The sequence below is a fragment of the Vibrio sp. DNB22_10_4 genome, assembly GCF_052879755.1.
In genome coordinates, this window is the sequence record NZ_JBNNXW010000003.1 from 57,672 (window position 1) to 115,342 (window position 57,671).

Below are 57,671 nucleotides of genomic sequence, written 5' to 3' on the forward strand. Positions count from 1 at the left end.
TACCAGCTTATTGAGAATGCCGTTGTTAGGGCTCTCCTGACCATCACTCAAAATCAGCAGCATTTTGACTTTCTTGTTGTACGCCTCTTGTTCCTCTTCATCGTCACTGTTTGGATTACCATCGGCTAACACCTGTGCTCCACGGATAATGCCTTGAAAAACGGCCGTACTTCCCCCCGCCCACATTGAACTAATAGGAGAGAGTTTTTGGATATTGTTAGTAAGTGAGATACTTTTAAATTGATCACCTTGCCAGCTACCAAAACCAGCATAAAGACGATTACCATCTACACGATAATGTGTCTTCACTTTGGGGAAGTGATTAGTCATCATTTGGTTGATGGTTTTATTAAAGTTCACATAACTGTAATTTTCAGTGTGATAAGTGTACCGGCTCCAACCGAGTCCGAGTGCACCAATTAGACGCTTTGCTTCTTGCTGCTCTTCAGAGGAACCATTTGGGCAGTAGTGCCGCTGCGATGCACAGTATTGGATAGAGTAATCGTAGTAACCCCTCCATTTATTCCAATCAACTTGCTCATAAGTTGTATCCGTTCGCCATGTTTCCACATTGTTCTTATAACGAAGCTGACTCACCGCATAGACATAGCCATCACTATCACTTTCCCTAGTGCGAATATTGTATGGTACAAATGCGATATTATTGTTCACCTTATCCGCTTGTTCCGTTTGCTGTTCATTACATTCTTCAACCTCAGACTTTTTGGAAAGTTCGGAATCTTCCTCTTTGCACAGAATGCGTTGCGAAATAGAACTAATAGCGGTTTTCAAATCATCGATTTTTCGACTTCTATTACCTCCACTTCCCCATTCAGAGGACATGGAACCAGAAAAATCCGAAACGAAAACAATATCGATATTGTTATCACCCAAATACGCTGGATACTTACGAGCCAACGAATAACCCGCTAAGTCCTGAGTGTCATCAAAAGATGGAATAAAAGAGCTAGCAAACCATGAGTCATGAGTTGTTGTCGCATTCACTGTGTACTGCGTGTACTCGTCCTGATTATTATCCAAGTCTTGCTCTTGAACGAATCTTGTCGTGGTTACCGAGCTCGTCTTAATATCTCGGACATAGTTTTCCACATAGCGCTTCGCCATGGCTTGCGAATCGCTCTCAACGTCTTCAATCGTCACCGCTATTGCTGCTGCCTCAGCGGCATCACGCAATCGACTCGTTTCTTGAACGTAGCGAGTCCCCTCAACCGCCCAGAAGGTGAACCCCATAATCGGTACTAATGTCAGTCCCATCCATATTGCAGCGGCGCCATTCTGTCGATTCAAGCTAGGGCGAGATTGAGCCATTTTTGTCTGTTTAACGGTCATACTACCTCCCTGGCATTATCGATGAAGAGGTCAGACGCATGTCGGCATCCTCACCCGATGAAAATGCTTCAAACCAAGAATGGTGGTCTTCACAAAGAGTGACACGGTATATCGGATACGATAGCCCTTTCTCAACAGGTACTAGTGCCTGATAGTTACTCAGCGAATCTGTTCGACATCCAAGTGATGAGAACTTTGGACTACGATGCGTCACCACGCCTTCGCCAATCACGTAAGACTCAATTTGCAGTGCGACATCCTCTATGGAACTGTCCAGCATACGACTTGCGACGGCAGTTAAATCCACTAAGTCTTGCTGTGACACCTGAAGATTCGTTCTACCAACAATATCAGCCTCAAAATAGCGAGAGCGCTCTTTGATGACATTGACCAGTGCAAAGCTTGAACGATCCAACTTTGCTCGAACCAGTAATTTATGGCTGAGATCCGTAGCGAACAGATATATAGCACACAAGCCAACCAGCACGAACGCGAGTTCAATCGCGAAAGCTCCTTTTTGATTGCGTCGGGGAGTAAAACGAGTAACGTTATTCCGTCTCATCTTTCCATCCCTCGTGTTCTAGATTCAAAACCATGGTGCGTGAAATATCGACTTGCTGAGCACCGAAAACTTGGATAATCGGTGTGTACTCATAACTGACTGTGATTTCGGCTAGATCGTAATTGAACGTGAGATCTTGCTTTGAATAGCCAACGTTATTGACAAAATCTGAGTAGCTTGGGAAATATTTGCCATCAATTGAAAATTTGTCGTCGTCAATAAGAAAACTCCAAAGATTATCTTGATTCGCAATCAAGGTTTGAAACCGAGTCTCATACTGCTCGTGTACACCACTTCCCTGGTAGATCTTGGTGTTACGTATCGTTTCACGCAGCGCGTACTCAGTCATGTTTATCACGTAGATGCGGTAACAAACTTCAAAAATTGCAAACGTCGAGAACATCAGAACAATCGCACCTAAGGAAAATTCTACGGCAGTAGCACCACGCTGCTTCTTGAATCCAACCATATATCAGCTCTCTTCACGATTAAGCTGCTGAGCAATAAGTGTGAGCTCAGCATAACTGTATTCATCACTTAACAGTTTTTTGGCTGCATCAATTTGGTCGGCCTTGATAAGTGCGATAGCGAGATTGGCGCGCACAACCTTGTTTTCTGGCGCGTCTGCAATCACTGGCGCTAGCGTTTGAATAGCACGTTTGTAATCTTGCTTTGCGATATATAGCATGGCGATGTTATTTTTGACTGCGACATCGTCATAACCTTTAAGCCTTGCTTGGTTGAATTGAGCTTTAGCGCTGTCAAAATCACTCTCTTTGCTGTATGCCACACCAAGCAGCACATGAATTTTGCCTGAACTATTTCCTGCCTTTAGCGACGCCAAATACGCTTCAATCGCATCTGGAGCTTTGTCTTGGGCAACCAGAACTTGTCCACGTAGCTGATACAAGCTTGCCGACTGAGCGCCTTGATCGATCAAATGATCAACATAAAAGCTCGCCGATTCGATATCACCTTTGTTGAAGTATGCCCACGCCAGTTTTTCTACTGTTGAGGCAGAGTTGTCCCCCGCTTCTAACTTGGTTTTATAGTGATTAATCAAGCCGTCATAGTTATCTACTTTCTCCATACCCGCGACTGTAGCCGCTTCGCTTTGAGCGAGATCAGCCGAGGATTGGCAACCAATAAGGGCGAGAGTCAGCAAGACCAGCAAACCACATTTTTGTAATCCGTTCACATCAACTCCCTAACGATATCGACATCTGCATAATCCCCGGTGCAAGAATAAGCACGACTATGGGAAACATAATAAATAAGATCAGCGGCACACTCATTTTGGCGGCGAGTTTACCTACCTTCTCTTCAACGGTTAGAATTTGAACCTTACGAATATCTTCGGCGAGATCACTCATCACTTGGGCAACTGAGGTGCCGTATTGCAAGTTTTGAATCACAGTTAAAACAAAACTTCGAACTGCAGGCGTGGGTAATCGTTGCCCCATATCATTGAGTGCTTTTTCTAAGCCGTGGATGCGAGCCGCATCCGAAGTTCGTCTGATTTGGTAACACAGATCTTTATCGAACATCTCTAGTTCGTCCGCCAAATACGCTAAGCTGGCTTCAATCGTCATGCCCGTTTGGACACAAACTGACATCATATCGAGCAAGTAAGGCAATTTGGCCGACGTACGACCAATCAACATTTTGCTTCGCAAAGAGAGTACTAAGTCCGGTACTACGATTACGCCCACTAAAGAAAGCAGCGCACTAAGAAGCTTATTGGTGCTGGAGAGATCGCTAAACGCCACAAGAGCAAGCAACACAGCCAAAATAAGAAACTTGAGCGGAAAGTAATATTTCGCCCACTCTTTATTGTAGTAACCGGCCTCAATTAATTTCTGCTCAAGCTCTTTTCGGTGCTCCTTACCAAAGCGAACCATAAAGTGTTTGATCTTCGTCGTACCAGATTTGGTTTGAATACCAACCAAACTGTCCATTTTCTGACGGCGTCGCTCCACACGTAGCGATTCAGCGATGACCACAAGAATGCAACCAAAAAATACCGTGACCGCAATGAGTAACATCATGCCCTCACCCCCCGCACTAACAGCCAGATAATAGTCAGTCCAATCATTTCACTGATCAGGACGTAATAGAGAATGACTCTTCCATCTGGGTCATAGAGAACAAAATCAACATTGCCTGGATTGATGTAATTGAGTAGCACCGTAAAGGCGACGGGAATCGCTGCTACAATCTTGGCTGAAATCCGAGCTTCCGACGTCATTGCCATCTTTTTCTTTTCAAGCGTTCTTGAATCCACGAGTACACGAATGAGCCTAGCCAATACCCCTTTAAGCTGACCACCACGTGAAATGTTGGCGCGCAGAGTAATGGTAAAAAACAAAAACTCTGGATACGGATAGTTCTTACAAGAGCGCATCAATACTACTTCCGGTGTTTCCCCCATCTTTAACCGGTCTGCCATCAACTTAAACTCGCGACCAATGGCGTTATCCATGGTGTCACCCACATAACCAATCGCCTGCATCAAACTATCGCCCGCTGTGACTGCACTCATCAAGATATTGAGCGCATCTGGGAAGCTGTTTTCAAATTCTGAACGGCGGCGTGAAAGTAAGAAACGGTAGCCAATCACCAAAAATACTGCCACCGCTGCGCTGATTAGCAGTGGATTTTTTTGATGCAAAAAGACCACCAACACATACCAAGACGCGGTCACAGCGCCAATCGTATACAGAGCGATATAAAGCGTCGAACGTGGTCCCAATATCATCAAGGTTGGTGAAATCGATTCTCTTAACTTTTGCAGCTTGTGTTTTTGAGACAGTGAGCGAATATTAATCGCACTAACACTCTCAGCCCCCTGATGATCAACTTGAAAGTACTGATCCAGTTTGCTTTTTTTACTGCTTCGATTGAGCAGTAATGCTAACGCGAATAATATAAGTGAAATCCAAAGCATATTAGCGCCCCGTAAATGACGCCATTAAGTCTTTGTATAATCCAAAGAACTGTGCTTTCTTTACTAGCTCAGAGCGCTGCATGATGCCATTGGTCACATATTCACCTTTGACCGCTTCACCATATTCACTGTCGTCATAGCGAAAACGATAGATTTCCTCCATCACCACGCTGTCACCTTCCAAGCCAACAATCTCTGAGATACTGGTAATTTTTCGACTACCATCTCGCAGACGGTTAACCTGAACCACCAATTGCACAGCACTTACAATCGTACGACGTATTGCTTCTAACGGCTGATTAAGGTTCGCCATCATCACCATCGATTCCACACGCGCGATAGCATCTCGTGGTGTGTTGGCGTGCAGTGTAGACATGGATCCATCGTGACCCGTGTTCATTGCCTGAAGCATCTCAAACGCTTCAGCACCACGACACTCACCAAGAATGATGCGGTCTGGACGCATACGTAGGGCGTTAATCACCAAATCTCGCTGAGTCACCTCACCCGTCTGCTCGATACTTGAGGTGCGCGTTTCGAGTCTCACCAAGTTGGGCTGCTGTAGTTTGAGCTCCGCAGCATCTTCAATAGTAACAATTCGTTCGTCTTCAGCAATGTATTGCGACAATGCATTCAACAGTGTCGTTTTACCCGAACCCGTACCACCAGAAATCAGCACATTCATACGACAACGAGAAGCGATCATCAACACGCGCGCCATGTCCATCGACATAGAGCCAAATTCGATCAAATCTTCAAATCCAATGCTCTGCTCGCGGAATTTACGAATCGATACTGAAGTACCATCCAAGGAAATCGGAGGAATAACGATGTTGACACGACTACCATCTTCTAAACGTGCATCTACCGTCGGTGACAGTTCATCAACACGGCGACCAACACGCGAGGCAATTCGCTTTGCAATCGCAAGCAGCTGTTCTTCGTTTACAAATGTCAGATCCGATTTGTGTACTTTGCCGTGACGCTCATAAAAGATGTTATTTGGCCCGTTCACCATGATATCGGTAATCGATTGGTCTTCTACCAATGGTTGCAAAGGCCCAAGCCCAAACAGCTCATCAATTAAGCTTTTGACGAGACCCGTTTTCATCATTGAGGTAATCGGACGCTGATAGCCCGTTGCCAACAAATCAACTGCGCTCTGAATCTGTGATTCCAGCTCTTTGCGACTCATCTTTTGTACCGCTTCAGGGTCAAGCGCTTCAAAAATCTGCCCGCGGAAGGCTAGGTACATCTCTTTGTTGGAACTCATTTCGCGCCTACCTTACCTAACCAACGGTTGAGTCGCGGTACGGAAATAGGCTGGCCGTTAATATGTTTTACTAAATGATCCAGTGAACGGCTCATATGGCGGTCATGTTTATGTGCGCGTTTACCATCAATGATGATGTGCGACAGGTTTTTACAAAATGCGATTTCCAAGCTCGGTTCTTGGCCGAGATAGCGTTTAAGATCGCTCTTGTCCATCACATAGGCAGCCTCGGGGCGATGGTAGTTCACGACAGTAATGATGCGCAGTCTCGATGACAACGTTAGCTGTAAGTTCTCCACCTTGTCGATAAGACGCTTAGCATTGCGCACTGCCGAAACAGAAGCATCCAATACCAATACAACCACGTCGAATCCATCCAATAACATTTGTGGTTCGACTGGGAAGCTAACGCTGCCGGAGTAGTCTTCGATGATAAAGTTCGCGTTTCGCGATAGCAAATCACACAAACTTTGGCTGTAATTCAAGATTTCTGTTTGGCTCATATCGCCATCCAGTGCCAGCAAGCGTAAGTTTTTACGCGCGGTATGAAGGTAACTGAGCGCCCCTTCTTCATCCATCTCATGTAATGGCGCGGTAAACTCATCGATCATTCTTGGCTTAAACTCTTTTAGTGCCAGAAGAACATCGATATCACTGTCTACATATTGATGATCCACGAGAATCGTGTCGGTTCCTTGAGTTGAAAGAAGCGAACTCAGCTCGGTGGCAATAAACGAAGTACCGACCCCGCCTTTGGCTCCAACCACGGCAACTCGTTTGGCTTTACGCGCTTTACTTACGCCGGAGAAGTTTTTGAGGTTATTGTTTACGTGCGTCAAAAAGTCCGCAAACTCTTGCTTGTTTACTGGCCAAAAAACGTAGTAAAAGCCCATTTCTTTCAATGAGCGTAGTGTGGAGATGGCATCCTCTTTACCAATAACCACCACCCCTTTATGAGTTGGCAGTTTGCTGGCAAAGTTCTTGGCATCTTCAACCACGTTATCTGATTCATTCAACTCGAGAATAACGATGTGGCTACTCTGCTGTTCTGTCAGTTTGGCATGACCTTTGACCGTTCGAACACAGTGAGGATCATTCCAGCCTTCAAAGCGGAACACTTCTTGGACAAGATTCAGACACTCAGCCGATTGATAGAACAAAGTACAACCCGCAACACCGGTTTGGTTCTTCGGTTCAGGTTTGACTTTGGTGCTCAGTGCTTTCGTTAAATCAAACACGATTACTCTCCCACCAAGCGCGACTTATACGCGACTTGTTTTAGACGCATGGTTTCCACAAAGCAGTCAGGCTGCGCAATTTCTTGTTCTAGTTGCGCAGGTTGGCAAGTTTGGGTTTTAAGTTGACGAACGGCAACTGAGATTCGAACATTGGCAATCATGTTTTGCTCTTGACGATATTGAACGCGAGACGGTGTCACGGCCAACTTTGAAAATTCTTTAAACGCCTTTTCTGCTAGCTGACGATCTGCCGTTGATTTGTAAGCGACCACATATGCGGCTTCTTTATCAAAAGATTCTGAAAGCGCAATCAACTGCTCCATCTTTTGCTGCGACTCGCTGCGATTTTTAATGACGTAATCAACACGGTGCACTTCTTGATACACCAGCGCTTCTGCACCATTGCCGTCGAAGTAACGCTCTGTAGTACATCCCGTAATACCGGTTAGTAACAGAACAAATACCAAAGCCAATGGTTTCAAGTTAACTTGCATCATTGGATAAACCCTCCCTGCTCGACCAGTCGAATTGTCGCGTTCGAAGGTTGCATGTACCCATCGGTATCTGCGAGATTCAACCAGCGCATCAAAGTAGACGTTTTGCGGATGTAAGGTAGTTGCACATCGGTCGGGCGCATTGGCTCAACGAGATTAACTGTTGCTACGATGATTAGCTCAGTACGTCGTCTTTCAGTGACGGATTTACGAAACGCAGCGCCTAAGACAGGGATGTCACCAACCAATGGGATTTTTTGCATGTTTTCAAAATCAGCGCTGCTCATCAAACCGCCCAAGATAAAACTGTCACCATCGGCGAGCTCTACAGTGGTCATTGCACGTCTAGACGTAAGTTGTGGTACTTCGATGCCTGCTGCTTTTACATATTTTTCTACTTCAGATACTTCTGGAAACAGCTGCATGCGAATCTTGTTTTGATTTAGAACTTTTGCAGTTAAATCGAGGCGAATACCAAATTCTTTAAACGTGATGTTGATACTACTGTTACTTGAAACTACTACCGGCACTTCACCACCAACGAGAAAGCTTGCAGACTCACCCGACAACACCGTTAAGTTTGGTTCCGCCAATATTTGAGCAATATCGTCATTACCAAGCGCAGTAATCAAAGTGCCAATGTCAGCCGCTTCAAATTGGTTAAAGACAAATTCACCAACACTACCTCCAACCGAACCCCAGTCCACACCAACAGTTTGCGAGAACGACTCGGTGACTTGAGCAACCGAGATTTTAACGTTCACTTGCTGAACGGTGGCCACTTCAATGCGCTCGATAATGCCTTCCCAGGTCATGTTTCGCGCGAAGATCATGCTCTCCGGCTCTTCAAGGTCGCCGCCTGTGGTTTTAAACGTTAATTTTTGCGCTTCATCCCAACGCTCCGTCTTTTCTCGGCCAAGTAGCGTTGCGACCATACGGTAAATATCATCGCGCTCCTGTTCTGACTCCACCACACCACTTACAGCAACTTGCGAGCCTATAGATTCAACTTTTACATTGGCATTTGGGAAATGAAACTTAAGTTGGCGACGTACTTCCGATAGATTGAGATCAACAATGATTCGATCGGAAATCAGTACCTCATCTGTTGTGCCATAAACAATTAGGCGTGATTGACCAACTTTGCTAGCGAACACGACCAAGGTGTCGTCACTGATCACTTTGTAGTCGGCAACGGTCGGATCGCTGATAAACACCTTGCCCACTGGCGAATCCAGCTTAATGTGTTCGCCTTCGCCAAGCGTAATATATCGTTCCGCTGCACTCGTTAAAGGTGTCGCAAGTAAGACCATAAGTGAGCTTAGACACCACTGCGCTATCCATTTTTTAGTCTGGCTAAACTTCATTACAGTGCCTCTCCTGGCATCGCAGTTTTACCTCGAAACTCTTCAATTCCCACGTAATTATCCATAATGTTGCGAACCTCGACATAGGTCGACTGGCGATAGGTTTGACTGCGGTAGATTTCAATGTGCATGGTTCGTTGTGCAAGCGCTAACCTAGGTAAATCATCGGGATTAACTTCAATCACCACAGTGGTAAAACCAAGCTCTTTAGTCGGTGCTCTAGCAGTTACTGAATTGTCATCATCGTTGTCGATATTGAGTACCTTGACCTGCTTTAGAAACATATTGGCGTTAACGCCTTTAAAGCTTCTTGGCTTATCTGTGTTCGCGGCGAGATTGTTGTTTGGTGAACTGACCGTCAAAATATCGATATAGGTGCCCGGGCGGATGTAATCGTTGATGAGATTTTTATCACTGACTTGCAGTGGGTATGGCGTCATACCTTCGGTAACCAGTAAATCGATGTAGCCTGGCTGCCCAACCTTTACTTGATACTCGGGAAGCACAACAGTGCCTTTGTCCAATGCCCGATTGGTTAGGGTCGACGGTGAAAAATCTATGTGGGTATCTTTTTTGACACCATGTGCCAGCGCCTGACTCATGGGCAGTTGCACTTTTGCAACCTGCTCAGTTTGAATAGGTGTGCCTTTAGCAATATCAGAGCTGACTCGCCATACTGAGACATGCTCTTCAACAGGTTGTACTGGAACAACCTCTGCTTGTGCTTGTGGCGTAGATTTCTGGCTCAGCATATCACGAAGCCCAAAGGCTCCTACAACCAAAGCCAATACCGCTATCAGCAGCACTAACCGAGAACGCATGTTTGTTTCCCCCGAGGTGGTTCTAATATGGTTAGGATTGCAAAAGCTGCGGCACTTGGTGCACCACAATCACTAAGCAAAAACCCAAATTAATGGCAACGCCGTACGGGATGCCAACTTGACGTTTTTTTCTATTTGGAAACCAATAGTTAGCCATGAGGTAGTACAATGAGACTGCACCTCCAGCTAAGCCTGTCAATATGGCTGCCATTGGTAATTGGCTCAAAGGCAACGCTAAGGCCAGTACACTCGCAAGTTTAATGTCGCCGGCGGCAATCCAACGTCGCCAAAATAGAACAAATCCAACAGTTAGGACTACCAAAGCGGATGCTAAATAGATCTCACTTTTTATCAGCAGTGAACATTGCAAGGCCATCAAGCCCAAAACACTCATGTTAGTGATGCGTCGACAACGAACATCGAGGATGGATATATAAATACAAACGCAAGCAAGCGAAATTATATAGAGCATTGAATGTTTTATTTATTAATACATACTCGTCAAGATTAGTTAAAGTAGCGTCGCCAACAGACAGTCAGCGGCACCACTTTATAAGCTACACTTATGGTAGTAATTAGCCAGCTGTTGCAGCAGTCAGTTTCCCTGCAATACCGGTAAATGCGTCTTTAAGCTCCTGCAAGAACTGACCATCTGTACTTCCCAATACTGTAGCCAAAGCAACCGCCATCGCCACACCAATCAAACCATATTCAATTGCTGTAACACCGCGCTCATCACGCTTAAATTCGTTTAGAAGCGTCACTGCGTTTACATAAAGCTTAGTCATCATATTTTTATTCCTTTGAACGTTATTCAACAATAAGCACGCTATATTCTAAATTATGCTCAAAATATCAAGAAAATAGCTGCTATCGATTTTATCGATAGCCTGCTCAAAGAAACCCCTTGTTTACAACTCTAACAATGCACCAACTCTAGTGTCGCACCCGACCTCATAAGTGTTTACTTTTTCTACATTAACTTGCCGGGAGCACAGTTTTCATTCGTATACCGACAGCACTTATGTGGCACAGATCACGCTTTCATTTCAATTTATTGCACAGGTTACGGAGCGTTATTCCATTCACGAATGGTTAAGTGCACGAAACACCATGTAAATCTAAGTTCGTAGCATTGATTGATTGTTTATCAAAGCCAAACTAACACTCTTTAAGTATCACTATTGTAAATGACTTAAGAGCAAGCTAATGTATGCAAAAAAACGTAAGTTATATAACTATAAGTAGTCAAATGGCACAAAGGTTAGTCAATTTATGAAGCTGCAATTCGATAACATTGCTTCGTTTGTTGCAGTGGTTGAGGCGGGGTCTTTTAGTTCAGCGGCACGTAAGCTGGGCAAATCTCAATCCACAGTAAGCACCGCAATTCAAAATTTAGAGTCTGATTTAGGGTTTAACCTTTTTATCAGACAAAACGCTAAAGTGACGTTAACTGACAAGGGCAAACGTTTATTTCACCTTTCTACTCCGGTAGTCAGTAAATATCGAGATTTGCTTACAGCAGTGAGTAAAATGAGCCACTCGGAACAGATCGTTTTCCGCGTCGGCATTGATCCTTTGGTTTATAACAGCAATGTTAAGCAAACCTTGTTTCAATTTTCGGAAGCATTTCCTGAGATCGACCTCGAAGTCGTCACTAAACCGAGTTTTGTTCTGAGCAACTATATTAACCAAGGAAAAATAGACCTAGCACTAGGCAATCCCTATCACAAAACCGACAACGATTTTAATATGGACGAGTTATTCAACGTCAATTGTTGGTGGGTGGGCCATGCATCACTATTGGAAAACAAACCGAGTTTACCTCGCGTTTTGTTGATGGATGGTTTTGATGAACTGCTTAACCTATCCGATTTGGCAACACATCAGATATGGCGGTTGGATGATCTGTCCACCATTGTCGAACTATGCAAAGCCCAAAAAGGCATAGCGTTTTTACCTGAGCATATTGTGGAACCTTCACTAACAACAAAAGAACTTGCCATTATGACCGACAACTTAGAATTTTTTGGCAAAAAGGTTACCGCATCACTATTTTGGTCGACCCACTCAGACTTTAGTCTCTACAATCAGTGGATACGAAGCCAATTAAAAACCGTCATCGATCAACAAAGTACCTTTGTCGCTGCACTCGCCAACTAACCGTCTTCATCTTTTACAAGTCTCATTCATCACGCTTGGTGTTATCATAATTACACCAAGCGTGATTGAGATCTCTCAGCCTTGTTACTCCTCCCTAACAAATTCATCACATGGATGATTCGCCTAATGCTCACCTAGTAAATAATCAAAGATGCCCTATTGAGCTACAAAAATATAATAAGGACATCGTGTGAAACTGGTTAAATCCCTTATCTCTCTTTCCGTTGGCGCAACCCTACTGTGGGGCTGCTCTGGCGATTCTACCTCGCCAACAGACCAAGGTGGCACCACAACTAGTTATGCGTGCCGCGCTGATAACACTGCGCAAACTGATGACTTACGAATCTATCAAGTGATGGTTGAAAGCTTTGTCGATGGCAATCCTTCTATCGGCCATGGGACTGGTTACGGTACCAGTCACCATATGGGTGACATCCAAGGCATTATTGACTCGCTCGACTATATTCAAGACTTAGGCATGAATGCGGTATGGCTAACACCGATATTCAATTCAGTACCCATTAACGGCCAAGATCATTGGGCAGATAGACTGGATGCGACCGGATACTTCGCTACAGACTACTTTGCCATAGATCCTCGTTTCGGCACCATGGACGATGCTAAAAAGTTAGTGGAAGAGGCGCACAAACGGGGTCTTTACGTCTTCTTTGATGGTGTGTTCGGTCATCATAAAGACAACGTAATGGCTTCACCCACTGGGAACCAGCCAGTCGGTGCAAGTAACCCTGTAAGCTATCCAGAGAGTCTGCCTTTCTTCAAAGAGGTGGCGGAATACTGGGTTAAAGAACTAAAAATTGATGGTTGGCGACTCGACCAAGCTTACCAAGTTCCAACGGATGCATGGGCGGAAATTCGTAAGGCCGTTGACGATGCGTCGCAGCAAGTCACCTATACCAATGCTGATGGTGAACTCGTTAATCCACTTGGCTACATGGTGGCAGAGATATGGCGTGGTGAGAGTGATATTGCTCGTGATGGCTACGGCAGCAAAGAAAACCCTGCTCTGTGTTCGGCATTTGATTTCCCTATGCGATATCGCTTAGTACAAACCTTTGCCGTTGAGGAATCAGGCTATGGTTCTACTCAAGGCGGGTTGACGCTCGCTGAAGGTATGCGAACTCATGACGCCTACCCTGCCCACTCCAAACCTAACTTGATGCTTGGCAACCACGACTTAGTGCGTCTGGGCGATCTTATTCAACGAGGAAACCTGGCTGAGCCAGAGGATGCTGAATATTGGCAACGACATAAAGCGGCCATCTCATTTCTAGGTGCTTATACTGGCCCCATCACGCTGTATTACGGTGAAGAAATTGGTGATGAGTTAGAAGGTTTTGCTGATCGTGTAACCAATGACTGCGCGATCGCAGGAAAATGTGATGACCATGTAGCACGCATGAGTGGCAAAATTGAGGGTGTCACAGGCATAACCCTAACCACAGAGCAAGCAGATCTTAAGAGCTACGTCAAAGAGCTAATGACGCTTCGCTCCCAGCACCCATCGTTAGCTCAAGGTACTCGCAACAACGTTGTCGCTACAACAAATGCCTATGCAGATCTAAAAACATCAGGTGAAGAATCGATTCTATATATAGTGAATACGACAGCATCGAGTCAAACCATTGCTATTTCTGCAGATAAACTGTCATTTAGTGGCAACCTTAATGATTTGCAAACGAATGACAACGTAACATTGGCTTCTGGTTTCTATAACATCGACCTAGCTCCGTTCCAAGCTAGGTTCCTATCACTTGAATAATAAACAGCGATAAGCCTAAAAAAACAAGCCGCCTTCAATAAGCATTGAAGGCGGCTTTTACTATCTCATTTCGTTACTATTCCTAGACACTAACAGTCGTAAACTCTAACGGCTAGATAGAAGCGGCGGATTGTTATGCTAGCGCTGGGTAGGTCTTATATTTCACACCCATCATTTGTTCCATACAGTGTACCACTTGGCAGCTGTAACCAAACTCATTGTCATACCAGATATAAAGTACGCAGCGATTATCTTGTGCGATGGTTGCTTGGCCATCAACAATACCCGGATGACGTGCCCCTACTAGATCGGTAGACACCACTTCCGTCGAATCGGTATAGTCAATCTGAGCTGAAAGTGGAGATGTTAACGACACTTCGCGAAGGTAAGCGTTTAGCTCTTCTTTAGTAGTGTTGCTTTCCAGATTCAAATTCGCAACCGCCATTGAAACATTAGGGGTCGGAACACGAATAGCGTTACCACTCAACTTACCCGCAAGTTCAGGCAGCGCCTTGGCCACTGCTTTTGCTGCACCTGTCGAGGTCAGTACCATATTGAGTGATGCTGAACGTCCGCGACGATCGCCACTGTGGTAGTTATCGATCAGGTTTTGATCGTTGGTGTAAGAGTGCACCGTTTCGATATGACCAGACACAATGCCATATTTATCATTCACCGCTTTAAGCGTTGGTGTAATGGCGTTCGTAGTGCAGCTCGCTGCAGATACAATCTTATCTTCAGCCAAGATACTTTCGTGGTTGACACCAAATACGATGTTTTTGATGTCCCCTTTGCCTGGTGCTGTCAGCAGCACTTTCTCTGCACCATTACACGCGACGTGTTGACCCAGGCCTTCTGCATCTCGCCAAACACCTGTGTTGTCGACGACAAGTGCGTTGTCAATTCCGTAATGGGTGTAATCTACATCCTTCGGGCTGTTCGCGTAGATGATTTGGATGTAATTACCATTCACAATCAGGGCCTTGTTGTCTTCGTCAACTAAAATGCTGCCATTGAATTGACCGTGAACCGAGTCACGACGCAACAAGCTAGCACGTTTTTGAAGGTCACCATCTCGACCACCACGCACAACGATAGCGCGCAGACGTAGCGGATAGCCTGAGCCGCTCTTCTCAACCAAAATACGCGTAAGCAAACGGCCAATGCGTCCAAAACCGTACAGCACAACATCACGTGCTTCTAGTGAGCCATTGCTCTCAATGCTTTCGTTCAGAGTCGTCAATAAGAAGTCATCGATGTTTTGATGACTGTCATTGAGAGACCAGTATTGAGTCGCCAACTGACCTACGTCGATACAGCAAGGAGAAAGGTCAAGTTCAATTAGACGTTCAATGATTGGGGCAGTTTGAGAAATAGAGACGGAAGTAGAACTGTAATGGCGGGAAACACGGTGAGTTTTAATAATATCGATGGTGGTTGCGTTGACGAGTGTTTTACCAAATAAAAGCACTTCTACGCCTTTTTCTCGATATAGCCTGCCAAGAAGCGGCAAAATGGACTCGGCGAGTGTTTGATTTAATTGCCATTGATTTTGGTGGATTTCAGTTTGCGAGATGTTGCTATTACTCATAGTAACCGGGGGCCTCTCTAGGATTAAAGGCTCGCTATGTCTCGTATGTAGGGTACAAGAGATATTGAGCGACACAGGGATGTAATCGTGTTGTTATATTTTATGCCGCGCAGTGTAACAAACAGACACTTAATCTGCTAGTAAAAATAATTCAGCACAAGAGGACGGAAAAGTGTGACTTGAGTAGGATAATTTTTGGTTAAATACTCGACCTTAGTCGTAAGAAATAGTCACCAAGATCGAGGTTATTTTATAGAAACAATCAAGAACGATGACAACTCTCTAATAGAATTATCATCGAATCGAATAAGTATATTAACAATAGTGGCTGCAAGTCACAATTTACTACTGAGATTCAAACTTATCATGGTCTTCTTTTTTAATAGCCTTGTGGCCGTCTTCAGCAACACCGCGTTTCCAATAACTACTGATATAAATCGCTTCTCTTGGAATGGCTTTGTCGTTTCTGAAATACTGGCGCAATGCTCTCATTTCATCGAATTCGGCTGCACACCATACAAAAGGTTCGCCAGTAAGCCATGGCAAGGCTTTTGCCTCATTCGATAACGAACCCGTAGTCCAGATAACCTGCATGCCCTCAGGTACGTAAATCTCCTGTTTGTCTGCCATATCTTCTATCTGAACCACGGCATAGCCTTTCGCGTCTTTTGGCAGCAGAGTAAGTTTTACTGACAGCGCTGGTAGGGCCGTCATATCTGCCGTAAAGAAGAACCAATCTTTTGTCACATTGACTTCTTGTAGAGCGCCTGGACCAACAAGCGATACAGTGTCCCCTACTTCCGCGGCCATTGCCCAGCGAGCACCAAAGCCACAAAGTTTGTCTTCAGTAACGTGAGTCACGAAATCAACATCAATTTCACCACGCAATGTATCGAGGCGACGAATGGTATACGTGCGCATTTTTGGTCGCGCATCAAATGGCTCGTCATCGAGATCAGTACCGCCACGCTCATTAAAAAGCAGTTTGATGTAACCGCCAAGGCTGTCCATAGGAAACTGTGTAAATGCTTCACTATGTAATGTGATGCGTATCATGTTAGGTGACAGGGTCTGTTTATGACTAACAGACGCCATTTTAGGAGTTGGCTTTTTCATTGTATCTACTTAATGATTATTGTTTGCATTAAGTCTAACACAAGCGAAGCGAAACGAGATGCTATCCATTGGCAAATTTTTCCGACTTTACAGACTTTTACTTTATCAATTCTCAACAAAGTTCGGTCATTTTCTCCCCCATATAAGACTATGTTGGTTGTACCACGCAAACGCCCCTTATCACTCTTTAGTATATTTTTCCACAAAGCACTGTTCATAATTTGACCAAGGTAGGATTGACTTCTATTGTTGATAGACCGCTCACAACAATGGAGGTAAAACATGAAAAAAATGAGTAAGGCATACCGCATGCAAATCATCAAAGAAGTGGCAGAAAGAAAGCGGCGTGATCAATTCGATGACCCGATGGCTTTGTATATCAATCACCTTTTGGATGAACGCCCGAGCATCGACAATGTCGTTGAATACAAACAAGAATTTAGCGGAAGCTACTTTGATGAGAATATTGGGGGATGGATCAGTAAAACTTGGCAGAGCAAGTAACAATTCAATTTAGTGTGACCACACAATAAAACCCGTCTAGATATTGGGAACGAGCTGCGAGCTCACGATAAGGCGCCGCATTAGAGGCGCCCCCAAACGCAAATTAACCTCTTACAGCAATCACCTCTATTTCGACTTTGGCATCCATTGGTAGTCTTGCTACCTCTACACATGAACGCGCCGGAAATGGAGCATTCTGGCTGACGAAAAACTGTTCATATACCCCATTCACCTTGGCGAAATCGTTAAGATCTTTCACAAACACCGTGGTTTTGACAATATTGCTTGCATTCAAACCCGATGCAGAGATTATCGCGAGTGCATTTTGAAGAGACTGGCTTGTTTGTTCCGACACATCTTCTGGCATGACTTTGGTTTCAGGGTTAATCGGCAATTGACCTGATGTGATGACCATATCACCAAAACTCACCCCTTGAACATACGGACCGATAGCAAGCGGCGCTTTATCTGTAGAAATTGCGTTCATTTTATTTTCCTAGTTGTCTATTGCGCTCAGAGTGAACCAGTAACACAGGGCTACTGGTCACAATGAACATAAATAATGGCGGGTTTTAAAACAGGGAATAACGTTAGCCAGTAAAGTTAGGCAGCATTCCCAACATAGAAAGCACATGGAAGATTGCGGTCAATACCCCAAACCCGATGACGACAGAAATCATTGCATTGCCCCCAGGAGCCGTGAAGCCTCCTGCGCCTGCATGCACCTGACGTGTTTTGCGAGCTAATAATGCAGGGATAATACATGCCCACACCGTCGCAGCCGCACCTGCATAACCAATAGCAATAACAAAGCCGAATGGGAACAGCAGTGACAGAACGAGTGGTGGCAAAAAGGTAACTAGCCACGTCTTAGTACGACCTGATTTGTCATCGCTAAACTTGAAGAAGTCAGCTAAGAAATCAAATACACCTAGGCCAACACCAATAAACGATGACAATATCGCCGCCATAGAGAAGGTATTGATGGCGTTTGCAACCTGTTCCGATTCAATGACAGAGCCCAGCGCTTTGAGCAATGCATCAACGTTGCCACCTTGTTCTATAACTGGGCCGAAATTCGCGCGCGGTAAGTTTCCGAAGATACTGAAAAGCCATAAGAAATAGAGGGTAAGCGCTATCACCGTGCCGCCTAAAATAGCGTATTTGGCTTTGGTCTCCTCACCGTAGTAGGCACGCATAGATGATACAGAATGATGATAACCAAACGATGTCAACGCGACTGGCAACATCGCCATAGCGTATGGCGCGTATGCATTTTCCTCACCGATGGTATCAAACAGTACTGACATGTCGACCTTGACCGCCAGTCCCGACACGCCAAACACAAAGCTCAGTATCATGAAGGCGATCAAAACGACGGAGATTCTATCTACCGCTCGAGTAGAGTGCCAAACGAACGCTGAGAAAATGAGTACAAACAGTGCCGATGCCACTTTGGCATTCAGGCCTAACACATCCTGAAGGATTAAACCGGAAGAAGTAATGTAGGCGTACAGTAATATACCGCCAACAAAATAAACGGTAATGTTGTTCAGTAAGTTGACCTTGTTACCGAGTAAATCTTTGGTCACCGTATCGAAAGAGACCTTTAAATCATAATGTCTAAATGCTTCTAACAGCATCCAGCCCGATATTGTCATAACAATCATGGTAATGGCGATCGCCAGCATTGACCACACGGTCCATGCGCCAGCTCCTGCACTGGGTAGTCCAAGCATGCCAGCGCCGACACAGACGCTAGCAATGATGCACGCGCCACCAATGAGCGACGGATTCTTTTTCATCATTCTGCTCTCTTAAATTCACGTTATTGGATTAGGGTGATTTATCGTTATTATTTTGTTTTTTTATTATGTTGTTTTTAGGAAAAAGAACGCAGCTCAAAGGCTGCGTTCTTTAGGTGTGACTAGGCTTCTTCGAGTTGCTTCTCTTCAGCCTTGTGAGCTTCGCCCTTTACGGCCACTTCCACCTCTTTCAGTCTGGCAGTAAAGTGACGCAACACCTCAGGCTCATAAGTAAAGTCGAGCCCTTTCACGTTGTGTGCGTTGGCTTTTACTTTCTCAAACGCTTCGATGACGTAATCCATGTGCGTTTGCGTGTAAGTTGCACGAGGAATCGTTAGTCGAAGTAGCTCTGCTGGACATGGGTGCTGCTTACCCGTTGCTGGATCGCGACCTAGCAATAGTGAACCAATCTCAACCGCGCGAATACCCGCCACTTTATACAGCTCACATGCCAGTGCGTGCGCAGGGAACTGATCCGCTGGGATATGTGGAAGAAGCTTACCGGCATCGACAAACGCTGCGTGACCACCAGCTTGCTGGCAAACCACACCAATCGCTTCCAATCCATCCACCAAGTATTGAACTTGATTGATGCGGTACTCTAGCCAGTCTTGACGCATACCGTCATAAAGACCAACAGCAAGACGTTCCATCGCACCGCCTTCGAGACCGCCATAAGTCGGGAAACCCTCTTGAACCACACACAAGGTACGACAATCGGTATACACATCCATAAACGAGTCGTCTTTAAAGCAAAGTAGACCGCCCATCTGCACCATCGCGTCTTTTTTCGCCGACATCGCTAGACCATCGGCATACTTGTACGATTCACGTGTGATTTGCTCGATCGTCCAGTCTTGATAACCAGGCTCACGTTGCTGAACAAAGTACGCATTCTCCGCATAGCGCGCTGAATCCATAATCACTGGAATGTCATACTTCTGAGCAATCTCATAAACCGCTTTAAGGTTTGCAATAGAAACTGGCTGACCACCTGCAGAGTTACAAGTAATCGTGCTCACGATATAAGGTACGTTGGCAGGGCCTGCTTCTACAATTGCTTGCTCTAGCTTCTCTAGGTCAAAGTTGCCTTTAAAATCTGCATTCACAGCAGTATCGAACGCATCTTTTGTATAAACGTTTTTCGCCACACAACAGTTCACTTGAGTATGACCTTGAGTGGTATCGAAGAAGTAGTTAGACAACGCCACCATCTTACTGCGATCAAGACCTTTCTCTTTTTCACGCTTTTTAATTAGCACAGGAATATAGATTTGTTCTGCGCCACGACCTTGGTGGGTAGGGATAGTGAGTTCATAACCGAAAATGTCTTTCACTGCATTTGACAATGCATAGTAGCTGCGGCTACCGCTATACGCTTCATCACCACGTAACATCGCCGCTTGCATTTCTTGTGTGATAGAACCTGTACCACTGTCGGTCAAAAGATCGATAAATACATCTTCACTATCTAATAAGAATGGGTTCATACCTGCTTTAATAATCGCCTGTTCGCGATATTCACGTGTAGTACGTTTTACAGGCTCAACAACACGAATGCGGAATGGTTCTGGTAGGTGTTTGAAGTTTTCCATTATTAATTACCCTATATATATTTACCTTCAAGCCTTTTATTTATAGTTAAGACTGAGATGAATTTTAATTACAGATAACCCTATCTAGGAATATATCCAGATACGATTGAATTTGATTGTTTTATTTTATGACGCCGCTAGCACAGGCTACGATAATCAACACGGGTAAACTTTGGTTTGAATACACAATGGTTTGAGTACACACTGGTGTAAGTATACCTAGTGTCGCAGTCAGCATGTTGCTGTCAGGCAGACGCACTGGACAGTGCGAGAGAGTTATCTCGAAGGGAAGAAGAAAGCGATTTTGTAGTCTAGTGTGAACCAGCTACTGATTGTGTTGAACTTATTCATTTATTTACCTACTTACAATACTCGACTTATCAAGCCTTGTTCGTTTTTTCAAACAAGACATTATCGAACTAACTAAGTGTATTATCTATAACTTACCGTACATGTCATTACTATAGGATATAATTTGAGAACCTGCTAACAAAAAAGTTGAATGTTCTTTAATTGTAATTTGTTTATAAAAGAATATTTTGAAGCAGATCAATACAGCGTACTAGTTAATAAAGACACCAAGCATTGCCTTTATAAAATAATCAAGAGTTTATGCGGTCATTCAATTGCTAGTTTCTAGTTCGCCGTTTTCATAAACTTAACCACTCTTTCCATCATGGTATCGAAATAGGGATTCCAGCTTAGGCGAGCACTAATGCGATCTTCTTTAAGTAACCCCCAAGCGGTATAGGTCAATGTTGGCATACCAACACAATCTACCGTATAGACTTCTCCTTCCTCCGCTCCCCCACACTGTCGCATTAGCCCTCTTTCGCCATATAAAGGATTGTCGGCGCGATAGAGTACTGAGATATGCGAGCCACTCTCGATATTTTGCTTTGAAAGATCCATACTGCGCTTGATAACCCGTGCATCAGGATAGGACTTTTCGCCATACCACACCAAACGGCTGTTTGGGTTGACGAACTCGGTTCTAAACAGCGAATACACGCCTTCGGTATCAATCAGCTCGTCGTTTTCTGTCACCATCAACAAGGCGGGTACTTCTAGCTGATATTGCTGCAAATCCAACTCTACCTGAGTTGTCGTTTGGTAATAAAGCGCAGCACCATGCATGGCAAGTGAATCATAGCGGGTATAGTTTTGTTCCTTTGCGACGTTCACCCAGTCAACAAAGACGCTCGCTGTTCCAGCAAAACGCACGATGACATCATCAGGACTAAAGGCAGGTGAGAATAAAACCAACCCATTGACCGCTTTTGGATTTTGAGCAGCATAAGAAGTCACCAAATTAGTACCGGTAGAAAACCCCGCTAACCACACTTCATCAACATCGCGCTTTAACAGCGTAACTTGATTGGCAACTGCTTCGTGCCAGTCTTTCACATTGGGTAGCATTAAATCTGCTGGCCTAGAACCATGTCCAGGCAACAACATGACGTGCACTAAGTAACCTTGTTCAGCCAAGACAGGTGCAATATCAATAAATGAATAAGGCGAATCACCTAACCCATGTACCAATAGCACCCCCTGCCCGTTGGGATGATTTGGTATTAATCGATAAGGACTTACCGCTTTCATCTCAGCATCGTATCCAGCACCATGAAATACACGAGTCTCATCAAGCCACTTGGTGGTTTGTTCAATATATTGATTGAAGTTGGATTGCGAATAAGGGGCGAGTGAACCAGAGGTGGTATACATCTCTGGTTCTTGTTCAATGATAGGATTGGTGCAGCCTGTCATGCTTATCGTGAAAAAAACACTAACGCTCAGTAAAGCATGATGGCTTAGGTAGCGACGAACAGCTGAAATTTGACTGTTGATCTTATCCACCAGCGCCACTCATTTGATGGTCACGAAAGTACTCTTCGGCATCCATGACTTTGCCATCTGGCAAAGCACACTGCTTCTTGTCTTCTATATAACCACCACCCGTCGCTTCACAAAAACGTGCTGCGCTCTCAGGGCCTTGCTGATGATGAGCTCGAAAATACTCCCATGCATCCACTTTTTCACCCGATTTTAAAGTACACATACCTGTTTCTAGATCGTAAACACCGTGTTTTTCACAGTAGACAGCGGCGGGATTTGCCATACCTACAGGCTCGGGATCGGATTTTGCGCACCCCATAAGCGCTGTTGGCACTATCGCCGCCAACGCAAAATAACGGATTAGATTTCCACCTTTCATAGGGATTCTCCTTTATTCGCCTCTTTCACCGACGCGCTATCTACACAAAGGGAAAGTGGCTCACGTGTGTCTAATAAAGTTAGATGAAACTGTAAAATATGCAACAGATCAGATGGTTATTGTGACCTGGTTGTTGTCAGCGGATGCTCTAGTTCGAATTTTTAATCCTTCAAGGTAACACGTCTTCGAATGTGAGAAGGTAACTCATAGTATGTTACTTGTATCTTGGTGCGGATACTTGAAAATTCATGAGTAAATTATTAGTAGAAGGTCACAACTTATGAAGGGTGTTCGTTTATGGCATTTTGCCCAAGCTTCACTTGGGATTGTCCAATGGGTAGGCATCGCAATTTTGCTCAATCCTATCATCATTGAAAGAACCGCCAGCGGCGCTTTGCTTGGCCAAGTCATGGCCTTGATTGGCGGAGCTGGATTACTCGCACCATTAATTGGCGGTCTGGCTGACAAACATTCTTGCCATCAGATCTTGCAACGCCTTGCTCTATTGACTCACTTTATCGCGCTGTTGACCCTCTACTTTGCCGACACCTCAACCACGACTTACTGGATTGTCGGTGCACTCATTGGCGTTGGGAGTGTCGCACTGCTCGTGCTTAATCCTACCTTTGTGATTGCCTCTAGCAAGAATCAAAAAGAAGAAGGTCGCGGATTGGCGAGTCTCTATCAATGTCAATTTTTCGGCATCGTTGTGACCGGACTCCTTGTCGCCCTCGCTGATTGGATGGCCGTTAGTAGCACCAATCAATTGCTGATTTTGATGGGTCTCGTCTTTGTTGTCCTCGTTATGGTAACCATTGCACCGCCTCCTCCAGTTGAAGCCAATCTGCAAGAAGCCGTATCGGACGAGACACAAGAGCACAGCCCGAAGGCAACCAAAAAAGCAATGCCTTGGTTCCTATTTTTGCTTGCCGTGTTTTTCTCTATGTTTCTTTCCTCCAACCTCATGGAGCTCGGTCCACTGCTTATTAAAGAGGTGTACCACGTAGAGATTGGTAATTCTGCGCTTGGTATGGCGGTGTCTGCCGTGATCAGTATTTTCATGCTTGAATCTGCTGGACGTTGGATGCAAAAAAGTGGACCATTTATGGTGTGGTATGCTGCTCAGGCAGTGTACTTGGTCGTCGGTTCATTATTCTGGTTAACGGCGGGTCATGATGTAAACACTATCTTACCCATCGCGCTGCTCGTTGTGCTTATGCAGGCTATGTCTTGGAATGACATGATTATTCCAGCAATTGCAGGCAGACTAAGCCCCAACTCGCCAGCTCTTACACAAGGTCTATTAATGCTTTGTATGGCTGGAGGCTTTGGCGTTGGGGCGATGCTAGCAGGTATGTCGATTGACAAGTTCGGTTATGCTTCTGTGTTTACACTGTCATTAGGCGGTATTGTTGTCGCCCTTGTGTGTATTGCCGCACTGGTTATGATTTCCAAGCCTAATACGTCTGAAGCCGCTTCAGCCTAACCCCATAGACTACGAGCACCATGGAGGCGGGACTCTCGCCTCCTTTTCCTTACTGCCACTCAAAATATCAAAATTGAGTACTGTGCCTCAAAGCACAAACGTCAAACCGACAATTCTAAGTAAAATCTACACTGGATGAACCAGTTAAACGATTTCTTAATATATAATCGCCAGCAATTGAGTTAATCCTAAGAGAATTATGTTTCTAACACCTTACGTATCAACAAGCGAAAGCCAATTTGAGTTCACCCGCAAGCAAGCGAGCCATTTCGCTAAAAAGGTCGCGGGCGATTTCAACCCTATTCATGACGAAGACAACAAGCGTTTTTGTGTACCGGGCGATCTGCTATTCGCAGTCCTACTTCAAAAAGAAGGCATTAGCCAAAAGATGCGCTTTAATTTCTCCGGCATGGTAGGTGACGGTGTTGCTCTGAACGTCGTCGAAAAAGGCGAGCACGAGAGTGCTGTTGTTGATACGGCGGGCAAAGAATACTTGCAAATGACTCACCAAGGTGAGGTTAGCCATGACCAAGCGTTCATCGAACATGTCGTGACCAACTATGTTCAATTCTCTGGCATGAACTTCCCTCACATCATGGTTCCATTAATGGAACAAGAGCAAATGATGATCAACTGCCAGCGTCCTCTGGTGATTTACGAGAGTATGGAAGTCGAGTTTGACCGCCTAGATCTTCAGCACCCAGAAGTTGAATTCACTGGAGCGACATTTGATGTTGAAGGCAAACGTGGTGTGGTCACACTTAACTTTGCATTTAAAGAAGACGGTGATGTCGTTGGTAAAGGCGTTAAACGTTTGGTTGCAAGTGGTCTTAAGCCCTACGATACCAATGCGGTCGACGATCTTGTAGCTCGCTTCCATGAACGTAAGGATCTGTTTCTTGAGACGCTAAGCCAAAACGCTTAACGAGTATCAAAAAAGCCGTGTCACATTAATATGACACGGCTTTTTGCTTTCTATCAGGTGGCATCAAACCCAGCGCCTAACCTTGTCTTTATATTGCCTGTAAGGCTCACCAAACATAGATTCGAGCACTCGCTCCTCAGGTTTAATTTGGAATCGATTCATATAAGGAATAAACAGCCAACATAAGGTGAGCGCTAAGCCGTCTTCAAGCCAAAACCCCCAGCTGAGCAGCAGAACAAACAGTGCGAGATACATCGGATTTCGAGTTTTGGAAAAGATACCGCTATCCACTACGCAGCTGGCTTTGTCTGGCTTGGTCGGGTCGACCGTCGTTTGCGCCTTTCTAAACTCCAGCACACCAGACACACCAATAAAGCCACTTAAGATAAACAGCCCCGCTGCCCAAACACTTTTCAGCGGAATATAGGTATACAGCCAACCATTGTCGTATCTAGCCACAAAGTACATCGAAGCGGCAACAAACAAAAAAACCAACACCGGCGGTATCTTCAGCTCTAGTGCTTTCACATCGACTCCTTGATTTTTCGAGAATACACATAATAAAGCGCCCGACTAGGACGCTTTAAAATGAGGTTAATTCAACAACTGCAACACTGCCTGCAATGGATGCTTGGTTGGCGCGTGTTCAAAACGCTTCACCTGACTTCGGCAAGAGTATCCCGTTACTAAGCAACGCTCTGTCGGAAGCTTATCCAGATTTGGCGCCCAGCTAAGCCCATAAATATCTTTCGACATTTGCAGCTTATCTGACTCATGACCAAACGTACCAGCCATACCACAACAACCAACTGGAACTGTTGTGAGGCGTCCACCGAAGTGCTGGAAAATACTACCCCATTCTTTTTCAGCATTTGGCATTTTGGTTTTCTCAGTACAGTGCGCAAACAGATACCAGTCCGCCTCATCAACCACGCTGCTGGGTTCAATATCCTTGAGCATTGGTGTTAACCACTCATGTACTGTAAGGACATCAAAATCACCACGCGACTCAGCAAGAATCTCGGTATATTCATCTCGGTAACAAAGCACTAATGCCGGGTCGACGCCGACTAACGGTATATCAAGTGCTGCGACCTCCGCCAGAAAGTCCGCTGTATTTTGAGCAGACTTCGCAAATTGTGCCAAAAAGCCCTTAATATGGGTTGCTTTACCATTGGGTTTAAACGGCAACATTACCGGCTTCTTACCCAGCTTCAAAATCAGCTTGGCGAAATCTTCCACCACTTGCGCGTCATAAAAACTAGTAAACGGGTCTTGAACAATACACACATAGTCTTGACGCTGTGTAGTTGGAATAGCTTGAAGCTGTTCTAAATTGAACTCTGAAACTGGCTGATGTTTAATTCTCGATTTCAGGGTTGGCACCGACAGCAACGGCGCATCAATATAGCCCACCGACTTTTCTGTCAGCTTCTGCACCAAAGGCTGCTTAAGCGCAAAGTTGACCACTTTTGGCACTTTCGCCATATAGGGCAGCATGGTTTCGATATTCGCAACCAAATAGTCTTTTGCCGGACGCTGGTATCGCGTGTAATACAAGTTGAGGAATCGAGATCTAAAACTTGGTACATCGACTTTGATTGGACATTGGCTAGCACACGCTTTACAGGCCAAACAGCCATTCATCGCCTCATACACTTCGTGAGAGAAATCATACTCGTGGCGCTTATTGAAGGTATTGCGCCACTTTTCGATCAATCCTTTCGCACTTGGTGATTGCTTGGTCTCATTTTCAAGCTCTATGACATCAAAGCCCTGCTCCGACAGCTGTCTTAGCCACTCACGCACCAAACCGGCACGCCCTTTTGGAGAATGGCGACGATCCGCCGTCACCTTCATCGACGGACACATTGGCGACGCGGTATCGTAGTTAAAGCACAAGCCATTACCGTTACATTCCATCGCTTGAGAAAAGCTATCACGTACTTCAACTGGAATTTGACGATCGTAAGTGCCACGTTTAACGTCAGATACTTTCACCAGCTCATCGTCACTCCCTAACGGCGTACAAATCTTACCGGGGTTCATCTTATTGAGAGGATCGCACGCAGATTTAATCCGGCGCAGCTCATTAAACAGCTCATCACCAAAAAACTCAGGGCCGTACTCAGAACGAAAACCTTTACCGTGTTCACCCCACATTAGACCGCCGTATTTCGCCACCAATGCGACAACTTCATCGGAGACCTGGTGCATGAGCGCTTCTTGATTCGGATCGCACATGTCTAGCGCCGGTCTTACATGAAGTACACCGGCATCGACATGGCCAAACATACCGTAATTTAGATTGTGGCCATCCAGTAGGACTCGAAACTCTGCGATAAAGTCCGCCAAATTCTCTGGCGGCACACAGGTGTCTTCAGCAAAAGCTATCGGTTTAGCGCTGCCTTTGACTGCGCCAAGCAGGCCAACGGCTTTCTTACGCATGTTATAGATGCGCCCAATGCTCGCCACATCAGTGGTAATTTGGTAGCCGATAATGCCGTCTTGTTCGGTTTTTAGTTTCTCATCCAAGCTGTCAGTAAGTTCTTTTACTGCGCGAGCGACTTCCTGTTCATCTTGCCCTGCATACTCGACCATGTTTAGGCCTTGCATTTCTTTGCCCGGCACGTCGCTAATCAAATCACTGACGGTATGCCAAACAATATCTTGTTTCGCAAGATTGAGTACCCTTGAGTCCACGGTTTCAACCGACAATGCATTGGCTTCAACCATAAACGGTGCGTTACGTAGCGCGGAATCAAAGCTGTTGTATTTAACGTTGATTAGAGTTCGCGCCTTAGGGATTGGTGTTAGGTTCAGCTTCGCTTCAGTAATGAAGGCCAGTGAACCTTCGGCGCCACAAAGAATACGAGTGAAGTCAAAGTCATCACTGTCTGGCTGATAAGCATTTTTCAGATCATAGCCTGTTAGAAAGCGATTAAGCGGAGGAAACTTTTCATCGATTAAGGTTCGCTGTGACTGACATACGTTCTTCGATACCGCGAGAGCTTGCTCAGCAAAACTACCCGATGGAACTCCTGCACCCGAGCCATCACTTTCCAGCAGCGAACCATCAGCAAATACTGCTTGTAAAGAAAGTACGTGATCAGAGGTCTTGCCGTACTTTAACGAGCCCTGTCCCGATGCATCGGTGTTAACCATGCCACCTAGAGTAGCGCGATTACTGGTCGATAGATCTGGTGAAAAGAAATACCCATACGGACGAATTGCATCATTTAGGGCGTCTTTAACAATACCAGTTTGTACTCGAACCCAACCTTCATCTTCATTGATTTCCAGTACTCTATTCATATGGCGGGACAAATCCACCACCACACCAGAGGTTAGAGATTGACCGTTGGTACCGGTGCCACCACCACGCGGGGAAAACGTCACTGAGCTGAACTTGTCTTGGCTAGCAAGCTCACCAATCAATTGAACATCTTGGGTGGTTTTCGGGTGCACAACGGCTTGCGGCAATTTTTGATAGACACTGTTGTCGGTCGCAACCGCCAAACGGCTAGAGTACTGAGTCTCAATATCGCCGCTAAAGCCATTCGCTTCTAGCTGCTGAAGAAACACCTGTACAGTGGGATGAATATCGGTTTGAGTATGTAATCTTGGTAACATTTAGCTTCCTGCCCCTTAAGTCTGCTGATCCACTCAGCAAAGGAGTAAATTGTATGAATGCTCTTACGCGTACATAGAGACGTCACGGCTAACGTTATATACGTCGCTGAAAGCACATCGATTTTACTTATCCCGCCACTTTACAACAATTAAAAGTGTGATCAAATCGGAAACTCGCGGACAACACCTCTGTTTTATGCCTTTTCAACGAGTAAGCTTCGTGACACACTCCTAAACCTATGGAAGACATCATTAGATCAAGCGGTTCGCAATGAAAAAAACAAAAGTAATCACTACAGAAGATATTCTACTCAAACTCTGTCAGTCGGTCTCAACCGTCCTCACTTCAGCAACACAATCGAGCGTCACCTATTCAGCGATGGTGCAGAAGATAACAAAAACCACACTAAAGCCTGACTACGGCTGCTTTGTTTTGTTTGATGGTGGTTTTTCTGGACTGGTGGTGATTAACTTTACCTCTAAAGCAGCACTTGAACTTTATACCAACTACATGCGCAACATGGGTATGCCTGAAGAAGAGCTAGCGATTCACCATAACTCAGACGAAGTGGGCGATGTTCTGGGCGAGCTGATGAACCAACTCGTTGGCGACTTCACCAACAAAGTACGTAAAGAGCTACAAACCAACATTACTCAGAACCAACCGAAAATGCTGTCTATCAATAAACAGGTCGTTTTGTCGGTCGACACCAATCTAGAGCGCCCTCAAGCACGCCGTGTGACGTTCTCCACCGAAGACAACAATATTTTCTATCTTGAGTTTGCAATGGATAAAACCGAATTCATCCAAATGGAAGAGTTTGAAGTTCAGCCGGACGAATGCCCAGACACGATTATTGAACAGGCGCGTTCCAAGCAAGCGGAGAAAGACGCTTCAAAGTCAGAAGCGGTCGACAACAGTCAAGATTTGCTCGACGAGCTCGGTATTTAAGCCTCCCATTTCCTTTATCGCATGCCCAAGTGACTCTATTGTACTTGGGCGACAACATAGCGACTTTGGCAACCACATAGCGACTTTGGCGACTCGCTTCGTACGAATTTCCATCCTTCCTTGTTTCATCAACATACAGTCTGACTGTGACACTCTTCCCCTTTAGCGTAAAAGTCGCTAAAATAAGCGCCCGTTTTTTCTTCCGCGGTATAGAGACTTCAGGTTGTCGATGGATAAACAAAAAGCCCTTAAAAAGATTGCTAAGTGCCTAGAGCTTGGTAACTCTGCAAACGTCAATGAAGCAGCAAACGCCATCAAAATGGCGCATAGACTGATGCTTAAGTATGGCCTCGATAAAGACGATATCGAGTTCATTAAAATGGGCAAAACACAATCGACACATCTACTGCCAACCACCATCAGTTCTACCCTACTTCGCGTCATTCGCGGTATTAACACTAAGTTTGGTGTTGAAGCGGTATTACTGAACCACAAAGGCCTTAAGCGCGTCGAGTTTATTGGTGAGGCAGATCGCGCCATTTTCGCCGCATTCGCGTTTGATATCATCTACCGTGAAATGAATGAGCATACAGGTCAATTCCGCAATAGCTTTGCTGGCTCCGGTACCGCGAATACTGAAGTAACAAGACGCGTGAATTCATTTGTCTCTGGCTGGATTGAAGGCGCGCTTGAAAAGCTTCCTGTTATCGCGCCAGATGATGAGTCCAACAATAAGATCAATAACTACATTGATAAAGAGTTCAAAAATATCGATCGCGAAACGTTCAAGCAGCAGCTCAAAGAAGCGATGAAGAACATCACAGCAGACTACGAAGTCGGCTTGAAAAAAGGTCGCAAGATCTCAGTAAACCGCCCTATTGATGGTGCCCAAGCGCCAAAACTGCTTAAATAAGTCTCCAATTTCACTAGCGCGACCTTCATGCTCGCGCCTACCCGGAGTGTATCTTTGATGCCAAGACGCTTACTTAACGTTGTATGTTATGTGCTGCTTTCCTGTGCTTGGTTTTCCGCTCCGGCGTGGTCTTCGCTTTCTCACCTTGAACAGCAAACTCACCTTGAACAACAGGCCACACTCAACAACGCCGATGCTCAATATCAGTTGGGACTCGCTTATGAAACGGGTGAAGGAGTCAAACGCGATCTTGGTAAAGCCACGTATTGGTATCAGCAAGCCAGTGAAAACAATCACGTTGCAGCGACCTTCAATTACGCACAAGCATTGGAGTTTGGTCGAGGCGTACAAGCCAATCCCGCCAAAGCGTTACTGCTTTATACTAAGCTGGCGGTAAACGGTGATGTAACCGCACTGGGGAAAGTCGCTAAACTCTACCAGCAAGGTTCACTTGAGATTGCAGACGAAGACCAAGCCGTACTTTGGTACTCACTTGCTAATGATGCCTCTGATATCTACCAAAATGCCTACGAAGAGGCTTTGCAGGCACAATACAATGCACAGCAATTGCGTCAAATCGAAGCACTTAAACAGCAAGAGCAAGCAAACCAGAACAATACCAACTCTACTAATACTGAAACATCGCAAGAAGGCGATTCCGGATTCAGCGGCTGGTTACATCTGGTTTATCTATTCGTCATCGCAGCATTGCTCGCCCTACTATTTTATAGACAGCGCCAAGCTCAGACGCTTGAACAAAAGCAAACGCACAGCACTAATCATCAGAACCATACAGACCAGTTGCAGAGCCAACTTACCAAACAGCAGCTTTATATTCAGCAACTGCAGCGCCAACTCAAACTTGCCAACGATCAACTGCGCACGGCTCCGCCTACTGCGCAACCTACATCCCCTCTTAGGGACGCCTATTTACGCTTTGGACTTGAGCCGAACCAGCCCTTGAACGCGAAACAGCTAAAAACCCGCTACAAACAACTGAGCCGCGTCTACCATCCTGATGCTCAGGGAAGTGAAGAAGAAATGAAGCAGCTTAACCTCGCTTTAAATACACTGACTGCCAACCTTCAGTCTAGGCACTAAAGCTATTAAAAATGCCTAAAATATAACCAAAAACGTCTAAGCACTCTTTTTCTGAAACATTAATTTAACAAAAGCCTTGTTTTTGTGTCATAATAAGTCCCGAAAATAACACCCGTACCGAGTACAACTCCGTACTAACGTACATATAAGGGTGGGGAGTAAACATGTATACATTCACCAAACAAGATATCTGCGATTGGTGCCATGCACCTAGCTTTGTCACCAAACACGAGTACATTGATGGCAAACACCATCATTCATGTGAAAAGTGTTTGAGTTTCGCCATCATGGACGTCAGACAGTTCAATCAAGCAGAAATCGAATTTAGAAATCGAGCAAACGCTCAGCAATAACCGCAATGCGCCTCTGCCCTCAGAGGCGTTTTAGTTTCCGCCTCCCAAATGCTACGCGCTCATAGGCTCTCGCCTCCTTTCTTATCCTAGCTTCGATTGTATTGCCCTAGCTTCTATTCGCAATGAGCCGTGTTTTTATACAGGTAGTTTATACAGTGTTTTTTTTGGCTAGTACTGGATAACAGGAAACCATTACCAAATCTGCTATTCTGTTAAAAAATAAATCTCAATAAAAACAGACCCTTAAATTAAATTGAAGAATTAGCGCTCAAAAAGTGCTTGATCTTTACCCTACAAAAAACTACTGTATATCCATACAACATGTATAAAGGAACAGGGTTATGTTAATCAACAATTCAATGCAGTCTAGATACAATGTTTCACGCTCATACACCTCATTTGACAGTGCGGCTGCACAACGTGGGATCCAGGATGAGATCCTTGAAAAGTTGTCTCAATTAACATCTAGACCTCAGTGGATTTTGTTAACAGCAGAATGCCCTCGCCCTTCTACTAGCCAAGTTCTGCATTTTCATAAGCTTGGCAATCACATGGTACAAATGAAGCCATCGGCAAGTCTCAACCAGTATCAGGTAGTAGAAAAAGCAATTCGCTCTGGTAATGCCTGCGCCATCATCGCTAATGGCTCATTCACTACTCAGCAGCAAGCCACTTTAAATGCATTGGCGCTAGGCCATCAATGTGAGGTGATTTTCCTCTCTGGTGAGCATTACCTGCACTAATTCTTGGATTCATCGTTCTGCATCTAAGAATTCACTGCCTCTTATTCACTGCTACTTAGGTGTCGGACGATGGGCTATCGCTCATCGTTCTTGTTTATCTTAGTCTTCTTGTACTTAGCTCTATAGAAAGTCACTTATTACCACTCTGTTACGTAAAGCCTTTCCCTTATCAAAGAGTACTTTTTCATCGATTAACGTTAGTTTGATAACTAATTGCGCAAACGTTTGCTTTTTCTCTGGCAGGATCAAACAGTTCTGGTATGATGCGTGGCAATTATGAGTGATTCCACTCTTCCACTTGTTGTCGCCCAGTATCGCGACGTAAACCAGATAGGAATGTCTCCATGAGTCTTGCTGATCAAGTTCTAGCCGTAAACGACGATCTCCCAATCCGCACTGATAAGCCTGTTCACAGTGGCAAAGTGCGTTCTGTCTATTGGTTGACTGAAGAAGATAGCCGCCGCCTAATCAAACAAAAAGGCTACGATGTGGCAGAAGATGCCCCACTAGCCATTATGGTTATCAGTGACCGCATTTCTGCGTTTGATTGTATTTGGCACGGTGAAGGCGATCTTCGCGGCGTTCCTGGTAAAGGCGCTGCGCTTAATGCGATCTCTAACCACTGGTTCCAACTGTTCAAAGACAACGGACTCGCTGACAGCCATATTCTTGATATTCCACACCCATTCGTTTGGATCGTTCAAAAAGCCAAACCGGTAATGATTGAAGCTATCTGCCGTCAATATATCACTGGCTCAATGTGGCGTGCGTATGAAAAAGGCGAACGTGAATTCTGCGGCATTACCTTGTCAGAAGGGTTAGAGAAAGACTCTAAACTGGATGAAATCCTCATCACGCCATCTACAAAAGGCATTTTGCACGGCATTCCAGGTGTGCCAGAAGCGGATGATGTGAACATCACGCGTCAAAACATCAGCGACAACTTCGAAGCGTTTAATTTCTCAAGCGCTAACGATATCGACAGCTATGAAAAACTGCTTAAAGACGGCTTTGGTGTGATTAGCCATGCCCTTGAAGCGATTGACCAAACGTTTGTTGATACCAAGTTTGAATTTGGCTATGTGACAGATTCAAAAGGCAACGAAAAGCTCATCTACATGGATGAAGTCGGTACGCCAGATTCATCGCGCATTTGGGACACTAAGGCTTACCAACAAGGTGAGATTGTGGAAAATTCAAAAGAAGGTTTCCGTCAGTTCCTACTTAACCACTTCCCTGATCCAGACATTCTACTAAACAAAGAGCGCATGCCAGAGCGTGAAGCATTGGCAAAAGACAACGCACTACCACTAGAAGCATTGATGGACGTTTCTCGCACATACACGGGTATTGCAGAGAAAATTACTGGACGCCCAATCACATTGAGTGAGAATCCAAAACAAGAAATCATTGATATTCTTCGCGCTGAGTACGACTTAATCGCCGATTAAGTACAGTCAGAATTGAAAAACAAAGAGGGGAGCCAATGGCTCCCCTCTTCTAATATGCGTCTAGCGAAAAGCTATGCCTGAAAAAACTAGGCTTGAATTTCTGCGATCAACACATCGTCATCTGGCAACGTGGTGATCACGGCATTAGCCTTGCTTTGTATCTTGGTGATTTGATCTGGTTCTAGCGAGTACGGCATGATCACTTGCAAACGCTCGATATGCTCATCCCTTGCGATACGGATCAACGACACCAAATTAGATTCATCACTACGGCGGCTAGAAAGCGACTGCAACGCTATTTGCCATAGACGACTGTCTGGATCGCTGTCTTGTTTGGTTGTCTCCTTCCAGGCTTCACCAAACACTGGAGCCACCGAAGCAATAGCTTCGAGGAAAGTCCATTTTTTGCTGCACGACTCGCCGAGAAAACTGGTGTAATCAAACTCCACTGGCGATTTTTTATCATCACACATCTTCACTCCCGATTGCAGAATGCTACCTAATCACTATCATTCATACTCGCTTATATAGCAATAGGATATATAATAACGGTCTTTTATAGCCTTTTAATGCCCACAAAAGTGATATAAAAACCTATCTCGCAACATCTCTTGAACATACACTCATCAAACAGAACTCTGTTGTGTAACTTGTTGTGTATTCTACCGATGCGTATGCTGTTTTATTTCGAAGCGCGAAGCATTTAGCGTAAATCCAGCACTCGGCTGGCTTTGCGATATTTCACTCGCCAACCAGACCATGCCGGCAATTCTTTGCGTTTAGGATCCTCTTTTCGAGAACCCGATGAATAGCTGACTTCCACCAGCTTGCCTTTGCCAAAATACTGCACGGTAAGTGTTAGGCCACTGAGCTGAACCTCTAGTGGATACTTATCAACAAAATCTTGGTACTCCCACTCAGGAATGCCGTCAAACACAAAGTCGGAGGCATCGATTAACTCAAGATCGTCTTGGCTTTCAACGCCCAGCTCAACAAGCAGATGATAAAACCATTGAGTTAAATCATCTGCTGAGTTTTGTTCAGGGTTTTGAATGGGCTTCTCGAAGGTGGTGTCAGCAAGCCCCAAATCACAATAGAGCTGAAAGTGCTGCATCTGCTTACCGATTTTTTCAGCAAGCCCCGAGTATAACTTTCCTTCAACTATCGCTTTACTGATCACTTCAAGCGCCGCCTCACCTTGTGGCTGACCAGTACGATGACCAATTTTACGCCCAGCGTATACAAGGTATTGGTGACTCACCAATCCTTGCTCCGTCTGCTCAGTATCACCATTAACCCATTCACCAACGCCCTGCTCACGCAGTAAGTTTAGCTCCACCGGTACCATCAAGGTACCTAAAGTCATGGTTTGCTTTACACCTCTTCCCGGTAAAGAGTGGGTAGAAAGCACCAGCGCTGCCTCAGATTGGTGTTTTAACCGACTCGCGCGTCCAAGTAACACTTCTATATGACCATTACCAAACGCATCACGCCTGCGTTCACGACGCACAAACACTAAGTTTGAGTTGGCTTTAATCATCTCTGCCAACCACTGATTTCTGTTGTAACGAGAAGCGACCTCCAATGAAGGCAGTTCGAACGCGGCGCGCATTTGCTCTGCAAGCCCCTGCGCTTCTCGAAGCGCATCTGGCTCTACTGTTACCCCAGAATATTGATGCCCTCGAACCAAGCCAACCATCAGCTCAGCATCACAGCCATATTTTTCCTCTTGGTCTAACCGCTCCAAAGCTTCTTCGTTACTGGTTAATTGATATAACTTACCTGTGGTACAAATCGCTGCGGTCAGGTCTATCATCACTTCTTTCAATGCCCTTGTCGGCATCTTAGTCACCAAGTCGGCATAGATGGCGTCAATAGGCAGAGGGGCGAGCTTTAAACCGTGCTCTGTAATACCTTCTTGGTCGATAGCTCCCAGCTCGAAAAGCTGTGCCTTGGCACTGACCAAAGATTTATCCGGAATATTGTCAATGAAAGACAAACTGTCAAGCTCATGGCCACACACTGCGGCAGCAAGCATTGGCTCAACGATAGACTCACGCTGCAACTCTGGTGGCGTCACAGCCTCAAGCGCCGCATGTTCTCCATAGAGACGAACACATACGCCATTCATCACCCGCCCAGCACGACCGCAGCGCTGCGCCGCACTGGCTTTGGATATGTGCGTAAGCATCAGCGTCGTTTGGCCGTTACGCTGAACGTTGCGACGCTCAAGTCCTGAGTCAATGACTAATGAAATGTTGGGGATAGTGAGCGATGTTTCCGCCACATTAGTCGCGAGCACGACTTTTTGTTTTGACTGTACGGTCATGGCTCGCGCTCTTTGTTCATCACTCACCGAGGCATGAAGTGGAGTCACCATCAAATCACGGTTTTCTGCTAAGGAAATCAGTGCAGTTTGTACTTGTTGGATCTCTTTTCTGCCAGGAAGAAATACCAACACGTCACCCTCGGTGTCATCCAGCCGCAGCTCAAGTTCTTGTTTGATTCGACTATCAAGATAACGACTATCTGGAAGTTGGCGACTGTCCTCTCGGCGATGCACCACATCGACATTGTAAACACGGCCGCTCGCAACCAGTCTTGTGGCATCGAAATAGCTCGCCAGTTTTTCACCTTCAATGGTTGCCGAAGTGATAATGGTGCGATGACTTTGCTTTTGCTTGAGTAAGGCAACTAACAGATCGGTATCCCAACGACGTTCATGAAACTCATCCACCACGACCACGGAAAAATCCGCCAACTGATTGTCGGCATACCAACGTAGCGCTACTCCTGGTGTCACAAATACGATATTGGACTCATCACAATATCGGTTTTCCAACTTGATGGCATACCCGACCTTTTTACCAACGCGGTCGCCTAGAGACTCGGCGACAAACTCTGCCAACGAGGTACAAGCAATACGTCTGGGTTCAACCACCAGCACTCTGCCCTGCTCCATCGCCCAAATGGGTAGTCTGGTTGACTTGCCGGAGCCTGTCTCTGCTTCAACAATTAGGTGTGAATGAGTGAGTGTATTTTTAACGTCGTGTTCGATGGCGTCGATAGGTAAGATCATGGATATGTCAGCGGTTTCTCATGGTTGTGCCGAGTATACCCTGAACCAAGCTACAGTTGCAGTGACAGTCGCACTGAGCAACCGATTTTTCCTTGATAAATTCTACAATTAGTTAACATTTGCACTTCGCTAACCTACCCAAAATGTGTTAAATTAGCGCCCTAATTGTTCCTACTTCCCGAATGACTGTTCCCATATCAGGTAACCTAATGAACAACAACAAACGACCACTCTATATTCCTTACGCAGGCCCTGCACTGCTTAGTACACCATTGCTTAATAAAGGCAGTGCTTTCACCTCAGAAGAAAGAATGTCCTTCAACCTAGAAGGCCTACTTCCAGAAACCACTGAAACCATTCAAGAGCAAGTGGATCGTGCTTACAAGCAGTACACCAGCTTTGACAATGACATGGATAAGCACATTTACCTGCGTAACATCCAAGACACGAACGAAACCCTTTTCTATCGTTTAGTTCAAAATCACATTTCTGAGATGATGCCGATTATCTATACACCAACGGTTGGTGCGGCGTGTGAGAACTTCTCTAACATTTATCGCCGTGGTCGTGGTCTATTTATCTCGTATCCAAATCGTGATCGCATTGACGATCTGCTAAACAACGCTCGTAACCACAACGTAAAAGTTATCGTCGTGACTGATGGTGAGCGTATTCTTGGTCTAGGCGACCAAGGTATCGGTGGTATGGGTATTCCTATCGGTAAACTGGCGCTCTATACCGCTTGTGGTGGTATCAGCCCTGCTTACACACTACCTATCGTTCTTGATGTGGGCACCAACAACCCACAGCGTCTTGCTGACCCTATGTACATGGGCTGGCGTCACCCACGTATTACCGGTGATGAGTACCGTGCATTTGTTGAAGACTTTATCCAAGCTGTTCAGCGTCGCTGGCCTGATGCCCTAGTTCAGTTTGAAGACTTTGCACAGAAAAATGCGATGCCACTTCTTGAGCGCTATAAAGACCGTATCTGCTGTTTTAACGATGATATTCAAGGTACGGCAGCCGTTACCGTTGGCTCGCTTCTAGCGGCATGTAAGGCAGCAGGCAGTAAACTCTCTGAGCAGCGCATCACTTTCTTAGGCGCTGGTTCTGCTGGCTGTGGCATTGCAGAAGCTATCGTCGCACAAATGGTGTCTGAAGGTATCAGTGATGAACAGGCTCGCTCACAGGTCTTCATGGTAGACCGTTGGGGTCTGCTGCAAGAAGGCATGCCAAACCTACTCGACTTCCAGCAGCGTTTGGTACAAAAGCACAATCACACGCAAAACTGGGAATCAGATAACTCTGGTTTCTCACTGCATGATGTGATTAAGAACGCAAAGCCAACCGTTCTTATCGGCGTTTCTGGTGCACCGGGTCTGTTTAGCAAAGAGATCATCCAAGAGATGCACCAGCACTGCGAGCGTCCTATCGTGTTCCCACTTTCGAACCCAACAAGCCGTGTTGAAGCGACGCCAAACGATATTCTGCGTTGGACTCAAGGCCAAGCGTTGGTGGCAACGGGTAGCCCGTTTGACCCAGTGGTTGTCGAGGGTAAGACTTACTCAATCGCACAATGTAACAACAGCTACATTTTCCCTGGTATAGGTCTTGGCGTATTAGCCGCACAAGCGTCTCGCGTTACCGATGAGATGCTGATGGAATCAAGCCGTGCACTTGCTGAATGCTCGCCACTGGCACAAAAAGGCTCTGGTCAGCTATTGCCACCTCTAGAAGAGATCCATTTGGTATCAAAACGTATTGCTTACGCTGTTGCTAAGAAGGCGATTGAGCAAGGTGTCGCGAAAGAATGCACTGACGAGACACTACTCAAAGCCATTGAAGAGAACTTCTGGCAGCCTGTGTATCGCAAATATAAGCGCTCGGCGTTCTAACCGGAATCAATGTCACACAAAGGCTCTTGTTATCAAGAGCCTTTTTTTTGTCTAATGAAGCGCTTAGAACACGAAGAGGAACCCTAGTTATGTTTGATATGTTTGCGCCTGGCGGACAGTTTATTTCACCTTACCTTCTTGAAATCGCCACCGCTTTAGTCGCTTGCACGCTAGTCGTGCTCGGCGCCGACATTAATCGTTTGATGCGTAACGCATTACGTGATACTAATTTCGTAATTCGAACAGTCTGTTTTATACTTCTTAACGCATTTGGTTATGGATTGATCATCATTAAAGCCACGCCAGTGTTAAAGAATGCACTTAGTAACATCGACCCGGGTTTGATGTTTTCCATTGTGGTTTTAAGCTTTATAGGTATCGGCATTTGGGCTCAAAGGAATCGACAGATTTAGTGACCTTTAAATTTGATAAGGAAATGTGGCAACGTGGTGCGCTAGTTTCATTGTTGAAACGCAGTGCACGCCTACTCGTTGTCGCTTTGCTTGCTGTCGTTGTAACTGTGGTCGCTATTGACCGCTGGATCAGTTGGCGAGCAAAAGACCAACTGCTTACCTCTATTTCTGAGATAGACAATGTTCAAGTAGCCGTGGTGCTAGGCACAAGCAAATATCTAGGCCGAACACTCAATGAGTACTATGCCCATCGCATTAATGCAGCTATCGAACTTTACGACGAAGGCAAGGTGTCGCACTTTCTGCTCAGCGGCGACAACGCCCACCGCTCCTACAATGAGCCATGGACAATGAAGCGGGATCTGCTCAGAGCAAATGTACCTGAGCCTGCGATTCATCTCGACTACGCGGGGTTTCGCACTCTAGATTCTATCGTTCGTGCCAAAGAAATTTTCGATACAGATAACTTTTTGATCATCACGCAAAAGTTCCATTGTGAACGCGCTCTGTTTATCGCTCAGTATTATGACATTAATGCACAATGCCTAGCGGTCGCAGGCCCCGTCTCTAAGTCAGGGTATTCGGTAAGATTACGAGAAGTGTTTGCAAGGACTAAAGCGCTGCTAGACTTGTATGTCATGCACACTCAGCCGCGCTTTCTTGGCCCTAAAGAGCCGATTGTGACAGCACCAGAACCTGAAAGTACTCCGCTACAAGAATCCATTGAGCCAGACAAGATAGAGCCGCGAGATAACTTGGAACAATAGAGTTTCAATCATCCAAGATACTCTCGCTTACGGTAATGGATCCGTAAGCGATTTGTTGACTGTAACGCGAATTACCCTTGCAGTGACTGTCGCTGATGCCCCGCCATCGGATAGCACATGTAAAGTGAACTCAGGATTCAAATCACCTGAAGTGCCTTGTGCAGCAGCGCTCCCAGCAGAGGCCTCTGCACCAATGTCAAAATACCACTCACCATCCTTCCAATCAGCCACCAACTCTTGCGTATTCATAAGTATCAACACCTTATAAGAACGCGCACCCCAGCCAGCGCCAAAGTCGAGTCGCTGAACTGTAAAATAGATACGAGGTTCGTCGCCCTTTATCACTAATACGCCTTCCCCACCGCCGACACCCACTACAGGTATTTTAGATACCTTCATGTTTGCTACGCCGTAGGCCAACGCTTCATCCATTTGTGTTTGTAGGTGTGGTTCTTGTTTTAGTAGTTCTAATATGGTGGTTTGAGCAACCGTATCAAGCTCATTTCGCTCAGCTATCCTTTGCTGATCGCTTAAGGATGTGCATCCACTAACGATCACCAAAGCAGCTAAAAGCAATAAGCGTTGGAGTTTCATGTTATTTCCTCATCGTGTACTGATGAAAGTAGCGACTAAAAACGTCGATTCAATGCAGAAACAAACTGACGTTTCCTATCACTTTTCCAGCCGTATTCCATCATCAAAGACCAGTCACGATTAAAGTTGTAATTCGCACCAACAAGGCCAGCCCACTTATCGGTATTACTTTGTTTCACCTTGTAGTCGATACCAACCCCATTAAAGGTGTAGGTGCCTGTCAGAGTTAGCGTGCTATCGAGATATGTTGCACCGGCATATATCGCCACAGATTGCGAACCCACAGTAGGGATCACTTTACCCACACGAGGTGAAACGTTGAGAATCAATCCTTCTGCGTCGTTTTTTCTCATATCGGCGTAGGTAAATGAAATTGGCAGAGTAACGAAATAGTCATTCCATCCCGTTGCCAAAACAGTTCCGAGAGTGTAGTTATTCCCTTCAAGTTGTGCTGGCGCGACAAACTCGGCTTCCGCATCCCTTAACAAGCATACTTTCGGTCTTTGTAGTGGCGGTAGGCTGCAGTTCGCTTCCATTTGATCAATAAGGTCGTTACCACTGAACTTAATTCCTATATCAGCCGTGCCACTGATTTTCCCCACCGCGCCAAATACATTCATAAATGGAAATAGCCAAGCATCGAGCTTAAGCTGAGGTGATTGAGTATTGTTGCTATTATTATCAAACGAAACAAACTCTATTGGGTACTTCTGAGAGCCATTAATGCCAACGTTGAGGTCAGTTATATCCATATACTGAAAAGTATCGGTGTAAATAATACTGATTCCGTAAGGTTTTGGGAGAGAATACCCTCTATCTATCACCTGTTGAGCATAAAACGGCAGCGCTCTATCCCACTTCTTTGCCCCCTTCGCTGGAGCATCGGTATTTAAGTCTCTATTGGCGATACCAATGTCCCCGACTCCCGTTTCTGTTAAATCATAGTTCACAGAACTTGATACCACTCGCACGCTGCCTATCGCTGACGCACCAGATGTTGTGATTAAATAGATGGGAACGTCATCATCACCCACTATCGTGGAACTGACATGAGTACTACTCTCTCCGAAACTCACATCCGCACCTATAGAAAACCGCCACACACCGGCTCGATAAGATTCTAGCGACTGCTTATCATCGAAAATAAGTAAGGCTTCATTATTGCCCAGTGCTAAACCTGCACCAACATCGTAACGATCCACGTCAATATAGGTTACGCTACCATCGCGGTTATTGTAGATAGCCCCTACACCCGTCCCTCCTCCAACAACCGGTACTTTGACTCCCGACATGCTGATGGCGGCATAACCGTATGCGTTATTAACTAAAGTGGGAATTTCACTGTACTCATCACTCAATTTGCTAACAATTTGAACGGAAGTAGCATCTATCTCATCGCGAGCTGTTTGTCGCTCATTGGGGGGAATATTACTGCTGCATCCAAGTAACACCAGCATTGGTAAAGAGCCGAACCACCGTAGATGTGTCTGCATTACCTAGAACCTCATAATTATTGTCATAGTGCTATCTAGATTTGGGCGGCACATCCTACTAGAACCCGGCCACTAGGAATACCGTAATTTTACTGTTGACAAGATGATCCCTAGTTTTGAAGCCTTAACTTGGCTGAAAATCAGAGTACTAATTTGACACGCCTATCGTAACCATATGCCATCACTGACAATTTTTCGCTTCTTCTCTGCAGATTATTCGTTATTTTTTTACCGGGCAGTGTGAGTAGTCCATGTTCAAGCACAATCAAACGCTAATATTAATCGCTCTAACACAATTTCGTCCCTGCCGTTTCGCCTCATAAAGCATATCATCGGCAAAGTTGATGGTCTCATAAACCTGATGGTTTTGACCCAGCGCCACTCCGATGCTGCAACTCATCTCGTCACCGTGCACCCATAAATGCGCGTGAACATAGTGACGTATCTGCTCTGCCATCTTCACCAGTTCGCGTTGTGATTTTTGCTGGCAAAATACCACAAACTCTTCGCCGCCCCAACGCACTACTTTGTCTTTGCTACCTACGAGATCAGAAAGAACCATCGCAAACTCGCGCAACACATCGTCGCCGATGCCATGACCGTAGGTGTCATTGATACGCTTAAAATGGTCGATATCGATAAACAGTACACCAATCGAAGAGGCCTGAATTTGCAGCTGCTGCCTTTCCAACCAAGCACGGACGGCATGACGATTACGAATCCCCGTCAACTCATCACGATGCGCTAACTCAGAAAACTTAATGTTCTCGCTTTCTAAGCGTTGATTAACTTGGGACAAGTAACTGGCTCTGCGTTTCTCGCGCTCCATATCAAGCTGATAGTTTCGCAGTTCCCACAGTAACGCAAACACAGCAACAATAACCCAAACCACCAGCATTAAAAGAAACAGTGTCTCACCAGACATATAGCGGCCGACCAACGTAATACTATGAATTTTGATCGAGTGTTCACCTAGCGCGGAGTTTGACCCAGTGGCCAGTTCAAACTTGTTGATATTAGTAAACTCAGGCGCTGCGTGTGCAATAGGAATTTTATTGTCCACCACCCACCAAGTCATGACTTGGAAATTACGCATCGGAATGATGATTTTCCCTGCATCAGCTTGTAACGTGACGCCGTTATATTTGTGGGTGTACTCATCTTGTGTGTTGGAGTAGATAGGATTGTAATTACGAAAGTAGATTCGAAGAGAACGATCATCATTCGGAGGAATATCGTAATCGATATCAAGTTCAAGAGTGTGATAATCAGAAAGATCTAACCCAAGTTGTGGATCTGAATAAAAGTGCACAGAGACGCCACAATAAGGCCAAGCGTAATCGCTTGTCTTCAGTGTGCAATCGAGCTGAACACCTTGATCCATTTTCTTAAGCGAAGAGAGACTAGCACCACCTTGGAACTGATCATTAGTTGCAAAAAAACCAAATTTGTCACTCGATACCACAAGCCGTTTTTGGTCGCCCCAAAGTCGATAGCTGCTGATCGCCATCAAGGTCACGAGGATAAGTGACAACAATAACTTTACCGAAAACTTCATAAAAACGACTCAATAACACCACAAGTCTTTGACAACACCATCAACAAAACTAGCTTGGCGCTTGAATATTAGCAATAGGTAAATTTGTATTGTATGACGTCCCTCGCCCGCTGAGGGTTGGAGCGTTGACTTTTGGGATGGGTTTATAAAAGCCTCAAGCTAGGCTTGAGGCTTTCTAATGCATGACAATAGCTATCCTAGAGTAGCTTATGTATAAGTACCTATATCAAGCTCCATCGTTGTCCCGTTGAACTCTATTTGTTCAACATTCGTAACAATCGTAAAGTCATTTGAACCTTCTTCATAAACTTTATATTCTTGCTTGAAAGCTGGTCCATTAGCCACAACAACAATTTCAGTACCTGTAACCACTAACGTATCTGTCCCATGCCCGCCATCGACATAGTCCTCACCACCACTCGCAATAACTCTGTCATCACCATGCATCACGTTGATGACATCATCATGGTCGGTGCCGGTGATAACCTCTTCTCCTGCACCCGTCCACTTGTCGTTGTAAGTCATTCCATGGCCTAAACCACTAAAATCAATGATGTCGTTTCCACGAGTTCCATTTAGTACTTCAACATTAGAGACAACATCCGTTGACGTAACTTTGCCTGCAAGCATGGTCTCAACGTTAAACGTGTCACTATCATCACCCACAACGTAAACATTAAGTGAATCGGCATTTTTATAAGTATCATTGTAGGTAAGAGTATCAATACCTTCTGCCCCATCAATGATGTCACTTTCTGCATTAATAGCTAAATGCGCAGGCGCTTTTTTATCCGCATAAATTGTATCGTCACCTGAGCCAGCGTGGATGTAGTCACTTCCCGCTCCGCCATCTAACGTATCATCACCACCTTGATAGGTGAATCCAACACCATTGTCACCAAATAAAACATCATCACCAGTGCCTCCCGTCAGGTCATCATGCCCATGAGTCCCAATCAGCATTGAGTCAACGCCATCTTCAGCTTTCAAGTTGTCATAGGCGTTATGGCCAGTTACCAATGTATATGTACCTTCAGAGAAGGTGGCTTTCTCCACGTCTTTGAGTTGGTCTTTACCATCACGCCCTTCGACAGTATCGGTAACAGTGAGGCGGTTTTGAAAATGATATTCTTTAAATGAACCACTGAATACCGCGGTATCTACCCCTTCGCCACCATCTAAGTTATCGTTACCTGCGCCGCCATGTAATACATCATCACCGCCCCCGCCAAATAAATTATCATTCCCGCCTTGATAGGTAAAACCTACACCATTATCACCAAATAACACATCGTTGCCTGAGCCACCGTATAAATCATCATGGCCGTGAGTGCCGATAAGCATTGAGTCCACGCCATCTTGCGCGACTAATTTGTCATAAGCATTATGTCCGGTTACTAACGTATAGGTTCCTTCAGAAAACGTAATTTTTTCTACGTTTTTAAGTTGATCGACACCGTCTCGACCATTTACGGTATCCTTAACAGTTAGTCTATTTTGGAAGTGATACTCTGTATACGAACCGCCAAAGACTGCAGTATCGACTCCTTCTCCACCGTCTAAGTTATCGTTGCCACCCCCGCCATGTAAAGTATCATCCCCGCCGCCACCGTTCAGATTATCGTTACCACCTTTGTAATAAAAACCTTCGCCGTTATCGCCAAAGAGCAAATCATTACCACTGCCACCAATTAAGTCATCATGACCGTGATAACCTGCGAGAATAGTATCCACACCGTCCTCTGCTACTAATTTATCGTAAGCGTTATGACCAGTCTTTAATGTATACACCCCCTCATCAAACAACACTTTCGAGCCATTCTCGACTCTAACTACGCCATCGCGATCTGCTACGGTATCTTTTACATTACGGTCTTGAAAAACATAATCGCTAACTGAACCATTAAATATAGCGATATCACCGGTAAGAATTTCGGTTACAGTACTGAGCTGATCTGTTGGTACTTCACCGTCTACAATAAAGCGAGCAATATGCTCATTCGCAGCAGCATCATTTAGGGTAATTGTGGTGCCTTTTGTGCCCTCATCTGCAAAAAAGGTGATCACTAAATTATCGCCGTCGGCCACAATAGTCATCTCTTCAGTTATTGCTTTTTCTACAAAAGCATCCGCTTTTTGTATGCCGCTTCCGCTAAATAGATCGTTATCTTTGCCGTTTTCAAAGAAACGGTTATCAAGCTTATCTATCTTGTCATCAAGCTTTTGATCAAGCTTTGCTTCGTGGTTTTCATTACGCGCAAGGTCGTTATCCAACACAAAGTGTTTGCGGTCAACATAGAGGGATAAGGTATCTTCACCAATGCTAAAATCGGTGATGGTATTATTGCCACCATAAGTAATTCGCATGGCAAAATCATCGGCGCCTTCGCCCCCGGTTAGTGTGTCGTTTCCCACACCACCAAATAGGATATCGTCACCCGCACCACCATCAAGAGTGTCATCGCCCTGATTTCCTTCAACGATGTCATTACCACCTCCACCGTTGATTACGTCATCTCCTTTACGCCCCTTAATGTGGTTATCGCCATCTATAACCAATATAGTATCAGCCCCAAGTGTGCCTTTTTTATTCACATAGTCCATGTTATTCATTCCTTTCTAACGTTGCTCTATATCTCTCTCATCCCCTTCTCCATGCTTTGAATCAATGGAGAGAGGAGATAATCGAGAACTGTGCGTTCCTCTAGTACAATTTGCGCTTCTACCGGCATACCCGGTTTAAGATCTAAGCCAAGATCGAGAAGCTCCGTTGCATCGAGGGCTATCTTTCCTTGATAGAAATGACCACCTAGCCGCTCATCGACGATGCTGTCCGCAGAGAGGTGTATGAGCTCACCTGAGACCGCTGGGACTTGTCGAAAGCTGTATGACGTTAATCGGATATTGGCCGATAACCCTTCATACACCGATTCGATATCTTTGGGTTGAATGTTGACGCTCGCCACCACGCGCGTGTTGTTGGGCACAATTTCTAGAATTGTGTTAGCAGGGGCGATGACGCCGCCTTGAGTGTGAATGGTTAAGTTGATCACTTCACCGCTCACTGGTGCCCGAACTTCAATACGGTCATTCAACGTGTTGGAGGCTTTAAGCTGCTTTAGTACTGACTGCTCTTCTGCAACCAACTCCTGCTTTTTTTGCTGCGCCGTGCGTCTGAAATCGATTTTCATTGCATCAAGCTCTGAGCCTAATTCAGTGATTTTACTTTGCGCGTGTTTAATGCGAGTGCGATGTTCGGCAATGCGGGCTTTTAAGCTTGAGTGCTCACGCTTTAGCTCTAAAAACGCCACTTTAGACACATAGCCCTTCTCAAGCAGTGCCGAGTTCGCTTCAATCTCTTCGTTCAACAATGTCAGTGACTGTTGATCGCTGGATAGCCATGCTTTATAGCTGTCGCTGTCGCTTTCTGACTGAGTGATTTGTTGATGAATAGACGCGACTTGCTCTTTCAGAATCATTCGGTTTTGACTTAACAATGACTCTTGATCGCGCTGAATTTGCGCTTGAATCGGCGTTAAACTTTGGTTGCTACTCCAAACGATGGGATTACCAGAGAGCTCGGCTTCGACTCTCGCGAGCCTTGCTTGAACAATAAACTTGCGCTGATTCAACTGCTCCATTTGACTGACCAATAACGGATCAGACAGCACCAGTAATAAGTCGCCTTTTTGGACACTCTGCCCCTCTTTGACAAGTAGCGTTTCCACTACGCCACCGGTGTGGTGCTGGACTTCTTGGTTTTCCAGTTCGGTCACGAGTTTCCCAGGCGCAAGGGACGCCGAGCTAAGTGGTGCTTGGTAACTCCAATAGCCACTTCCTGCCACACAAACTACCAGCACAGCCCAACCGAAAAGGACAAAGCCTTTGAGCGATAAGTTAAACGTGCGCGACGATTCGGTATGCTTCAATATCATGACACACTCCCCATTTGGGTGGATTTCGCGGGCAAATTCAGTACCTCCTGTGTTTTACCGTACTGCTGGAGTTGGTTCCCTCCCAAAACCATGCAAAGGCTGGAGTGCTGAATCACCGACATACGGTGGGAGATCACGATCGTGGTGATCCGTTGAAGACGTGTATGGGAGAGCAGAGCCACTAATGCAGCTTGTCCACTATGATCTAAATTGGTGTCCGGTTCATCAAGGATGAGCAAAGATGGTTTAGTATAGAGAGCACGAGCGAGAGCAATACGTTGCTGCTGCCCACCCGATAGCTGCACCCCTAAACTGCCAACCAAGGTTTGGTAGCCATTAGGGAGAGAAAGAATTATTTCGTGTACGCTGGCTAGTTTTGCCGCATCCACAATGTCCTTTGCCTCTGCATTCACATCAAATCGACTGATGTTTTGCGCGATTGTCCCCGACAGCAATTGACTATTTTGAGAGACATAACCGATTTGCCACCCAAGATCTGATACATCCCGTTGATTGAGCGTCGCGCCATCAATCCTGACATCACCATTAATGGGTTTCACTATCCCCAGAATGGCTTTGGCCAACGTCGACTTACCGACACCACTCCCACCGACAATCGCCACACACTCACCTTCAGGAATAGTGAATGTCAGATTTTCAAGCAGTGGCTTTTCTGTGCCTTGATGACCGAGCTCGACCTTTTCAAACTGAATTTTACCTTTGATTTTAGGCAGTTCTACGAGTGCTTCGCTTTGTTCTAGGAACGCTTTACGAAGTCGCTTATGAGCTTTCCATCCCTCGAGCCACCCCTGCCAGTTATGTATCGCTTGCTCTACGGGGGCGAGCACGCGACTCATAATCATTGAAGCAGCAATTAAAACGCCCGCCCCGACTTCATTATCCAAGACCAGCACTACAGACAAACAAAGAACGCCAATTTGGAGCAGCATGCGAATGTACTTTGCCAGAGCAAGGATCCCTCTCGATACCCGGTCTGCGTTCGCTTTGTCTACGGTAGGGTTAATGGACTCTCTTTGCCATTTGGCGATAAGGTTATTGTTCATTCCCAATGCTTGAACAATTTCTGCGTTCTTAAGCCAATCCGACGTCAAAGAATTGAAGGTAGAACCATGCTGACTTAAGTGACGCTGTAAACGTTTAGTGATAATGATACTAGCAATTGAGATGGCGAATAAAACGCCAGCACCCGCAAGGGCAAAGTGACCCAAGAGTGGATGCATTAAATACATCACAGCAAGAAAAATGGGTGCGAATGGTGCATCAAATAGTGCAAAAATACCGGGAGATGTAATGGTATCTTTGACCTTCACCAAATCACTCAATGGTTGGCTATGAACCCCATTTGTACTCTGAGATTGCAGCATTGATAGACTGAACGCAAAATCGGAAGACTGCTGATTAACGCGATAACCGTAACGCAGCATGACTTGGCCTCTAATCCAATCTAACATTGCTTGCATTGACAACAGAAACAAGGCAAATATCGCTAGCATTAGCAATGTTTCTCGACTTTCAGAAGATAATACTCTGTCAAAAACTTGCATTGAGAACAGAGGAATAACTAGAAAAAGTACATTTACAACGAGTGACATTATGATAATAAACATAACAACTCGATTATTTACATCTGAGTATCCTGATGTTTTTATTTTATCCTTAGTAAACATAGAGATCCCTAGCCGGTAAAAATACAAACCACACACACACAAAAAGAAGATTTATAAAATTCCAGTTAATATTAGTCACTAATACTTACGAATTATTTTATTAATGTACCAGTCAGCCACATACATCATACCGGTTCCAACTTTTGAGACCAATTGCACTTCACTTGCACAACAAAAGTGACCAAAGCCGCATAAATGGCGCATTTTGCGATACTAGTCACACTATTGATAAGTATATAAACAAACGATAGTTTATTTTTTCACTAGTACTTTCGGCTAAACTTACATTGGTCTAAAGATTATATTGACTCTGTTTCTTTGCTATAGGTGCTCGATGAAAACCTTATTAGTTGCACTATTGTTGTGCATATCAATAACCATTTCACCAAATGTGTATTCAAAAAACACATTGAAAGTTCTATCATGGCATGGATATACAGACCAAGATGTGGTAACTGCATTTAAAACAAAACATCGCATTGATGTAGAAATTACATATATTAATAATGACCGAGATTTGCGACATCATATCGAAGATTCGAGTAAACAATATGATGTAGTAGCGTTAAATTCAGCGGAGTTAAGGCGCTACATAAAACTGTTAAAAGTAAGACCCATTAATACCAATAAGATAAGCAATCTAAAGTGGCTTAGTGACCAGTTCACGCCTCTCGCAAGCAACCCAGAAACCTCTACCGGCAGCGATGTATACGGCATTCCCTATACTTTCTCTTCTATGGGCCTAATTTATAGTAAGGATCGTATTGAGCAGCCACCAAGAACCTGGCGTGCACTTTGGTCTCTGATATATCAGAACAAAGTTCTGGGATATGATGGTGGTACACATAATGTCAGTCTCGCTGCTATCGCTCTTGGGTTACCGGATCCTTTTCAGATCCCAAGTCAACATGACAAACAAATTGCCGAACAATTGATAACACTTCGAGAAAACGCACTGACCTTTTACGGCTCAGTAGATGAAGCAACTGAACTTTTTAACAAGTTCGAGCTATCACTCATGTTCGCCAATTATGGCCACCAGCAGCTCAACGCATTACGGAACAGTGGAGCGAATGTCGGCTACATTATTCCCGATGAAGGCGCTCTTGCATGGTTAGATTGTTGGGCAATTTTGGCCGACTCTGCTCAAACTGACATTGCCCACCTTTGGATTGACTTTCTTTTGGAGCCTTGGGTTCAGCGTAGCTTGATTGATCGACATGGTCTGCAAAGCTCTTTGGGGCAATTCTCTCAGCAAACAAGCCAGGAGAGACTCATATGGCTGTCACCTGTAGAGTCAGGAAGCAAGCGCGAAGCTATGTGGGATGCTGTCTATAGCGGTAAGTCACTATCTGCTGTGCTAAAACATATCGAGAGATTCACTCCATGAGACTCTCTACGAAGATAAGCCTCGCTTTAACCGGTTCACTGTTGGTGTTTTTCTTCGGCATAGCCTGGCTTAGCTATCAAGGCTCACAAACATTGCTCATCAAAAATATTGAAGAGCGGATGGCACAAAGTACCAACATTGCGTATCGCTCTTTGCAAGAAAAACTGAAAGACATTGAGCGCGCTAACGAAACGCTCGCTTCTCTCGTTCGAGAACAAGTAAAAGCCCATTCAGACGTCACACAACTCGCCAGTACGCTTCACCCTTTTCTCAATAACAATCCAAGTTTTTCCAGTATTTCGATCATTAGCCGCATGCCTGTAGCGCAAGAGCTAGTGCGTGTTGAACGAGACAATACGGGTAACATTGCTCGGGCGAGCAGCAGTCAGCTTAACTCTCTATCGCACATACAAGTATCTATCGAAGCCACTGCCGCACCTAGAGGGTCGGTCTATGTGTCACCAGTTACGACTCATTACGATCGTATCTCTTACCCTGACCCTAAGCCATTCATTTTCATTGTTTATCCGTTGACGAAAAACAATGAGCAAGGGCTTTCACTCCTCATTGCCATTGATGTAGAAAGGCTTCTCAATGAAGCTACACTACTATTGTCTAACCCTACCATGTTAACCATTGCCAATACCGATGGCAGCTACTTGCTACACCCCAACAGTGAAAAGCAGTTCGCTTTTGTAAAAGGAAAAATCGAAAAGCTACAAATCGATCATCCAGAAGCCAAACCGACTATCGAAGAGAACCAATCAACCTTTTTTGAAGTAGAAGATGAAGAAGAGAGCGAGCGTCTTCAGTACGCATACTTCCTGCCGGCGATATTTAAGATTCACAGCACCTCAACTGAATACATTCTCGGCCTGCAACAAAAAGATACTATCGGCGGAATGTGGATGGACAACACTGCAAAAGCACTTGCGCTCACCTCATTAACTCTCATCGCCATTGTCAGTGTTCTCTCTTTCTCCCTGTTTCGATTTATAACGATTCCATTAACGAATATAGCCCAATTTGCAAAGCGTATTACCCTCGAAAAAAGCACACCATTTCAATACGATGCTCAGGATGAAATTGGAGACTTAACACGCGCACTCAATTACCTACATAGCAATTTAAACGCTCACTATGTGCAGTTAAAGCACTCCGAACAGAAGTTTCAGGAAATGGCGCGGCGTGATGACCTAACTAACCTTCCCAATCGCAAAGATTTTTTTGAAAAGCTCGAAAGTGAAGTCAACCATCATAGAGTAAATCAGCTTCACTTCGCTCTGCTGTTTATCGACATCAACAATTTCAAGCAGGTAAATGACACAGAAGGGCATGATGTGGGTGACATATTCCTCAAAGGGGTTGCACAGCTACTTTCTAAAAACCTACGTTCAAGTGATCTTGTTTGTCGCTATGGGGGAGATGAATTCATCGTCGTACTATCCAACCTTAAACAGTTGGACGTGATTCACTCTATTTGCAGTAAACTCCATCAATCTACGCATAGTCTAGTGCAATCGGAAAAGCTCTCTAGTTATGACCTGTCACTAAGTATTGGTGTCGCTGTGTACCCAGAATCTTCCACTAACGCTAAGGAGCTTATCAAGGTTGCCGACCAAGCGATGTACTGCGCAAAAGACAAAGGACACGCAACCACCTACTGGCACACACCATTTTGTTAATGTTTACAAAGACCCACTGACTCTCTTTTGTTAAACTGACCAAAACAACGAAAAGAGTAATGTCATGTCACTATTAGCCTCGGGAACGCTATCAAAAATGCGCGCTTCCCTCGACTCAACGGTTCAGTACCGCCTTCCGGTTGGCGATGAAGAAATCGCACTGACGCCTCTGATGGGAAAATCTATTACCTTAACCCACACGGGCAACATCTTTTGTTCATCTTGTGGCAAGAAGACCAAAAAAAGCTATTCGCAAGGTCATTGCTTTGTGTGTATGAAAAAGCTTGCCAGCTGCGACATGTGTATCATGAAACCAGAAACCTGCCATTACGATGCGGGGACATGTCGCGAGCCTGAGTGGGGTGAAGCGAACTGTATGGTTGACCACTTTGTTTACCTATCCAACACATCGAGCCTCAAAGTGGGTATTACCCGTCATACGCAAATCCCAACGCGCTGGATTGACCAAGGTGCTACCCAAGGTTTACCTATTCTCAAAGTGAAAACGCGCCACATCTCTGGCTTGATTGAAGTTGAACTGGCTAAACACATCGCAGATAAAACCAACTGGCGTACGCTGCTGAAACAAGATGGAGAGCCTATTGATCTAGTTGAGCGTGCTCAGCAACTACTGCCATTGGTAGCGGATAAGATTGACGAAATTCGCGCTCAATATGGTGATGATGCTATCGAAATCCTTGACGAAGCTATCACGCCACTGAGCTACCAAGTTGAGCAACATCCAACGAAAATCACTTCACATAACTTTGATAAAGAGCCAGTTGTCAGCGGCGTTCTTCAAGGCATTAAAGGTCAGTATCTCATTCTAGATACTGGTGTGATTAACATTCGCAAGTTCACTTCTTATGAAGTAGAAGTGAGCACCGACGCCTAACAGCCTTGCTCAAATCAAACAGCCCGCATTTAGCGGGCTGTTTTTCTAGAGGTATTTATAGACTTTCAAGTGCATCAAAGAAGTGATCGACTTCTTCTAAGGTGTTGTAGTGCATAAAGCCGACTCTCAACACACCCCCTTTATCTTCTAGATCTAATTGTTTAACAAGGCCTAGGGCATAAAAGTGACCATTCCAGACGCAGATATTCTGTTCACCAAGCGCTCTCGCAAGTTGCTCTGGCGTATATTTGTCTGAACGCAATGCAAACGTTGGCGTTCTCACTGTATGGCTGATATCTTGACTACCATAGAGAGTAAGACCTTTGGCTTGAGACAACCGCTGTAAAAAATAGCGGCTCAATAGCTCCTCATGCTTACCAAGGGATTCAAACGCATCCATTAACTGCTCACGAAGTGATGCTCCCTCGCCCCAAGATGCCAAATAATCAACTGCAGCTATAAAGCCTGCTAACGCTTCAAAACTCTGCGTACCCGTTTCAAACCTTCCAGGGCCGATATCTGTTGCCGGTTCAACTTTATAAGGTCTCAGCGTCTGCAGCCAATCAGAGCTGATGTAAGCCACTCCCAAATGTGGACCAAAGAATTTGTAAGCTGAGCAAGCCAAAAAGTCACAGCCTAACGCTTGTACATCAATAAGGCTGTGAGGCGCGTAATGCACAGCATCTACATAAACCGCCGCATCGTATTGCTTCGCCAACTCAACTATGCGCTTGATATCGGTAATCGTCCCTGTTGTGTTTGAGGCATAGGTTACAGCTACCAACTTAGTTTTATCTGATAGTAAGGATTCAAAGTGCTCCAAATCGACTGAACAATCCTGAGCATTTACCTTCGCTTGCTTAACAACGGCGCCTCGATCTTCCGCAGCTTGCTGCCAGCTGGACACATTAGAATAATGATCGAGCGCCGTCACAATCACTTCATCACCCTGCTGCCAATCTCTGGCAATCGCACGACTCAATTGAAATGTCAGCGATGTCATATTGGCGCCAAATACAATATTGTCGGCACTTGGCGCGTTTAAAAGATCACGGCCACAATCTCTGGCAAGCCCCACCAACTCCACAGTGCGCTGGCTAGAAAAATAGTGACCACCTAGATTAGAGTTGTAAGCACCGAGATACTCATTCATCGCACTCAGCACACTCTGAGGCACTTGTGAGCCACCCGGCCCGTCCAAAAATACGACCGGCTTATCGTTGTGCATTTGGCTTAAGGCCGCGAACTGACGGCGCGCTTCATCAGGAGTGAAGTGCATGTTTTGCTCCCTTTGCGGTTAATACAAATACATCCATGTAACCTTCGCTTTGCTCATCAACACAACGAATAGGTTTGGCGTTATGCCACAAACGAGCGTCGTCTAGAATAGCCACTTCACCATCAACAAGTACTTTCTTAAAAAACGGCGCTTCATCATGATTATTGTAGAGCATGATTTCACCACCACTGATGTTCTGACGACCTACCCCCACAAGAGCAATATGGTCAAACCCATCTTGGTGCACGCCTTCCGGTGCGACTTCGGTTTCATCATAAAGCGCCGCGATACGGATCTGGTGAATCTCAATCTCTTGTCCATTAGGCAAGCTATTCGTCGCCGCAAAAAGAGACACTAGCTCGCCCATCGCATCACTTTGTAACGTCGATTCGAGAACAGGTTCAAACTGCCTCACTACATCACCTTGAAAGTGATTGTAGTGTTCTGACTGTACAAAGCTGCTCAACCCCGTATCGACAATCTTGCCATCAAGGTGCTGTATAACCGAATAGCGGCGTAAACGGTATTGTCCGTCCGCATGTTGAGTATTAGGTAGAGTTGAAAATGTTGGTGCAAGCTGCTCAATAGCGCGACCACTGAGACTAGTAAGATGTAAGGTACTTTCACTGGTGTGTAGCATCATTAACTCCTTTCCTTGTTATGCTGCAACATCTTTTGTTTACATTTTATTTACAAGTCATTAAATACCAATCATTCTGCCAGATCAACTTTTTACAGCACTTAAATCCAATTCAAACAACAATAAGATACAATAACCCATATGACTTTAATTTATTAGTATATAACACCGCTCATTGATATTGACCACTCCAAAATATAGAACACTTCACTAGGTCAAAATTACCCTCAAAAACAGCAGGCCAGAGTTATGTATCTTTCGATGATCTTTTGCATCAACTTTCAGTACAAAGCACTAATAAAATCCAGATTAACAGAGAGTTAAACCACATCAAAAATAAGGCTACTTACAAAACTAGAGACAATCCGCGCCTCTCGACTGCGTTTATCGAACTGAGTGAGCAAAATAACAACAGACAGCACAAATCTAGTGTTGATTCCTGCCCCCTAACCCCAATATATTAGGAAGCAAAGCTACATCCATTACTGATGTTGATAAGAATTGAGAAAGTGAGATAAAACTATGGCTGACACAAAACACTGTAAATTGCTGATCCTAGGTTCAGGCCCTGCTGGTTATACCGCTGCAGTTTATGCGGCTCGCGCTAACCTTGAACCTGTATTAGTTACTGGCATGCAGCAAGGTGGACAGCTTACAACAACGACAGAAGTCGAAAACTGGCCTGGTGATGCGGAAGGCCTGACCGGCCCTCTACTCATGGAGCGCATGCAAGCCCACGCAGAGAAGTTCGACACTGAAATTATCTTCGATCACATCAATAACGTGGACTTTAGCGAACGCCCTTTCAAGCTATTTGGTGACAGCCAAAGCTACACGGCAGATGCAGTTATCATCTCAACGGGTGCATCAGCGAAATATTTGGGTCTGGACTCTGAAGAAGCATTCAAAGGCCGCGGCGTATCGGCTTGCGCAACTTGCGATGGTTTCTTTTACCGCAACCAAAAAGTGGCGGTCGTTGGTGGTGGCAATACAGCCGTTGAAGAAGCTTTATATCTTTCCAATATTGCATCAGAAGTGCACTTAGTGCATCGCCGTGATAGCTTCCGCGCAGAAAAGATTTTGGTGAAGCGCTTAATGGACAAAGTCGAAAATGGCAACATCATCCTTCACACAGACCGTACTCTTGAAGAAGTGGTGGGTGATGATATGGGAGTAACAGGCGTTCGTATTAAAGACACCCAATCCGATCTTGTTGAAACGGTCGATGTCATGGGCGCATTTATTGCGATTGGTCACCAACCAAACACGGCGCTTTTTGAAGGTCAGCTAGAGATGAACAACGGTTACATCGTGGTGCATTCAGGCCTTAATGGCAACGCAACCCAAACCAGTATTCCTGGCATCTATGCCGCAGGTGATGTGATGGATCATAACTACCGCCAAGCAATTACCTCAGCTGGTACTGGCTGTATGGCTGCACTTGATGCAGAGCGATTCCTAGACGCGGAAGAGTCATAAGTCGCTCTCACCTCCTATCAGCATACCAATATCGAAAATTGAAAACCCATAGGTACCCCCTCTGGGTTTCTTTTTGTATAATCGCTGGTTCTACTAATAATAATACTCATTAAGCCTTCTACATGGATAAGAAAAAACAACGGAGCTTGAATAAGTGGCTCAAACAGCAAAGTAAGCTTGCCAAGCGCTGGCTTATGATTGCAATAGGGCTCGGCGTTCTTTCAAGTCTGTTCCTTTTGGCGCAAGCTGCGCTCATCGCCACCATCCTTCATCAACTTATTATCGATCAAGTCGATAAACACGAACTGATCCCACATTTTGCCGGCCTAATGGTCGCCGTTGCTGGCCGCGCTGCTTGTGCTTGGGGCAGAGAAATTGCTGGATTCAAATGTGGTGAACAAGTCCGGATTTACATTCGTCAGCTCATACTCGACAAGCTAAGACAGCTTGGTCCTAGCTACATCAAAGGTAAACCTGCAGGAACCTGGGCAACGCTGGTT

Annotated in this window: 52 protein-coding genes (2 of these 52 cut by a window edge); 19 read left to right on the forward strand and 33 right to left on the reverse strand. The window is 45.2% G+C overall.

Translation table 11 applies throughout. The features are described from left to right. From ACVA6Q_RS11230 to ACVA6Q_RS11290, 13 genes are all read right to left on the reverse strand, one after another. A protein-coding gene (locus ACVA6Q_RS11230) for a pilus assembly protein TadG-related protein (RefSeq protein WP_446647540.1) crosses the window boundary here: on the reverse strand, positions 1 to 1,350 show its 5' portion. 237 nt of this gene lie to the left of the window's left edge; 1,350 of the gene's 1,587 nt are visible here — the first part of the coding sequence; it begins with the start codon at positions 1,348 to 1,350; its stop codon lies off the left edge, out of view. A gap of 1 nt (position 1,351) precedes the next feature. Then, entirely contained in the window at positions 1,352 to 1,912 is a 561-nt protein-coding gene (gene tadF, locus ACVA6Q_RS11235) for a tight adherence pilus pseudopilin TadF (protein WP_446647541.1), read from the reverse strand. Next, a complete protein-coding gene (locus ACVA6Q_RS11240; RefSeq protein ID WP_446647542.1) occupies positions 1,899 to 2,381 on the reverse strand; it encodes a TadE family protein in 483 nt (160 codons plus the stop codon). The genes tadF and ACVA6Q_RS11240 overlap by 14 nt, the downstream gene beginning before the upstream one ends. Before the next feature lie 3 nt (positions 2,382 to 2,384). After that, positions 2,385 to 3,110, reverse strand: coding sequence for a tetratricopeptide repeat protein (locus tag ACVA6Q_RS11245; RefSeq protein WP_446647543.1), 726 nt, complete (start codon positions 3,108 to 3,110; stop codon positions 2,385 to 2,387). Position 3,111: 1 nt separating this feature from the next. Further along, positions 3,112 to 3,960 (reverse strand): type II secretion system F family protein, encoded by an 849-nt coding sequence (locus tag ACVA6Q_RS11250; protein ID WP_446647544.1) that lies wholly within the window; start codon positions 3,958 to 3,960, stop codon positions 3,112 to 3,114. Then, entirely contained in the window at positions 3,957 to 4,859 is a 903-nt protein-coding gene (locus tag ACVA6Q_RS11255; RefSeq protein ID WP_353496044.1) for a type II secretion system F family protein, read from the reverse strand. Before ACVA6Q_RS11255 ends, ACVA6Q_RS11250 begins: the two co-directional genes overlap by 4 nt. 1 nt (position 4,860) lies before the next feature. Beyond that, positions 4,861 to 6,132 carry a CpaF family protein gene (locus tag ACVA6Q_RS11260; protein ID WP_446647545.1) on the reverse strand — a complete coding sequence of 424 codons (1,272 nt, stop codon included), beginning with the start codon at positions 6,130 to 6,132 and terminating at the stop codon, positions 4,861 to 4,863. After that, on the reverse strand, positions 6,129 to 7,370 hold the full coding sequence (locus ACVA6Q_RS11265) for an AAA family ATPase (protein ID WP_446647546.1): 1,242 nt from the start codon (positions 7,368 to 7,370) through the stop codon (positions 6,129 to 6,131). Before ACVA6Q_RS11265 ends, ACVA6Q_RS11260 begins: the two co-directional genes overlap by 4 nt. Positions 7,371 to 7,372: 2 nt before the next feature. Beyond that, positions 7,373 to 7,867: a hypothetical protein gene (locus tag ACVA6Q_RS11270; RefSeq protein ID WP_446647547.1), complete on the reverse strand. Its 495-nt coding sequence runs from the start codon at positions 7,865 to 7,867 to the stop codon at positions 7,373 to 7,375. Next, positions 7,864 to 9,231: a type II and III secretion system protein family protein gene (locus ACVA6Q_RS11275; protein WP_446647548.1), complete on the reverse strand. Its 1,368-nt coding sequence runs from the start codon at positions 9,229 to 9,231 to the stop codon at positions 7,864 to 7,866. Before ACVA6Q_RS11275 ends, ACVA6Q_RS11270 begins: the two co-directional genes overlap by 4 nt. Beyond that, on the reverse strand, positions 9,231 to 10,052 hold the full coding sequence (gene cpaB / locus ACVA6Q_RS11280) for a Flp pilus assembly protein CpaB (protein WP_446647549.1): 822 nt from the start codon (positions 10,050 to 10,052) through the stop codon (positions 9,231 to 9,233). Before cpaB ends, ACVA6Q_RS11275 begins: the two co-directional genes overlap by 1 nt. 31 nt (positions 10,053 to 10,083) lie before the next feature. Continuing rightward, entirely contained in the window at positions 10,084 to 10,524 is a 441-nt protein-coding gene (locus ACVA6Q_RS11285) for an A24 family peptidase (RefSeq protein ID WP_446647550.1), read from the reverse strand. A 103-nt stretch (positions 10,525 to 10,627) separates the two neighbouring features. Beyond that, complete coding sequence (locus tag ACVA6Q_RS11290; protein WP_446647551.1) at positions 10,628 to 10,843, reverse strand: Flp family type IVb pilin; 216 nt, start codon at positions 10,841 to 10,843, stop codon at positions 10,628 to 10,630. 484 nt (positions 10,844 to 11,327) lie between these two features. Between ACVA6Q_RS11290 and ACVA6Q_RS11295 the strand changes: the two genes are divergently transcribed. Then, positions 11,328 to 12,215, forward strand: coding sequence for a LysR family transcriptional regulator (locus tag ACVA6Q_RS11295; protein ID WP_446647552.1), 888 nt, complete (start codon positions 11,328 to 11,330; stop codon positions 12,213 to 12,215). A gap of 190 nt (positions 12,216 to 12,405) precedes the next feature. After that, a complete protein-coding gene (locus ACVA6Q_RS11300; protein ID WP_446647553.1) occupies positions 12,406 to 13,995 on the forward strand; it encodes an alpha-amylase family glycosyl hydrolase in 1,590 nt (529 codons plus the stop codon). Positions 13,996 to 14,128: 133 nt separating this feature from the next. Here ACVA6Q_RS11300 and ACVA6Q_RS11305 read toward each other — a convergent pair whose 3' ends face one another. Together ACVA6Q_RS11305 and ACVA6Q_RS11310 are read right to left on the reverse strand one after the other, a co-directional pair. Next, positions 14,129 to 15,586 (reverse strand): glyceraldehyde-3-phosphate dehydrogenase, encoded by a 1,458-nt coding sequence (locus tag ACVA6Q_RS11305; protein WP_446647554.1) that lies wholly within the window; start codon positions 15,584 to 15,586, stop codon positions 14,129 to 14,131. A 345-nt stretch (positions 15,587 to 15,931) separates the two neighbouring features. Further along, positions 15,932 to 16,702: a siderophore-interacting protein gene (locus tag ACVA6Q_RS11310; protein ID WP_446647555.1), complete on the reverse strand. Its 771-nt coding sequence runs from the start codon at positions 16,700 to 16,702 to the stop codon at positions 15,932 to 15,934. Positions 16,703 to 16,984: 282 nt separating this feature from the next. Here ACVA6Q_RS11310 and ACVA6Q_RS11315 point away from each other — a divergent pair, with 282 nt between their 5' ends. After that, positions 16,985 to 17,206: a hypothetical protein gene (locus ACVA6Q_RS11315; protein WP_446647556.1), complete on the forward strand. Its 222-nt coding sequence runs from the start codon at positions 16,985 to 16,987 to the stop codon at positions 17,204 to 17,206. Between the two features lie 103 nt (positions 17,207 to 17,309). On the opposite strand, the gene ACVA6Q_RS11320 is transcribed toward ACVA6Q_RS11315, so the two are convergent. The 6 genes from ACVA6Q_RS11320 to ACVA6Q_RS11345 all read right to left on the reverse strand — a co-directional run bounded on the left by ACVA6Q_RS11320 (position 17,310) and on the right by ACVA6Q_RS11345 (position 22,821). After that, a complete protein-coding gene (locus tag ACVA6Q_RS11320; RefSeq protein ID WP_446647557.1) occupies positions 17,310 to 17,693 on the reverse strand; it encodes a RidA family protein in 384 nt (127 codons plus the stop codon). A 103-nt stretch (positions 17,694 to 17,796) separates the two neighbouring features. Further along, on the reverse strand, positions 17,797 to 19,011 hold the full coding sequence (locus ACVA6Q_RS11325) for an aromatic amino acid transporter (protein WP_446647768.1): 1,215 nt from the start codon (positions 19,009 to 19,011) through the stop codon (positions 17,797 to 17,799). A gap of 122 nt (positions 19,012 to 19,133) precedes the next feature. Beyond that, complete coding sequence (gene tnaA / locus ACVA6Q_RS11330; protein ID WP_353496032.1) at positions 19,134 to 20,606, reverse strand: tryptophanase; 1,473 nt, start codon at positions 20,604 to 20,606, stop codon at positions 19,134 to 19,136. A 276-nt stretch (positions 20,607 to 20,882) separates the two neighbouring features. Next, complete coding sequence (gene tnaC / locus ACVA6Q_RS11335; RefSeq protein ID WP_112461785.1) at positions 20,883 to 20,957, reverse strand: tryptophanase leader peptide; 75 nt, start codon at positions 20,955 to 20,957, stop codon at positions 20,883 to 20,885. Between the two features lie 285 nt (positions 20,958 to 21,242). Continuing rightward, positions 21,243 to 22,463 (reverse strand): alpha/beta hydrolase, encoded by a 1,221-nt coding sequence (locus ACVA6Q_RS11340; protein WP_446647558.1) that lies wholly within the window; start codon positions 22,461 to 22,463, stop codon positions 21,243 to 21,245. Further along, positions 22,456 to 22,821: a DUF333 domain-containing protein gene (locus ACVA6Q_RS11345; RefSeq protein WP_446647559.1), complete on the reverse strand. Its 366-nt coding sequence runs from the start codon at positions 22,819 to 22,821 to the stop codon at positions 22,456 to 22,458. Before ACVA6Q_RS11345 ends, ACVA6Q_RS11340 begins: the two co-directional genes overlap by 8 nt. 280 nt (positions 22,822 to 23,101) lie before the next feature. On the opposite strand from ACVA6Q_RS11345, the gene ACVA6Q_RS11350 reads away from it, so the two are divergent. After that, on the forward strand, positions 23,102 to 24,307 hold the full coding sequence (locus ACVA6Q_RS11350) for an MFS transporter (RefSeq protein WP_446647560.1): 1,206 nt from the start codon (positions 23,102 to 23,104) through the stop codon (positions 24,305 to 24,307). A gap of 199 nt (positions 24,308 to 24,506) precedes the next feature. After that, a complete protein-coding gene (locus tag ACVA6Q_RS11355; RefSeq protein WP_446647561.1) occupies positions 24,507 to 25,232 on the forward strand; it encodes a DUF3581 domain-containing protein in 726 nt (241 codons plus the stop codon). Positions 25,233 to 25,295: 63 nt separating this feature from the next. Here ACVA6Q_RS11355 and ACVA6Q_RS11360 read toward each other — a convergent pair whose 3' ends face one another. Both ACVA6Q_RS11360 and ydiJ read right to left on the reverse strand, forming a co-directional pair. Then, on the reverse strand, positions 25,296 to 25,760 hold the full coding sequence (locus tag ACVA6Q_RS11360) for a methyltransferase family protein (RefSeq protein ID WP_446647562.1): 465 nt from the start codon (positions 25,758 to 25,760) through the stop codon (positions 25,296 to 25,298). A 66-nt stretch (positions 25,761 to 25,826) separates the two neighbouring features. Next, positions 25,827 to 28,865, reverse strand: a complete 3,039-nt coding sequence (ydiJ, locus tag ACVA6Q_RS11365) for a D-2-hydroxyglutarate dehydrogenase YdiJ (RefSeq protein ID WP_446647563.1) — start codon at positions 28,863 to 28,865, stop codon at positions 25,827 to 25,829. Between the two features lie 271 nt (positions 28,866 to 29,136). Here ydiJ and ACVA6Q_RS11370 point away from each other — a divergent pair, with 271 nt between their 5' ends. From ACVA6Q_RS11370 to ACVA6Q_RS11395, 6 genes are all read left to right on the forward strand, one after another. Next, positions 29,137 to 29,817, forward strand: a complete 681-nt coding sequence (locus tag ACVA6Q_RS11370) for a DUF3334 family protein (protein ID WP_353498623.1) — start codon at positions 29,137 to 29,139, stop codon at positions 29,815 to 29,817. Between the two features lie 229 nt (positions 29,818 to 30,046). Beyond that, complete coding sequence (locus tag ACVA6Q_RS11375; protein ID WP_353498622.1) at positions 30,047 to 30,730, forward strand: DUF2786 domain-containing protein; 684 nt, start codon at positions 30,047 to 30,049, stop codon at positions 30,728 to 30,730. 57 nt (positions 30,731 to 30,787) lie between these two features. After that, positions 30,788 to 31,831: a J domain-containing protein gene (locus ACVA6Q_RS11380; protein WP_446647564.1), complete on the forward strand. Its 1,044-nt coding sequence runs from the start codon at positions 30,788 to 30,790 to the stop codon at positions 31,829 to 31,831. A gap of 164 nt (positions 31,832 to 31,995) precedes the next feature. Continuing rightward, positions 31,996 to 32,184 carry a hypothetical protein gene (locus ACVA6Q_RS11385; protein ID WP_042498447.1) on the forward strand — a complete coding sequence of 63 codons (189 nt, stop codon included), beginning with the start codon at positions 31,996 to 31,998 and terminating at the stop codon, positions 32,182 to 32,184. Positions 32,185 to 32,525: 341 nt separating this feature from the next. Beyond that, positions 32,526 to 32,927 (forward strand): hypothetical protein, encoded by a 402-nt coding sequence (locus ACVA6Q_RS11390; protein ID WP_353498620.1) that lies wholly within the window; start codon positions 32,526 to 32,528, stop codon positions 32,925 to 32,927. Between the two features lie 344 nt (positions 32,928 to 33,271). After that, entirely contained in the window at positions 33,272 to 34,378 is a 1,107-nt protein-coding gene (locus ACVA6Q_RS11395; RefSeq protein ID WP_353498619.1) for a phosphoribosylaminoimidazolesuccinocarboxamide synthase, read from the forward strand. An 86-nt stretch (positions 34,379 to 34,464) separates the two neighbouring features. Here the strand turns inward: ACVA6Q_RS11395 and ACVA6Q_RS11400 are convergent, their stop codons facing one another. Both ACVA6Q_RS11400 and ACVA6Q_RS11405 read right to left on the reverse strand, forming a co-directional pair. After that, entirely contained in the window at positions 34,465 to 34,851 is a 387-nt protein-coding gene (locus tag ACVA6Q_RS11400; protein WP_353498618.1) for a transporter, read from the reverse strand. 230 nt (positions 34,852 to 35,081) lie between these two features. Continuing rightward, the gene (locus ACVA6Q_RS11405; protein WP_446647565.1) at positions 35,082 to 37,457 is read right to left on the reverse strand and encodes a helicase-related protein; all 2,376 of its coding nucleotides are present in this window, start codon (positions 37,455 to 37,457) and stop codon (positions 35,082 to 35,084) included. 209 nt (positions 37,458 to 37,666) lie between these two features. Between ACVA6Q_RS11405 and ACVA6Q_RS11410 the strand changes: the two genes are divergently transcribed. The 3 genes from ACVA6Q_RS11410 to ACVA6Q_RS11420 all read left to right on the forward strand — a co-directional run bounded on the left by ACVA6Q_RS11410 (position 37,667) and on the right by ACVA6Q_RS11420 (position 40,535). Beyond that, a complete protein-coding gene (locus ACVA6Q_RS11410; RefSeq protein WP_446647566.1) occupies positions 37,667 to 39,355 on the forward strand; it encodes an NAD-dependent malic enzyme in 1,689 nt (562 codons plus the stop codon). Positions 39,356 to 39,444: 89 nt separating this feature from the next. Next, positions 39,445 to 39,768, forward strand: coding sequence for a DUF3392 domain-containing protein (locus ACVA6Q_RS11415; RefSeq protein WP_353498615.1), 324 nt, complete (start codon positions 39,445 to 39,447; stop codon positions 39,766 to 39,768). Positions 39,769 to 39,791: 23 nt separating this feature from the next. After that, positions 39,792 to 40,535, forward strand: coding sequence for a SanA/YdcF family protein (locus ACVA6Q_RS11420; RefSeq protein ID WP_446647769.1), 744 nt, complete (start codon positions 39,792 to 39,794; stop codon positions 40,533 to 40,535). A gap of 27 nt (positions 40,536 to 40,562) precedes the next feature. On the opposite strand, the gene ACVA6Q_RS11425 is transcribed toward ACVA6Q_RS11420, so the two are convergent. The 6 genes from ACVA6Q_RS11425 to ACVA6Q_RS11450 form a co-directional block, all read right to left on the reverse strand. Then, on the reverse strand, positions 40,563 to 41,129 hold the full coding sequence (locus tag ACVA6Q_RS11425; RefSeq protein WP_446647567.1) for a hypothetical protein: 567 nt from the start codon (positions 41,127 to 41,129) through the stop codon (positions 40,563 to 40,565). Positions 41,130 to 41,164: 35 nt separating this feature from the next. Next, a complete protein-coding gene (locus tag ACVA6Q_RS11430; protein WP_446647568.1) occupies positions 41,165 to 42,622 on the reverse strand; it encodes a hypothetical protein in 1,458 nt (485 codons plus the stop codon). Positions 42,623 to 42,887: 265 nt separating this feature from the next. Beyond that, positions 42,888 to 44,180 carry a GGDEF domain-containing protein gene (locus tag ACVA6Q_RS11435; protein ID WP_446647569.1) on the reverse strand — a complete coding sequence of 431 codons (1,293 nt, stop codon included), beginning with the start codon at positions 44,178 to 44,180 and terminating at the stop codon, positions 42,888 to 42,890. Positions 44,181 to 44,387: 207 nt separating this feature from the next. After that, a complete protein-coding gene (locus ACVA6Q_RS11440; protein ID WP_446647570.1) occupies positions 44,388 to 46,784 on the reverse strand; it encodes a hypothetical protein in 2,397 nt (798 codons plus the stop codon). A 26-nt stretch (positions 46,785 to 46,810) separates the two neighbouring features. Then, positions 46,811 to 48,115 carry an HlyD family type I secretion periplasmic adaptor subunit gene (locus ACVA6Q_RS11445; RefSeq protein ID WP_446647571.1) on the reverse strand — a complete coding sequence of 435 codons (1,305 nt, stop codon included), beginning with the start codon at positions 48,113 to 48,115 and terminating at the stop codon, positions 46,811 to 46,813. Further along, positions 48,112 to 49,803, reverse strand: a complete 1,692-nt coding sequence (locus ACVA6Q_RS11450) for a type I secretion system permease/ATPase (protein WP_446647572.1) — start codon at positions 49,801 to 49,803, stop codon at positions 48,112 to 48,114. The genes ACVA6Q_RS11445 and ACVA6Q_RS11450 overlap by 4 nt, the downstream gene beginning before the upstream one ends. Positions 49,804 to 50,137: 334 nt before the next feature. On the opposite strand from ACVA6Q_RS11450, the gene ACVA6Q_RS11455 reads away from it, so the two are divergent. From ACVA6Q_RS11455 to ACVA6Q_RS11465, 3 genes are all read left to right on the forward strand, one after another. Then, positions 50,138 to 51,193: an extracellular solute-binding protein gene (locus ACVA6Q_RS11455; RefSeq protein WP_446647573.1), complete on the forward strand. Its 1,056-nt coding sequence runs from the start codon at positions 50,138 to 50,140 to the stop codon at positions 51,191 to 51,193. Then, entirely contained in the window at positions 51,190 to 52,878 is a 1,689-nt protein-coding gene (locus tag ACVA6Q_RS11460) for a GGDEF domain-containing protein (protein WP_446647574.1), read from the forward strand. The genes ACVA6Q_RS11455 and ACVA6Q_RS11460 overlap by 4 nt, the downstream gene beginning before the upstream one ends. Positions 52,879 to 52,942: 64 nt before the next feature. Continuing rightward, positions 52,943 to 53,773, forward strand: a complete 831-nt coding sequence (locus tag ACVA6Q_RS11465; protein ID WP_446647575.1) for a DUF2797 domain-containing protein — start codon at positions 52,943 to 52,945, stop codon at positions 53,771 to 53,773. A gap of 55 nt (positions 53,774 to 53,828) precedes the next feature. On the opposite strand, the gene ACVA6Q_RS11470 is transcribed toward ACVA6Q_RS11465, so the two are convergent. Both ACVA6Q_RS11470 and ACVA6Q_RS11475 read right to left on the reverse strand, forming a co-directional pair. Beyond that, positions 53,829 to 55,052 (reverse strand): cysteine desulfurase-like protein, encoded by a 1,224-nt coding sequence (locus ACVA6Q_RS11470; RefSeq protein ID WP_446647576.1) that lies wholly within the window; start codon positions 55,050 to 55,052, stop codon positions 53,829 to 53,831. Beyond that, the gene (locus tag ACVA6Q_RS11475) at positions 55,036 to 55,692 is read right to left on the reverse strand and encodes a 2OG-Fe dioxygenase family protein (protein ID WP_353498682.1); all 657 of its coding nucleotides are present in this window, start codon (positions 55,690 to 55,692) and stop codon (positions 55,036 to 55,038) included. The genes ACVA6Q_RS11470 and ACVA6Q_RS11475 overlap by 17 nt, the downstream gene beginning before the upstream one ends. Positions 55,693 to 56,214: 522 nt before the next feature. Here ACVA6Q_RS11475 and trxB point away from each other — a divergent pair. Both trxB and cydD read left to right on the forward strand, forming a co-directional pair. Next, positions 56,215 to 57,171, forward strand: coding sequence for a thioredoxin-disulfide reductase (trxB, locus tag ACVA6Q_RS11480; RefSeq protein ID WP_446647577.1), 957 nt, complete (start codon positions 56,215 to 56,217; stop codon positions 57,169 to 57,171). A 122-nt stretch (positions 57,172 to 57,293) separates the two neighbouring features. After that, positions 57,294 to 57,671 carry the start of a heme ABC transporter permease/ATP-binding protein CydD gene (gene cydD, locus ACVA6Q_RS11485; protein WP_446647578.1) on the forward strand. 1,410 nt of this gene lie beyond the right edge of the window, so only the first 378 of its 1,788 coding nucleotides appear in the window; the start codon lies at positions 57,294 to 57,296; the stop codon falls past the right edge of the window.

Coding starts and splice junctions, on each gene's coding strand:
- ACVA6Q_RS11450 (WP_446647572.1), bottom strand. CDS start 49,803: ATGTTTACTAAGGATAAAATAAAAACATCAGGATACTCAGATGTAAAT.
- ACVA6Q_RS11250 (WP_446647544.1), bottom strand. CDS start 3,960: ATGATGTTACTCATTGCGGTCACGGTATTTTTTGGTTGCATTCTTGTG.
- ACVA6Q_RS11380 (WP_446647564.1), top strand. CDS start 30,788: ATGCCAAGACGCTTACTTAACGTTGTATGTTATGTGCTGCTTTCCTGT.
- ACVA6Q_RS11425 (WP_446647567.1), bottom strand. CDS start 41,129: ATGAAACTCCAACGCTTATTGCTTTTAGCTGCTTTGGTGATCGTTAGT.
- ACVA6Q_RS11345 (WP_446647559.1), bottom strand. CDS start 22,821: ATGAAAGGTGGAAATCTAATCCGTTATTTTGCGTTGGCGGCGATAGTG.
- ACVA6Q_RS11320 (WP_446647557.1), bottom strand. CDS start 17,693: ATGAACGCAATTTCTACAGATAAAGCGCCGCTTGCTATCGGTCCGTAT.
- ACVA6Q_RS11405 (WP_446647565.1), bottom strand. CDS start 37,457: ATGATCTTACCTATCGACGCCATCGAACACGACGTTAAAAATACACTC.
- ACVA6Q_RS11270 (WP_446647547.1), bottom strand. CDS start 7,867: ATGATGCAAGTTAACTTGAAACCATTGGCTTTGGTATTTGTTCTGTTA.
- ACVA6Q_RS11475 (WP_353498682.1), bottom strand. CDS start 55,692: ATGCTACACACCAGTGAAAGTACCTTACATCTTACTAGTCTCAGTGGT.
- ACVA6Q_RS11390 (WP_353498620.1), top strand. CDS start 32,526: ATGTTAATCAACAATTCAATGCAGTCTAGATACAATGTTTCACGCTCA.
- ACVA6Q_RS11310 (WP_446647555.1), bottom strand. CDS start 16,702: ATGAAAAAGCCAACTCCTAAAATGGCGTCTGTTAGTCATAAACAGACC.
- ydiJ (WP_446647563.1), bottom strand. CDS start 28,865: ATGTTACCAAGATTACATACTCAAACCGATATTCATCCCACTGTACAG.
- ACVA6Q_RS11275 (WP_446647548.1), bottom strand. CDS start 9,231: ATGAAGTTTAGCCAGACTAAAAAATGGATAGCGCAGTGGTGTCTAAGC.
- ACVA6Q_RS11415 (WP_353498615.1), top strand. CDS start 39,445: ATGTTTGATATGTTTGCGCCTGGCGGACAGTTTATTTCACCTTACCTT.
- ACVA6Q_RS11400 (WP_353498618.1), bottom strand. CDS start 34,851: ATGTGTGATGATAAAAAATCGCCAGTGGAGTTTGATTACACCAGTTTT.
- ACVA6Q_RS11410 (WP_446647566.1), top strand. CDS start 37,667: ATGAACAACAACAAACGACCACTCTATATTCCTTACGCAGGCCCTGCA.
- tnaA (WP_353496032.1), bottom strand. CDS start 20,606: ATGGAAAACTTCAAACACCTACCAGAACCATTCCGCATTCGTGTTGTT.
- ACVA6Q_RS11285 (WP_446647550.1), bottom strand. CDS start 10,524: ATGCTCTATATAATTTCGCTTGCTTGCGTTTGTATTTATATATCCATC.
- ACVA6Q_RS11325 (WP_446647768.1), bottom strand. CDS start 19,011: ATGAAAAAGAATCCGTCGCTCATTGGTGGCGCGTGCATCATTGCTAGC.
- cpaB (WP_446647549.1), bottom strand. CDS start 10,052: ATGCGTTCTCGGTTAGTGCTGCTGATAGCGGTATTGGCTTTGGTTGTA.
- ACVA6Q_RS11435 (WP_446647569.1), bottom strand. CDS start 44,180: ATGAAGTTTTCGGTAAAGTTATTGTTGTCACTTATCCTCGTGACCTTG.
- trxB (WP_446647577.1), top strand. CDS start 56,215: ATGGCTGACACAAAACACTGTAAATTGCTGATCCTAGGTTCAGGCCCT.
- ACVA6Q_RS11460 (WP_446647574.1), top strand. CDS start 51,190: ATGAGACTCTCTACGAAGATAAGCCTCGCTTTAACCGGTTCACTGTTG.
- ACVA6Q_RS11350 (WP_446647560.1), top strand. CDS start 23,102: ATGAAGGGTGTTCGTTTATGGCATTTTGCCCAAGCTTCACTTGGGATT.
- ACVA6Q_RS11355 (WP_446647561.1), top strand. CDS start 24,507: ATGTTTCTAACACCTTACGTATCAACAAGCGAAAGCCAATTTGAGTTC.
- ACVA6Q_RS11385 (WP_042498447.1), top strand. CDS start 31,996: ATGTATACATTCACCAAACAAGATATCTGCGATTGGTGCCATGCACCT.
- ACVA6Q_RS11290 (WP_446647551.1), bottom strand. CDS start 10,843: ATGATGACTAAGCTTTATGTAAACGCAGTGACGCTTCTAAACGAATTT.
- ACVA6Q_RS11315 (WP_446647556.1), top strand. CDS start 16,985: ATGAAAAAAATGAGTAAGGCATACCGCATGCAAATCATCAAAGAAGTG.
- tadF (WP_446647541.1), bottom strand. CDS start 1,912: ATGAGACGGAATAACGTTACTCGTTTTACTCCCCGACGCAATCAAAAA.
- ACVA6Q_RS11305 (WP_446647554.1), bottom strand. CDS start 15,586: ATGAGTAATAGCAACATCTCGCAAACTGAAATCCACCAAAATCAATGG.
- ACVA6Q_RS11455 (WP_446647573.1), top strand. CDS start 50,138: ATGAAAACCTTATTAGTTGCACTATTGTTGTGCATATCAATAACCATT.
- ACVA6Q_RS11240 (WP_446647542.1), bottom strand. CDS start 2,381: ATGGTTGGATTCAAGAAGCAGCGTGGTGCTACTGCCGTAGAATTTTCC.
- ACVA6Q_RS11430 (WP_446647568.1), bottom strand. CDS start 42,622: ATGCAGACACATCTACGGTGGTTCGGCTCTTTACCAATGCTGGTGTTA.
- ACVA6Q_RS11445 (WP_446647571.1), bottom strand. CDS start 48,115: ATGATATTGAAGCATACCGAATCGTCGCGCACGTTTAACTTATCGCTC.
- ACVA6Q_RS11260 (WP_446647545.1), bottom strand. CDS start 6,132: ATGAGTTCCAACAAAGAGATGTACCTAGCCTTCCGCGGGCAGATTTTT.
- ACVA6Q_RS11395 (WP_353498619.1), top strand. CDS start 33,272: ATGAGTCTTGCTGATCAAGTTCTAGCCGTAAACGACGATCTCCCAATC.
- ACVA6Q_RS11295 (WP_446647552.1), top strand. CDS start 11,328: ATGAAGCTGCAATTCGATAACATTGCTTCGTTTGTTGCAGTGGTTGAG.
- ACVA6Q_RS11470 (WP_446647576.1), bottom strand. CDS start 55,052: ATGCACTTCACTCCTGATGAAGCGCGCCGTCAGTTCGCGGCCTTAAGC.
- ACVA6Q_RS11375 (WP_353498622.1), top strand. CDS start 30,047: ATGGATAAACAAAAAGCCCTTAAAAAGATTGCTAAGTGCCTAGAGCTT.
- ACVA6Q_RS11440 (WP_446647570.1), bottom strand. CDS start 46,784: ATGGACTATGTGAATAAAAAAGGCACACTTGGGGCTGATACTATATTG.
- ACVA6Q_RS11370 (WP_353498623.1), top strand. CDS start 29,137: ATGAAAAAAACAAAAGTAATCACTACAGAAGATATTCTACTCAAACTC.
- ACVA6Q_RS11420 (WP_446647769.1), top strand. CDS start 39,792: ATGTGGCAACGTGGTGCGCTAGTTTCATTGTTGAAACGCAGTGCACGC.
- ACVA6Q_RS11465 (WP_446647575.1), top strand. CDS start 52,943: ATGTCACTATTAGCCTCGGGAACGCTATCAAAAATGCGCGCTTCCCTC.
- ACVA6Q_RS11255 (WP_353496044.1), bottom strand. CDS start 4,859: ATGCTTTGGATTTCACTTATATTATTCGCGTTAGCATTACTGCTCAAT.